Genomic DNA, 55760 nt, shown 5'->3' on the forward strand with positions numbered 1-55760 from the left:
GGGAGCGGGGGGTTGAGACTGGTCTTGCCAGCCGGGACGAACCCCCGCTCCCTGACGGTCGCGGCTCTGTTTATAGGAATAATTTAGGGTAGGGTTAGGCCGAGCGACTTCTCTACCTGATCGGTGGGCATCATGTCGATGGCGTCCCAGGGGCAGCCATCCAGGAACGTGCCGTCCGGGCCTTTAGAGGTGCACAGCTTGCAGCCGATGCACAGGAACGGGTCCACCACGATGCGGCCGAACGGACCATCGGTCTCCGGCACCCAATACATGCACTCGGCAACAGGACAGTAGGCAACGCAGACGGGAGAGCCTGCGCAGCCCGTGCAACTTTCGTTGATAATGGCCAGTATTTTTGGCTTCTTCTTGCGCGGCGCGGTAGTCCCCGAGGACATCGGGTACATCTTTTCAACTGATCGGTCGGCGGACTGTATCTCAGTGGTAGCCATAAGCAAATAATTATGCTATAGGTTCGTGGTGATTCTCAAGAGGTTGTGCGCAAAGAAATTTACCCGCCACGTTGTTATCAGGCGTATTGACAGGAAAGGTCCGATGTATCGATGCGAACGCGCAGGGCAGCTCTCCGTTTCCTGATGGATGGGAATGCCTCCACCACGCCCTTCTGCTCGTTATTCAACTCCGGGTCGAGCACGATGGTAATCATTCGGATCAGGCGATCACTTTGCTCGCCCACGGGATCGTCGCCATTCTCCCACTTGGAGAGAGTGGAGGGGTCCACATGGATGAGGCGGGAGAACTCCACGCCGGTCTTGCCCAGCCTCTTCCGCAGATAGCGGACCTCCGTGCCGTTCAGCCGCATCGGCTTCTTGACGACGCCGAGCGCCAGCGACCGCAGCAGCCCCTGCAAATTCGATAGGATGGGGGAGTCCCCGCAGCTCTTGCAGCGGATCACCTTTATACCCATGAGCATCACGTTCTTCATGCCGCACTCCGCGAATGGATAGTCGGCATGGACCACGGGCGCTTCTTTCCCGCAATCGGGACACATCTCCCGGTTTTTCTTAGTAACTTCCAACATTGTCTTCTCCCGGCTACCGTTCCGATCAAGGGGACGGTTCCGTAATTCACCGAGAACACGGTGATCAAGAAGCCACGCTCGGTGGTTCGGAAACAGAAAACTATAGCAACCCACGGGCCACTGGCAATCCTGCCTTCAATGCGATATTTCCAAGCGCCGGTTTTGATATCCGGCTCAGGCTGCGACAAAATCGAGCCAGACTTCCGTACCACATAAACATCATCGAGGATGATGTCATCATCCGCCATCGCTTTTCTGGCGTGCGGGCTGACGACGATCTCGCCGTCCACGACACAGTGGCGGATCAGGTCCGTATGCTTCCTGCTTACTGAGACATTGAATCATGCCAATATTGGCAATTTACCAATTTAACGGGTGGTTGTCAAGAGCACAGCGGAGAGAGGATGAAAAGTGAACCGGGGAGAGGAGCGCACTCTTCCAGCCACCTGTCGTCACTTACTGATTGTCCATCTCGCGCTCGATCTGGCTGCGATATTTTTCCATCAGTTCCGGTGGCAGTTCCGGTGGCAGTTCCGGCGTGGCTGCAATCTCGCCCATGCTTCCGGCCGCCATTTCATCCATGTTTCCGGCAACGGCGGGCTTGCGCTTGAGGCGCATCAAAGCAAAACCCACGGCCATTGCGCCCAGCCCCAGCACCAGAAACGGCATCAGCCAGGCCAGGAACGCAAAGCCCACGCGGGGGGGCTCGGGCAGCACCTTGGGGCCATATTGCTCGACAAAGCCGGCCAGGATCACTTCCTCGCTCTTGCCCTGCGCCATGCCTTCTTTGATGGTCCGGCGGATGTAGGTGGCCGAGGAGCAATCCAGGTGATTGCACGACAGGACAATGTAGCTGCAACTACCGCACTGGCACAGCAGCTTATTGGAGATGCGCCGGAACTCGGCGACATTCTCGACCGGCTCCACCGAACTCATGGAACTCTGCGGTGGACTCTGCGGAGAAGACTGCGCGTACAGGGCCTTCGGCCAGCCACACAGCGCTGAGGTCAGTATGGCCGCAGAGCCGATGCCCAGCACCGCCAGCCGCGCACTCTTGCCCGCCCGCGACGGCAAATTTTTATGCGGCGACGGCATCGTGCTCCTTGTTTTCACCGGCTTCGGGATCAGTTGGTTTACGTTGCACGGCCACCAGACCGGGCTTGGAGGGCACCAGACAAACGACTGTGCCGAAAATCAGGATGAGCCCGCCGAGCCAGATCCAGTTCACCAGCGGATTGCGATGCACAGCCACCACAGCCTTCTGATTGGTGTCATTCATGCCGGAGAAGATCACGTAGAGGTCCTCATTCATGCGCGGGCGGATAGCCGCCTCGGTAGTCGCCTGGCGGCTGGTCTTGTAGAAGCGTCTCTCCGGCCTCAGCGTGTCCACTACTACGCCGCCGCGCCACATGGCCAGCTCGACGTGCTGCGAGGCATAGTTGGCATTGTCGCTCTCCACCACCTGCTTCAGTTCGAACTCATAAGGCCCCAGCGCCAGACGTTCGCCGACGCCCAACTCCTGCTCCTTCTCCGTGTCAAACGCGGTGCCGGTGATGCCCAGGAAGATCAGCACCATGCCAAAGTGGACGATGTATCCGCCGTAGCGGCGGGTGTTGCGCATGGTGAGAATGTAGGCCGCTTGCATGGTGGAGACGCCGCTCTTCTCGCCAATCACCATTGAGCCGCGGGCGAACTCCATGATGATGGTTACCGTAACAAACGCGCAGAGTATAAACGACACCAGCGGATAAAATTCACGCACGCCCGCCACGAACAGGGCGGCGCCCACGGCGAGTCCGAGGATTGCAGGGACCAGAAAGTTCTTTTTCAGGCTGGATATTGAGGTCTTGCGCCAGGCAAACAGCGGGCCCAGTCCGGTCAGCGCCAGCAGCAACAGCCCGATGGGGACATTTACTTTATTGAAGAACGGCGCGCCCACGCTGATCTTGGTCCCCTGCACGGCTTCCGTAATCACCGGGAACAGCGTGCCCCACAGCACGGCGAAGCAGGAGGCCAGCAGCAGGAGATTATTGAACAGGAAACTCGATTCGCGCGAGACCAGCGAATCCAGCTGCTGCGCGCTGCGCAGATAATCGAGCCGGTCCATCAGGAGCCAGCCGGAGATGAGCATGCTCACGCCGAGGAAGCCGACGAAGTACGGGCCGATGGCTGATTGGGCGAAAGCGTGCACGGAGCTGACTACGCCGCTGCGCGTCAGAAATGTCCCGAAGATGCAGAGGTAAAAAGTTACGAAGATCAGGACCATGTTCCAGACCTTCATCATGCCGCGCTTCTCCTGCATCATGACAGAATGCAGAAACGCGGTGCCCGTCAGCCAGGGCATGAAGGACGCGTTCTCAACCGGGTCCCAACCCCAGTAGCCGCCCCAACCCAGCACGGCATAGGCCCAGCGACCGCCCAGAATAATGCCGACCGCGAGAAACAGCCATGCGGTCATGGTCCAGCGGCGCGTGGTCTCAATCCATTTTTCGCCAGCCTGCTGCGCGATCAGAGTGGCCATGGCGAAGGCGAAGGGAACGGAAAATCCGATGTAGCCGAGATAGATCATCGGCGGATGAATGGCCATCGCTGGATACTGCAACAGCGGATTCAGCCCCTGCCCGTCGAGAGGACCCTGGACCATCATCTGGCCATTATGATTCATCGCCATTTGTTGAAAGGGGTGCGCGATGAAGACGTTTAACACCAAAAAGAAAAGTTGCACGATGGACAGAATGGCGACTACGTAAGGCATCAACTGACGATGCTGCTTGCGATTGAGCCACACGGCAATGGCGACGTACCCGGAGAGAATCCAGCTCCAGAACAGGAGTGAGCCTTCCTGGCCCGACCACAGCGCGGTGAGTTTATAGAACCACGGTAACGTGCGGTTACTGTGCGCGGCGACACTCATCAGCGTGAAATCATCGGAGAACAGCTTGTACCAGAGAACGCCCACCGCCACGCTGACCAGCACGCAGGTGGAGAGCGTCGCGCGATACGCGCTGATCTGCAGCCGCTCACGGCCTTTCACGATGCCGATGACCGACGCCGCCAAGGTGTACAACACCAGCACAAAAGCCAGATAAAGAGCGAAGCTCCCGAGAGTAATCATGGGCCTGCCAATTTGGAAAAATTAGAGATTAGTTCCCGCGCTATTTCGAGTAACCGCCGGAGTAGCCAGCGGGATATCCGCCATTGTATTTAACGGCATCGCTCATGCTCGTTGGCGCGCCAGCGGGCGGCACGTATTCGCCGGGCGCGATGCCCGAAGCCTTGCGCTGTGCGGCGACAGCTTCATATTTTGAAGGACACTTGGCCTGCACGGCCTCGGCGTGAAAAGTCCCGTCGGGCTGATAGCGTCCGTCGGCGATGGCTTCCGCGCCATCGGCCAGCGTGTCGGGAAGAGGCTCGCTGCCGGTGTAGACAATCTTGAGCATCTTGCCGCCCTGCTCGATCTGGAAGTTCACGCGACCGTCGTCGCGCAGGATCGACCCAGCGGTTACATCGCCCGCGACGCGCAGGCGGCGCTCCTGCAACTGTTGACTATCCACCAACTCCGAGACGGTAACGTAATACGTCTTGCTTTCCTGAATGCCGCTGTAGGCCAGCCACGCCACCGTGGTCAGAATCACGGCGATGCCCGCCGCGAATCGCCAGTTTTTGCGACCAGAACGCACAGAACTCATATTTCCTCCTGCCGCCGCGGGATAGCCGACATCGAACGCTGGCCATCCCTCCGCACCGCTGCCACCTATACGGTCATTCTAGCACCGATTCTAGCGCATTGTTACTGATGCTAGAACCGAGACAGAGCCGCGACCGTAAGGGAGTGGTCACGTTCAACGGTCACTGATGATCGTCAAACTTGATCGCTCCCTGCCGGTCGCGGCTCTGTTACCCCATTGCGCAAAACGGTCCAATGCGAGGACTGAATTACTTGGGCTGATCGACCAGGCGCAGATACGGCCTGAGCGTCTTGAAGCCCTGTGGATACAGTTTCTTGGCCTCTTCGTCAGAGACCGCCATGGTGATGATGACTTCCCCGCCCGGCTTCCAGTTCACCGGCGTGGCCACTTTGTGCTTCATGGTGAGCTGGATGGAATCCAGCACGCGCAGAATCTCGTCGAAGTTGCGGCCCGTGGCCATCGGGTAGCTGATCATCAGCTTGATCTTCTTGTCCGGTCCGATAACAAAGACCGTGCGCACCGTGGCGTTGTCGGCGGGCGTGCGGCCCTCCGAGGTGTTGCCGGCCTCTTCAGGCAACATATTGTATAGCTTGGCCGCCTTCAGCTCCGGGTCGCCGATCATGGGATAGTTCACCTTGTGCCCCTGGGTCGCTTCGATGTCGGCGGACCACTTGCCGTGGCTGGCGACCGGGTCCACGCTCAACCCAATGATCTTGCAGTTACGCTTCTTGAACTCCGGCTCAAGGCCGGCCATGTAGCCCAGCTCCGTGGTGCAGACGGGCGTGAAATCCTTCGGGTGCGAAAACAGAATGGCCCAGCCATCTCCGATCCATTGATGGAAGTCGATGGTGCCTTGCGTGGTCTCCGCCGTAAAATTAGGCGCTTCCGAATTGATGCGTAATGACATTGCTCTCCTCCAAAAATAAGCGCTGCCCGGCAGTCTGCCGGATATTCCGCCAACTTTGAAAATATTTACTTGGCCAGCGCATTATACACCGAACTGCCTATACGGCAGATTGCAATCAAATTATTTCGCAACCTCATCCCGCAACCGCCGTTGCTCAATGGACCGCGCCAGATTGGCCTGAGCCTTCCGCAGCTCCGGGTTGAGTTGCAAGGCCCGCCGCGCGGCCAGAATGGCCTCGTCCCACATCTCCAAATCCACATGAGCAACGGCAAGCTGGTCGTAGGCTTCCGCGTAACCCGGGTTAAGTTGCAGCGCCCTCTGACAGGCTGCAATGGAATCCTGGTATCTCCAGTTCTGCTCATAGCGCCAGCACAGAGTCAGATAATTCTCCGCTGTCGGCGCACGCTTCACCGTCTTCTCGGCGGCGAACAAGTCGGCACGATCCAGTATCAGCTTGACCGAGAGGTCGCCCACCCCGTCCCACACAAAAATCCTGTTGAATCTCTTGGCATCGCTGGCTGCGGCAAGGCCCACGGCCACGATGAGAATGGCGGCGAGTATCTTGCGTGGCAGATCGTTGAGCCGGGCCCAGCCGAGCGAGGCGACATACCAGAACCCTACGCCGGCGATCAAATAAAACGGCCCGAATAGGACGCTCACATAACGCAGATTGAGCCAGTTGGGAAGGAGCATCGGCAGGGCCAGAAAGCCGAGGCTGAAAATTGCCATCCCGCGGATGACGGGCCAGTCGGCGGGATCGTCTGCACCTGCGGCGGGCATCCAGCCCGGCTTCCAGCGCGAGACAAGCAAAACCGCCAAACCAACTGCGCACAGCACGCCAGCCATCGGGCTAATCACATAAAATGCCCGCAGCAGGAATGTGCCGGGGCCGGATTGATACTCCAAAGCATAGGTGTTGGCGACGTGCGCGCCGCGCCAGTTGAGTACGGTCTCCACCAAAACAGAGAAGCCCCCAATCGCATATGCCAACCACGCCAGGATCGCCGCTGTTCCTACCAGACCACCCACCATCAGCGTGAGTCCGTTGCGGTATTCCTTGCGCTGGACCAGCATCACCCACAGCACCCAGATCGCGCACAGGGCGAAGATGACAGAGCCGAACTCCTTGACGACAATCCCCACGCATCCGAGCAACACGAAGACCCAGTGCCATACGCGTTGCTGCCAGATTCTTTGCTGCATGTCGCGTTGCTGCGTGCCGTGTGTGATTTCGCTAGCTACATAAACCAGCGAGAGGCCGAGGAAGCCCACCAGCGCGTCGGTCCAGGCGCGCCGCGCCAACTCCTGCTCGGCCGGCGAGACGATGAAAAATAGCAATGCGAAGAGAGTAGCCCAGGGCGGGAAGAAGCGAATGCCGATCAGCGTGAGCATCAGCAGCGAGCCGATGCTCGCCGCGCAGGAAAGAATCGCACCGGCGCTCGCGTCGGTCTTGCCGGTGATGCGCATGGTGGCGGCGAGCAGCCATAGATAGCCCGCGCGCGTCGGAGGCCCTGCCAGCCGCGCCGCCGGATCACTTTGATACTCCGCCGCGATGCTCCGCAATCCGGCGCTGCCCTCATTCACTAATCGGTTCGCCTGAAGAGTGTAGTTGGTCTCGTCCGGACTCCGCCCCGTGGGAATCTCCAGATTCCTCACGCGCATCCCCATGCCAAAGTACAGCAGGAATGCAACCGCAACGCATCCGAGCCGCGTCCGCAGCAATGAAGAATCAAATAGGGAAGAATCGAAAATCATCGTCGTAGCATATCAGGGTTTCCGCAGTACCACACCGCAGCATTTGGTGGGGATCGGGACAACGAGGCGATCACTCTTCCAGCAGGTGGTCGAAGAGCATCAGTGATAGCACCGTGAAGATGATGTTGAAGCCCAGGCAGATTTCGAGCCACGTGCCGGGAGTGACCAGCGGGTCATTGTTGAGCAGCACCGCCGTGGTGGCTTCCACCAGCGAGAGGATCAGCGGTATCTCGATGGGGAACAGCAGCACGGGCAGCATCATCTCGCGCAGTCGCACGCTGGTCGAGATGGCGGCAAAGGTGGTGCCCACCGCCGCGAGCCCCCAGCTTCCCAGCAGCACGATGCCCACCAGCGTGAACAGCTTGTCGTCGAGGCGCACGTTATAGAAGACCGCGAACAGTGGGAGCAGCAGCAGATTTAGCAGGCCGAGAAAAAGTAAGTTGCTGAAAAGTTTTCCCAGATAGACCGCCGCGGGCGGGATGGGTGCCATGCGCAGCGCCAGCAGGCAGTCGTTGGGCACTTCGCGGGAGAAGGTCCGGCTCAGCGCCAGCATGCCGGAGAACGTGTAGGCCAGCCACAGCAGGCCGCCGGACATCTCGCGCGCCATCGCCGAGGTAGGCTCAAAGGCCATGCTAAAAATGACGATCACCAGCAGCGAGAAGACCGCCGCCGCATTGAACACTTCCTTGGTGCGAAACTCCGAGCGCAGATCCTTCAGGAAAATGGTGGTGGCGGCGGCGAAGAATGAGACGCCGGGCCGCGCGTCTGCAACGAACGAGGCCGGTTCGGCCGAGGTGCCTGCGGATTTTGCGGAGGGTGCCATTAGCTTGATTCCACAGTCGCGATATCCTCAGTTTTTGCTCATCCAATCGTCGTCATTCCGAGCACAGCGAGGAACCTGCTTTACGTTGCGGTAAGAGCCAAAAAACAGGTTCCTCGCTGCGCTCGGAATGACCACGATTTTATTTTTCGGCAAACATAACTACACAGCTTCAGCGGCGCGCCGCCAGCGAACCCAGCGCGGCGCGCTTCTCGCCAATCAATTTCAACAAACCCTTGTGCGGGTCGGCGAACTTGGCGACGCCTTCGCGCATAAGAACTTCTTCCAACTTGGCCAGGTCCAACGCGCCGTCAATTTCGCGCAGCACCGCATCGGCGGGCATTTGATCGACCGCGCGGGTAATCGTCCGCCCGCTTGATTCCACGGCCTCGTTGGTCGCCGGGGGATTGGTCTCGATGTCCGAACCGGCCAGCGCCGCGACGTACTTCGCCGGATCGTCCTCCGGCTTCTTCGTGCCGGTGCTGGCGAAAATGATCTCCTGCTTTAGCGGCAGCTTCTCGGCGGCCCAGAAATCCTGATTCTCGCGCCACATGCGTTTAGCCAGCACGATACCCACCTGCCCCTGTGCAGCAGCGGAAAGTTGCGAGACATGTTTCTCGGTGTAGACATCCACGCGGCTGACGAAGACGCTGTAGACGGATTTGAACACGGAGAAGTTCGCACGTTTTTGCGCTCCGCGCCAGACCGCCTCGCGTGCCATTCGATATTGGCGCGGCGTGAAGATCAGCGTTACGTTCAGCGTGATCCCGTGCGCGGCAAGCGCCTCCAGCGAGTCGATGCCCGCCGGCGTTGCAGGGACTTTGATCATGCGATTGGCATGTCCCGCGCACCACTGCTTACCTAACTCCATATACCGGCGCACGCGCTCGGCGTGCGGCAGGTTCAGCGTGGTGTCTTCAATCAGCGGATCGAGTTCGAAGCTGACGTAGCCGTCATCACCGTGGGTGGACTGATGCACGGAAAGAAAAATCTCCTGCGCCTGGCGCACCAGCATATCGGTCAACTGCCAGGCGATGGCCTCGTCGTCGAACCCCTGCCCGGCGAGCCGTGCCAGATCCGCGTCGTAGCGGCCGGACTTCAAAATGTCGGAGACGATTATGGGGTTGGACGTGGCACCCGTCGCGCCGCGGTCGCGGTTGACGCGCAGGAAATCCGGGTCAATGCTATCCAGCCAAACCTTCGTTCCCGATTCCACCAGACTGCGCAAACCTTGGGCCATAAGCACTCCGCGTAGTGTCGATAATTACCGCTTCCCGGACATCAGTATATCAGTTAACTATACGTGCAAACCCAACACCGCATGAGCGTACCCAACACCACCCCGAGCGGTTACGGCAGGGAACAAATCCCACTAAGTGGGGACTAACTAATCAGAACAGCCAGCGCTGGTCAGAACAGGTCGAATCGGCTGACGGGATTTTCGACCGATCCCTCAGATGGCAACTTGAGATGTGCAGGACGGTGGACCACGGCTTCTATTGGCCGGTGGCGGTCCACTTAGCCGGACACGCTGAGATGCACTCAGGAGGGAACCCATGTTAGAACAGAGCCAATTGGAACTAAGTACCCGCAAGGGGAAGCAGAAATCGATCAGCTTGCTGGCCGGGTTTGCGATTCAAGGATTGGGACTGGCAGGGCTTTTATTGATGTCGCTTATGTTTACCGAGGTCGCACCGCGCCTGCGCTACGCCACGTTCCTGGTCGGCCCGCCCCCTGGCCCGCGCCGAACGCCGCAGACGGATACACGTCCACGGACGGAGAGGAAAATACCTGCTCGCTTTGTCCCTAAAACCGATGGGCTGCAAGCGCCGACGGTGATTCCAGACAGGATCGCAATGGTGAATGACCCTGCGCCTCCGCAATGGGATGAAATGACAGGCAGCGACAGGAATCTATTTGTTGATGGCAGCACAGGCACAGATAGCGATACTTTTCTCAATTTTCGCGTTGATCACACGCCCGCCCAACCACCACCTCCCCAGCCCATTCCTGTAGATGTGGCGCAGGAACCCATGAGGATTGGCGGCAGCGTCGCGGCGGCCAAACTCATCCATCAAGCCAAACCTATCTACCCGAGGCTCGCTATCCAGGTGCACATACAGGGTGTCGTCAAGTTGGAGGCCATCATCAACGAAGCTGGGACAATTGACGATCTGCGCGTGCTGAGCGGCCATCCGTTGCTCATTCAGGCCGCGCTGGACGCCGTCGCGCAATGGCGGTATCAGGCGACGCTGCTTAATGGACACCCCGTCCCGGTTATTACCACGGTGGAGGTGAACTTCCGGCTGGGCGGCTAACACAGAAGCTTGCCGCGCTCTGCAATGTACCGTCGGCTTCCAGCCAGCCCCAAGGGCCGCCAAGATGGTGGCGCTACGCCAAACTGTAGCTCTACCGGCTGCCGGCGCTGCTTGACGCCGCTCCCTTGCACCGCCTAAACTCATTGCTGACACGCGCCTGTAGCTCAGCTGGATAGAGCGCTAGCCTCCGAAGCTAGAGGTCGCAGGTTCGAACCCTGCCAGGCGCACCATCCATTTCTGAGGGGGTTAAGGATCGCATCCTTAGCCCTTTTTTCATTGTGGGAACAAGCGGCGAAGTTGAATCCCGGCGCGGATTGCGGGGCACGCTTCCTGCCATCTCACGAAATTCGAGAACCGAAAAGACAATCACGGACGCTTTCTTGGAATAGATTTCGGTCTACTCAGGTCCCGTCCAGTAGGACCAGCACGCCGCAGGCATTTGACCAGCACGCCGCAGGTATGATATTTTTTAGAGTTTGCCAACCCCTGTTTTTTCTCAACTGTCGGGGTAATTCTAATGATCGGGTGGAAGGGATCGCATGGATTTGGTAGGCGCGCTTAAAGACTTGTTCATCAGCGCGGTCCCCACCTTCATGCTGGTGTGGATTCTCTACGCCTATGTGTCCCAGGTTTTCTACCGTCCCATGCGCAAGGCACTGGATGACCGCCACTCCGCCACCACGGGGCTACGCAAGAAGGCTGACGAGCAGATCGCCTTGGTGGAGAAAAAGACATCTGATTACGAGGATGCTCTGCGCGCGAACCGCGGCGAGTTGGCTCGCCATCAGGAAGAGCAGCGCACCGCCGCAATGAAGCAGCGTGCCACCATCATTCAGTTGGCTCGCGACAGCGCTCAGCAAAAAATGACGCGTGCGCGCGCCGAAATCGTTCAGGAGACTGCGGAAGCCAAGAAGTCTCTGGAGCGCCAAAGCGAGGAGATGGCCCTCTGGATCACCAACGCGGTGCTAAATCCCCCGTCTTCCTTCTCCGGCAACCGCTTGACCGCGAAAGGCGGGACGTCATAATGCGGCTCCCAGTGATTCTCGTCTTCTGGATATTCTCTCTGGCTGCGTTCATCGGAACCGCCAGCGCGCATGAGTTGAGCGCCTCCCACACGCATGACGCGCCAGCGCAACCAGCCTTCTCCCTGTTCACCGCGCCGCTAATGGCTCAGGAGCATCCTCCTTCCGGGGAAGCAGCCACGGAGCACCCCGCCGCCGCGAGCGAACATGCCGCGGAAGGTGAACATGCGGGCGGCGAAGAGCATAGCCTGTTCGCGGAAGTTTCCCACTACCTCAATTTTGCGGTTCTCGCCGGCCTAATCATTTACGGCATCAAGAAGGGGCTGATCCCGTTCCTGAATGAACGCGCGCGGTTGATCCGCGAAGACATGCTGCGCTCCTCGGAGGCCATCGAACAATCCAACCTCCGTCTGAAGGCCATGGAAGAGCGCATGGGTAATCTCGACCGCGAACTGGCGAAAATGAAGCAGTCGGGTATGGAAGAAGCGCGCCTGGAACGAGCTCGCATCGAGAAGGAAGCCGAAACCGAAGCGACCAAGATCCTGGCCAACGCCAGCATGGAGATGGAATCCGCGGTGAAGGCCGCTCGCCAGGAATTACAGGGCTTCGCCTCAGAGCTTGCGCTCAATGTGGCTGAGAGGAAGATCAAGGAATCCCTCACTCCGCAATCCGAGAAGCTGATCCTAAATTCGTTCATCGACCGGCTGGCTGGTTCCTCGACTAGCACCAATGACGCCGGTGATGGCGGGAGGAAGAATTAGACAATGCCTTCCGCAGCAGCATTTCGCTACGCGCGCGCACTGGTGGATGTGGTAACCACTCCCGGAGCCGCCGATCCCAAGAAAATAACGGCCGAGCTGAAACAGTTTGAGACGCTGATGAGCGACAACGCCGAGCTGCGTATTTTGTGCGCCACGCCAGCCATCGCATCCTCCAGCAAGCACGCCGTGATTGATCAGATCGCCTCGGCGGCAGGTCTCTCTCAAACCACCCGGAACTTTATCAAAGTGGTTCTGGACCGCGACCGCATCAGCATCCTGCCCGAAGTGATCGAAGGCTTTGAGACGCTGCTCAACGAGCGGCTGGGCATCGCCGTCGCGGAGATCACTTCGGCCCGCGCTTTGGATGACACCGAGAAAACGAACTTACAAAGCGCCCTGAAAGCACGCACCGGCAGGCAAGTGCAGGTTACCTATTCGCAGGATTCGAGCCTGATTGCGGGTGTTGTTGCGCGCATCGGCAGCACGGTATATGACGGCTCAGTACGCGGCCAGCTTGACCGCCTTCGCGCGGAGTTGGCCGGGCGGGCCTAGTGCAGAGCCGCAACCGCCAGGGAGCGAACCGGCTTCAAGATCAGGAACTATAGTTAGGAGTATCTACGCATGGCACAGATTAAAGCGGACGAGATCAGCAAGATTATCCGCCAGCAGATTGAGAACTTCGACACCGCCATGAACGTCTCCGAGACCGGCTCGGTCATCTCGGTGGGCGACGGCATCGCGCGCATTTACGGCCTCGGCAAGGTGATGTCGGGCGAGTTGGTCTCGCTGCCGCACGGCGTGGCCGGCATCGCCATGAACCTGGAAGAAGATCAGGTCGGTGTGGTGCTGCTGGGCGACTACACGGAGATCAAGGAAGGTGACTCCGTCCAGCGCACCGGGAAAATCATGTCGGTGCCGGTCGGCGAGGCCATGCTAGGCCGCGTGGTCAACGCGCTGGGCGTTCCGATTGACGGCAAAGGCCCCATCATCACCGAAAAGTTCAATCCCATCGAGCGCATCGCGCCAGGTATCGTGGATCGCCAGCCGGTGAAGGAACCGATGCAGACCGGCCTGAAGGCCATCGACGCCATGATCCCCATTGGCCGCGGACAGCGCGAGCTGATCATCGGCGACCGCCAGACCGGCAAGACCGCCGTGGCGCTCGACGCCATCATCAACCAGAAGGGTGGCGACGTGATCGCCATCTACGTGGCCATCGGGCAAAAGCGCTCGACGGTGGCGCAGGTGGTCAAGACGCTGGAGCAATACGGCGCGATGGACTATACCATCATCGTCTCGGCCTCGGCCAGCGACCCGGCCCCTATGCAATATCTGGCGCCTTACGCAGGCGCAGCCATCGGTGAATATTTCCGCGACTCGGGCCGCCACGCGCTGAACATCTACGACGATCTCTCAAAGCACGCCGCAGCCTACCGCGAGATTTCGCTGCTGCTGCGCCGCCCGCCCGGTCGCGAGGCCTATCCCGGCGATGTGTTCTATCTCCACTCCCGACTGTTGGAGCGCGCCGCCAAGATGAGCGCGGAGCGCGGCGGCGGCTCGTTGACTTCCCTGCCCATCATCGAAACGCAGGCCGGCGACGTCTCGGCCTACATTCCCACCAACGTGATCTCCATCACCGATGGACAAATTTATCTGGAAGCCGACCTGTTCAACTCCGGCAACCGCCCGGCCATCAACGTGGGACTCTCCGTCTCGCGCGTCGGCGGCAACGCGCAGATTAAGGCCATGAAGCAGGTGGCTGGAACGTTGCGCCTCGATCTCGCTCAGTATCGCGAGCTGGCGGCGTTCGCGCAGTTCGGCTCCGACCTCGACAAGGCCACGCAGGGTCAGCTCAACCGTGGTCGTCGCCTCGTCGAATTACTCAAGCAGGATCAGTATGTCCCGCTGCCAGTGGCCAAGCAGGTACTCACCGTCTTCGCTGGCACCAACGGCTTCGTGGACGAAATTCCGGTGGAGGATGTCCGCCGTTTTGAAGCCGGCCTATTCCGCCACGTGGATAACACCGCTCCATCGCTGTGGCAGAAGGTCGCCACAAAGAAGACCATCGACGACGAGATCAAGGCCGAGTTCACGCGCCTGATAACCGAGTTTAAGCAGCGCTTCCTGGCCGAACAAGCCGCCCCGGCCGCGAAGTAACGATCCGCGCGAACAGTGCCGCGCGCGTCAGCAAGCGGGCCAATGGAACGACCAGGCAACTTTTGTAAACCGCTGGATTTTTGGAAACTGCTCGAAAGGTGATCGGAACAAAACGCGATGCCCAGTTTGATTGACATGCGTCGGCGCATCCGCTCGGTGCGCAACACGCAGCAGATCACCAAAGCCATGAAGATGATCTCGGCGGCGCGTCTGCGCAAGGCGCAAGAGCGCGCTTTCAACGCGCGTCCCTACGCCGGACTGCTGCGTGAAGTGCTGGCGAGCCTCGCCGGACGTTCCGAGAACATCCAGCATCCGCTGCTGACCGAACGCCCGCAGGAACGCATCACCGTCCTGGTGCTCACTGGGGACCGCGGGCTGTGCGGCGGATTCAACACCAATATCCTGCGCGCCACCGAGCGCTTTCTCGCCGAGCACTTCGATAAACAGATTGAAGTGATCCCCATTGGGCGCAAAGGCCGCGACTATCTGAAGCGGCGCGTGAACGTCGTGCAGGAATACACCGGCATCTACGCGAAGCTCGCTTACAGCGACGCCAAGACCATCGCCAGCCAGTTGATCTCCGCGTACTCGGAAGGCACGACCGACGGCGTATACATAATCTACAACGAGTTCAAGAGTGTCATCTCTCAAAAACTGACCGTGACGCAATTGCTGCCCCTAAAGACCCTCCAACCAGACGCCGGAGCAGTGTCCGAACAATCTGCGCAATCTGCGACCCAAGCCACAGATAGTTCTGGTACCACTGACTACCTCTACGAACAGCCGCCGCAGGAACTGCTCGCCACCCTGCTGCCACGCAATGTGGAAGTGCAAATTTTCGGTTCGCTGCTGGAGTCCAACGCCGCCGAGCACGCCGCGCGCATGACCGCCATGGACGCGGCCACCTCCGCCGCCGGCGACATGATCGAAAGCCTCACCCTGACCATGAACCGCATCCGCCAGGCCGCCATCACCAAGGAAATCATCGAGATCGTCAGCGGCGCCGCCGCGATCTAAAACACGGGCATTAGGGATTGGGTGTTGGGGATTAGGGGAAATGCGTTTCTAGTCGGGCCAAGGACTTTGCCAGGACCGTTATCAGGCGATTAAGCATCTTCCCGATCACTTCGATTTCTCCACCTATTAGATCGAATTGCTCTGCTCGTATGTCCCCAAGTTCTTTCGCCACGATTAAGTGCGTTTCCAATTCATAAAGTGATCCCCGCGCAATCCGGAGGAACTAGGTATATTCCTTTCGGCTGCCTCGCCCCCATCCCTCCGCAACATTTGCCGGAACTGAGGTGGCTGCCCGCTATGTTTGGCTAGTCAGTCCGTAACGCTTTTCTGGGTTGTAGCAGCGCGTGAGTTCATAAATTTCTTTCACCAGCACAATTGATCGCTTCCACACATCCAATTCCTTGTAACTGCTAATCGCCATTCGACCGTCTCCTTTCCGCCCCTAACCCCCAACCCCCCAAACCTAACCCCCAAGAAACTCTCGCAACTCCACCTCGCTCACCACGCCTTCGCGGATCAAACGCCAGGCAGGCGTGGTCAGGTCAATGGTGGTGGCGGTGGGGACGGCGGCATAGGGGTAGGGCGAGGCGGGAGCGGGGAGCGGGGACAGGGTGGGTGTGTCGATGATGAGGGAGTCGGAGAGTTGCACGCTCTCGACGCGCGGCGCCGATTCGGAGGTCTCGGCTTCAAAGATCAGCGAGACGGAGTCGCCGAGCGCGAGACTGGTTTCGGCAGCGGTCCCGCAGGTGGAGTGGCCGGAGATGTTGGCGCTGGTGGCGATCAGCGGCGTGCCCATCTCGGCGAGCAGCGCCGCGGCGATGGCGCTCTTCGGCTGGCGCAGGCTCAACCGGCGCGTGTTGCCCGTGGCCTTCAGCGGCACCGTGCCGCCCGCCTCGACAATCATGCTGAGCGGCCCCGGCCAATAGCGGTGCGCCAGCAGATAGAAGATGGACGGCAGATGCTGCGCCATCTCCGCCGCCTGATCGATGGAGGCGACAAACATGGGCAGTGAGCGGTCGTGCGGGCGGCTCTTGGCGCGATAGACGCGGCTGACGGCGGACAGGTTGAAGGGGTCAGCGATCAGGCAGTAAAGCGTGTCGGTGGGGATGGCGATGATCTCGCCGCGACGGATGCGTGCGGCGGCCATTGCAATTTTATCGGGCTCGGGCGCTTCGCCCGGGCGGGGCCACCGAATGGGAATGATCTCAGCCAAGCGCAGCACCTCGCATTTCAACAGCACGCGAGGTTATCACGCAGCACGAAGACGCGTCAACGGAAGGCGGATTCGGGTAGTAGGCTACTTTGAATCTCTGTTTTCAAAATGAAAGAGAGGGATTAGTCCGTGCCCTCTCTCCAGGCTTTGCAACTTTGCATCTCGGTGGTCACTGTCAATCTTGAACGTGCTGCTTTTGACAGCAGCTTTCTCCTTCTCCAAGTCCGAGATTTCCATGAAGTAAAGTATCGAGTTTCCGTCCTCGCTAAGAAAGCACGCTTCCGTTATGACACCTTCATTCTTGAGAGCTTGGATGACCTCTTCGGAGCGATTTTCTAGTTGCTCGCACCAGTCTAGCCAAATCTGCTTCTTGTCCGGCTGGAACTTCATTTGGACTAATCGCACGTTCGACATTAGTTCACTCCTTTACGCTGCTCTTTCTTCTCTCCGCTCTTCGTATTCTTCCCAAAGAGCAACGAGGTCTGATACTTCCCACAGCTTAGGTTTTCGACTCTACACTGACAGCCGCAAGAGTTTCGCAGCGGTTTCCCCCAGTATGGCGCGCTTGTCGGCGTCGCTTAAGGACGGCGTGCTCAGGATGTGGTCCACCGATTCGCTGGTCCAGCCGAACGGATGGTCGGTGCCCATCACGATCTGACTCGCGCCCGCTTCGGCGACAAGATGGCGCAGTTGCTCGGCGGTGAAGACGAGCGAGTCGTAGTAAATCTGCTTGAGGTAGGCGCTGGGCGGCTGCTTCACGGGCTTGCAGGCGTCGGGCGCTTGCGTGAAGCAGCGGTCGGCGCGCGCGGCAAATGACGGCAGATACCCGCCACCGTGCGCAGCGCAAATCTTCACGCCGGGATGGCGGTCGAGCACGCCATCGAAGATCAGATGCGCCAGCGCCGTGGTGGTATCCAGCGGATTCCCAATCACGTTGGGCAGATTGCCGTTGCCGCGGAAGCGCGCCGCGCCCTCGGCGAAATTCTGCGGATGAATAAAGACCAGCGCGCCGAGTTCATCGGCCTTGGCCCAGAACGGTCGCAGGCGCGCCGAGGAAAGCTCTTCGCCGTTCACGCTGGTTCCAATCAGACAGCCGCGCATCCCCTGCTGCCGCATGGCGCGCTCCAATTGCTCGGCGGCGAGATAGGGGAATTGCAATGCCACGGAGGCCAGCGCGACGAAGCGGTCCGGGTGGGCAGCGACCAGTTGGAAAAGTTTTTCGTTCTGGATGCGGATCAGCTCGGCCACGGCATCGCGCGGCGCGCCGTACCAAAACGCCGTGATGCTGACGGCCTCGACATCAATGCCCTGCACGTCCATCACGCGCAGCCGGTCATTCACGTTGTGAATATTCAGCGCCGCACCGCGCACACCGGAGAGCGTGGTGCGCAGCGTCTCGCCCACCTCGTAATCCTTCACCGGCTCCCAGGCCTCGGGAACATGCGCGTGGCAGTGCAGATCGATGGTGCGCACCCGGCGTCCGCCGACCATCACCTCGCGGCGGCGCACTGCCGGCGCGGACGAGTGGGCCGGCGCCTGCGCGAATGCGCAACCCGCGAAATAAAGTCCGGCCACGGACGTGGCTGAGTCGCGGAGGAATTTTCTGCGAGTGGACATGCTATCCGCCGAACTCGGCGATCTGGCCGCCGCGTGTGATCAACTCGCTGGCTTCCTGTTGCGAAGCCTTCTGCGTGGGCATGTGTTGCGCGGGCGGCGGGACGACGCGCCCGGGCAGCATCTTGCCGGATTCCAGTTGGGCCAGGAAACCCTTGGCCGTCCAGTAGATGAAGCTCTGGAAGAACTCCGCCGTGGCGCGCACCAGTTCGGCGTCGGCGGCGAACGCGGCGGTCGCCGGATATTTCCAGAGGTGCTTCTCCTCGAGCAGCACCGCCAGCACCACTTGGCCCAGCAGGATGCCCTCGGCGAAGCGCTTCTGGCCCAGATCGGTCCCAGCTTTCTGGATCGCCGCCGCATCACGCTCGATGAGCCAATCGAGCAGATTCATATAGACGGCCCCGCCGCGCCGAAACAGTTCTTCGTCGCTCAGGCGGTGATAGTGACTGGTGCCGGGATTAGCGCGTAACTCGCCGAAGATGCTCTCGATCAGCTGGCGCAGTTAGCTGTGAACAATCTGGGTAAAGGCGGCATTGCTCATAAGGTTCTCCTTGGTCCGGAACTGCCGAAGTCAGGAAGCCCACTATACTCGCCGGAGTTGGTTCTGACAATGCTTAAAGTGGGTTTAAAGTGGGCTTAAAGTAGGTAAGGTCCGAAAGTTTTTCCATCGATGCGGAGGAGTGAACAGAGTCGCGACCGGGAGGGAGTGGTCCGGCGAGCGCATCGAGTGAAGGAAGAACCGCTCCCTTCCGGTCGCGGCTCTGTCACGGCTCACGGCATGGGAAGAGCAGGCCTATCGGCTGGCGGCTTCGGTATGCTCGGTGCGGCCTTGCAACAAATCAACGGCGTGCGGCAGCAGAGCAATGATTGCGCGCAGCGACTCGGCGGCGCCCTTAGGGCTGCCCGGCAGATTGATGATCAACGCATTGCCGGCGACGCCCGCCACAGCACGCGAAAGTGCGGCGCGCGGCTCCGACTTCGCGCCTTCGCGGCGCATCTGCTCGGCCAGGCCAGGAATCTCACGGGTGATGACTTTCAAAGTAGCCTCCGGCGTAACATCGCGGGCGGAGATGCCGGTGCCGCCGGTGGTGAAGATCGCTTCAAAACCTTTATTGCTCAACTCGCGCAGCGTGGCGGCGATCACCGCCATGTCGTCGGCCACCACGCGCGTGTGGGCCACGCTCCAGCCATTCGCCTGGAGCAATTCGGCGACGGCGGCACCGGAACCGTCGCGCTTCTTTCCTTGAAACACGGAATCACTGACAGTGATGACGGCGGCGCGCAACTTTTTATCAACCACGGGTGTGGCGGATGGCGAACTAACAGGTAGCGATACGGCGGGCTGAGCCATGGGTTCCTCATGGTTTAAAAGGTCGTGGGCCATTGTCTTTCAGATGCCGAACGGATATCGATTTAACAATTTCTGGAGAAATGCACTTGCTTGCTTAACGGTTGGCTTCATCCACCAGCCGCAGCGCCTCCATCAGAAGGCCCTGTGTCGTTTTCGTGGTAGTTTTCATTTCGGACTTCGAATTAAAGTCGATTTCAAACGTCGCGTCCTGCCAGCCGGCCGCGGCATAGACCGCTTCATCGCCGGTGATGGCGCCCAACTCAGCATGATTGAGCTGGCCATCCTGAAAGTACATGCGGCAGCTTTCCTGACGGCTCTCGTTGTCGCGAGCCAGGGTAAGAGAGCAATTCTTCTGACCTTGCTCAAGCGACTGAAACAGGTCAATGAGGTTCATCTCTGAGAGTCGCCCGCCTATGACTCCTTCCTTGGACGCTTGCCTCTGCATCTTGTCAAGCGCGGCGCGGTCGAGAATCTTCTTGGCGCGCTGCGCCAGCTCCTTCACATAAAACGGCTTGGAAACAAACTCCTCCACCATCTCGGCATAGGGCTTCAGATGCTCTTCAATATCCGGTTTGCTAGCCAGCAGGATAAATGGCACTGAACTGGTATCCACCGTGGACTTCAGAGCCTGGACCAATTGCGCTCCATCCATCTCCGGCATGCGGTAATCGCAGATGATCAGGTCGGGCGGCGACTTCAGGCAGTGAGCCAGCGCGGTGGTCGAGTCCGTGAAGGAGGCTATTTCCGCGTAGATATCCACGCCACGGCGCAAAACATCCAGAATGACGGGATTGTCATCAATGAGCACCACGGATACCTTCGCTTTGGACATGTTATCTGGTGGCCTTCTTCAGCTTGCCTGCCCCGGACGACGGAGGTCTACGGAAGACTCCACTCTTGCCTCCGGATTTTTCCAACAAGCAAATATCGGTAATTGTGATGGACTTGTCAACGGCCTTGCACATGTCGTACAACGTCAGCGCCGCCACGCTCACTGCCGTGAGTGCTTCCATCTCCACGCCCGTGGGCGCTTCAGTGGCCGCAGTCGCCTCGATGCGCACCCCGGTTGGCTTGCCCTTTCGCACGACGCGCACTTGCACGTCCACATGCGTCAGCGGCAGCGGATGGCAGAGCGGGATCAGTGCGGAAGTCTGCTTGGCCGCGGCAATACCGGCGATGCGCGCGATCTCCAGGGGATTGCCCTTGGGGTTGCGCGGCAATTGCCGAAGCACCACCGCCGACATCTGCACAAACCCTTGCGCGCGTGCACGGCGCGCCGTGGACTGCTTGCCGGAGACGTCCACCATACGCACGGATCCCTCGGCATCAAAGTGAGAGAGTACTGGAGATTTATCTATCTTTCGCAACGCTATCCTCTGCCCCACGTATTTTAATGCACTCATCACTCGTCAATGCCTCATCATCACCGAAACCCACTCGCCGGCCTTCAGTTCGCCCACTTCCTCCGGGATGGCCAGGAAACAGTTAGCGCGGGTTAGGCTGACCACATCACCGGAACCTTTCCATTCTACCGGACTCACCTCCGGTTCGTAGTAGTTCCCTTCAAGTATTGCAGGGAGAAATCCCGCGAGCCCAGCTTTGCGTCGCAGGTCGCGGGTCATCCGCGCGCGCGTAAAGATGAGCGGAGCGGTCATTTCGCCAGCCAGCAGCGCCAGCGCGGGGCGGACGAAAAGCTCAAACGTCACCATCGTGGAAAGCGGATTGCCCGGCAAGCCGAAGATGAATGTCCTGCCCACTCTGCCGAAAACCAGCGGGCGACCGGGCTGGATATACACACCGTCAAAATAGAATTCCGCGCCGAGCTGCGCGAGTACCGGCTCGACCAGATCAAACTTGCCTGCCGAGACGCCGCCGCTCAACAAAAGCACGTCGTGCTCACAACCCCGCTCAATCATTTCGCGCAGGCGATCTTCGCGATCTTCCGCAATGCCCAGCGGCACAGGGATGCCGCCCGCCGCCTGGGTCTGCGCTTGCAACGAATAGCTGTTGCTGTTGCGAATCTCAAAGGGGCCGGGCGCGACATCCAGTTCGACGATCTCATCACCGGTGGGAAGAATCGCCACCGTCGGAGGTTTATATACGCTGATCTCCCGCAATCCCACAGCCGCGATCATGGCGATCTCGGCGTAACCGAGGCGGCGACCGGGAGTGAGGAGCGCCTCGCCGCGACGCGCTTCACTGCCCTGCGCAACGATATTTTCTCCAACGACCACCGCCATGTTGATCAACACATGATCTCCAGCGGCACTGGTCTTCTCGACCATCACCACTGCGTTCGCTCCAGCAGGCAAGGGAGCGCCGGTCATGATCTCGACGCAATCGCCTGCGCCAACCGCACCATCAAATGAAACGCCCGCGCGAGCCTGCCCCATCAGGCGCAGTCGAGCCTGGATCGCCGATACATCGGCGGCGCGGACAGCGTAGCCATCGCGAGTGGATCGCGGAAATGGAGGAAGGTCGCGGTCAGCGGAAACTGCCTGGGCCAGCACGCGAGTGCGAGCATCCTGCAAGGGAATCAATTCAGTCTGGAGGGAGAGCTTGGAGCTGCGGACGCGCTCCATGACGAGTTCGCGCGCGGCTTGAAATTTCATGACAGCCATGTGGGGCTTCAGTCCAACAGAGCCGCGCCTCAGCGGGGCAGTATCTGCTCCAGCCGCGTGCCGGAGCGCACGATGCTCTGGTCGCGCTCCGGGCCGGTGGAGATGATCGAGGCCTCGATACCCAGTTCACACTCCAGGTAGTCCATGTAGGAGCGCGCCTGCGCGGGCAAGTCTTCGAAGCGAGTAACGCCGAATGTCGGGCTCTTCCATCCGGGCAGCGTTTTGTAGATGGGCTTCAAACGCTCCCAGGCCTGAATGGACGCGGGCAATTCATGAACCGTCGCGCCATCGAGCTCGTATGCAGTGCAGACGCGAATTTCGTCAAAGGCATCAAGTACGTCGAGCTTGGTGATAATCAGGCTGCTGAGTCCGTTGATGGCCGCGCTGTAGCGCAGCACCGGCAGATCGATCCAGCCGCAGCGCCGTGCGCGTCCCGTTACAGAACCGAATTCATTGCCGCCCTTGCGCAGCGCCTCGCCGATTGGGCCGGTATCTTCGCTGGGGAATGGCCCCGCGCCGACGCGCGTAGCGTAAGCCTTAGACACACCCACGGCAGCCGTGATGCTGGTCGGCGGGATGCCTGTGCCGGTGCAAGCACCGCCGGCAGTGGCGTTGGAGGAAGTAACAAACGGATAAGTGCCGTGGTCCACATCCAGCAGCGTGCCCTGCGCACCTTCCATCAGCACTGATTTGCCCGCCTTGATCTCACGATTCAGCAGTCCGGCAGTGTCGGTGATGAGCGGGCGCAGGCGCTCGCACATGGCCAGATAATCGCTCACGATGGCCTCGCCGTCGATGGTGGCCGCACTGCCCATGCCGCGCAGTAGGTTGCGGCGGTCCTCCACCACACGACCCACCAGCGAACGGAAGATGGCCGCGTTGAGGCTGTCGCCCACACGAACGCCGAGCCGCGCCATCTTGTCCTGATAGGCCGGGCCGATGCCCTTCATCGTGGTGCCGATATGCGTTCGACCGGGCGCGTTCTCAAGTTCTTGCTCAATCAGGCGGTGATACGGAAATATCAGATGCGCGCGATCACTGACAAACAGACGGTCGCGAACGGTGACGCCGCGAGCCTCCAACCCGTCAATTTCCTTCAGCAGCGCGGCGGGATCAACGACAACTCCGTTGCCGATCACGGCTCTTTTGCCGGGGCGCAGAATGCCGGACGGGACTAGTTGCAGGACGAACTTCTCCGCGCCGATGGTCATGGTATGACCGGCGTTATGTCCGCCGGAGTAGCGCGCGACAATGTCGAAGCGGTTGGCCAGATAGTCGACGATCTTGCCCTTGCCTTCATCGCCCCACTGCGCGCCGATAATAATGACTGTGCTCATATATTCCTGTTCACAAAAATGAAGGCTGCCGCGGCAGCCCTCCACGCCAATCCTAAACTGATTTCACGCCCGTTACAACATATAAAAGCCACAACACAAAACGCCACACGAATGCACTTTATTGGCACATCCGCGTGGTCTATTTCGGTATGGTCGTGCGAATGCGCGGAAGAAATTCATCCGCGATTCATGGAAACTTTACAGGTTCTGCTTGATCAGACTCTCGATCGCTTCGCGGCCCTGCGCGCCGACGATCTGTCCGCGCACCTGGCCGTCCTTGAATAGCAGCAGCGTCGGAATGCTACGGATGCCATATTGGCCCGGCACCGCCTGATTCTCATCCACGTTCATCTTGGCTACCACGGCTTTGCCGATGTAGTCTCCCGCGATCGCCTCCACGGTGGGCGCGATCATGCGGCAGGGGCCGCACCAGGCCGCCCAGAAATCCACCAGAACAGGCTGGGAAGATTTCAGCACATCCGCGTCAAAACTTTGATCCGTTACGTTCAGAATATTGCCAGCCATGGCCAAATGCCTCCTCGGAATTACCTTACGGGTCCTCACTGGAGCTTCCGTACTCCGGCAGGTCCACGCACTAAACCGATTGGATGCCCAGAGTAAAACGTTTGATGCAAATAACTATTGTACCGCAGAATTAGCTTGATGAATTAGCTCGATGATACGGGCCTTCCCCGTTGTCATCCCCGTTGTCATCCCGCTCGTCGCTCGGGATGACGACAGCGAGTCGTGCTCACATCTCGCGGTAAAGCGTTTCATAGGCCTCCGCTGAGCGTGCCCAGGAGAAGTCTTTTTTCATGCCGTTCAACATGATCTGCTTCCACCCTTCGGGATTTCGAAACAGAGACAGGGCGCGCCGCACCGCCTCCAGCATGGCTGTGCCGGTGTATTTGGTAAAGCGGAACCCGGTGCCCTCGCCAGTCGCAGGGTCATAGTCCTCCACCGTGTCCGAGAGGCCGCCAATGTCCCGTACCACAGGCACTGTGCCGTAGCGCAGGCTGTAAATCTGATTCAGTCCGCACGGCTCGTAGTGCGACGGCATGAGGAACATGTCCGCACCGGCCTCCACCTTATGCGCCAGCGCGTCGTCATAGCGAATGCGAACTCCGACGCGGTCAGGATAGTCGCGCGCCAGAGTGCGGAACAACTCTTCGTACTCTGGCTCGCCCGTGCCGAGTACGGCCAGCCGCAGATTTTCCTTCATCAACAACGGAGCCACTTCCGCGATCAGGTCCGCGCCTTTTTGCCGCGTCAGCCTGGAAACGATGCCAATCAGCGGAGCATGGACATCGGTCTCCGGAAATTCGAACTCGCGCAACAAATCACGTTTGCACTCGGCCTTGCCCGAAAGATTCTTCGCTCCATATTTAGCGGCGATGAGCCGGTCGCGGGCCGGGTCCCACTCCTTGTAATCCGCACCGTTCAGGATTCCATGCAACTGGCCCGCGCGCGCGGCAAGTACGCCGTCGAGGCCACAGCCGAACTCCGGCGTCTGAATCTCGCTGGCGTATGTCGGGCTGACCGTGCTGATGGAGTCAGCATAGATCAGCGCGCCCTTCAGAAAACTCACGCCCCCAAAGAACTCCAACCCATCGATGCGGAACAAGTCCAGGCTCAGTCCGGCGCGCAGCAACGCATCGGGCGGAAACAATCCCTGATAGGCGAGATTGTGAATGGTCAGCAGAGTCCGCGTATGGGACAACTCGGGGTCGTCCACGTAGTCCGTGCGCAACAGCACGGGGACGAGTCCCGCCTGCCAGTCGTGGCAATGAATCACATCGGCGGGAAAGATCGACTTGGCCACCTCCAGCACCGCGCGCGAAAACAGGCTGAAGCGCTCTGGATTGTCGGGGTAATCCTTGCCGCCTGCTCCCACATAGAGTGATTCGCGGTCAAAATATGGCGGATAATCGACGAATATCCAGCGCACCGAGCCGCTCTTCAGTGCGCGTCGCGGAGCCTCCAGTATACGGAGAGAATGCTGATGCGAACCCAGCGTGACGGTTACGCCCGAAGCCAGCTCCCTGAATTTTTCGCTTGGCGTTGACCGGTGTCGCGGCAGCACCACGGCAACTTCCACGCCGCGCGCAGCCAGCGCTTGAGGCAGCGCGCCGATCACGTCGGCCAGCCCGCCCGTCTTCGAAAACGGCACGCCCTCGGAGGCGGCGAAGAGCACGCGTAGCGGCGCGCCGGAATTGGGTCTGACCATCGTACCCTCTCGCATCAACCTGGGCCTGCGACTTAATGCCTGCCTAAATGGCCACAGTACTGAACGCTCTTGCGCACTGTCAAGCATTGGGCGCGGCGGGAATTACCGAGGACAACAGATTTCGCCCATGCTGTGCCTCGTGCTATTATTTTCTTCCGCACGAAACTATTGGCAGCCCTCATAGCGCGCCCCGATCTTACGCAATATAGCCCAGGGTGCTACAGCAACCTTCGTGTGGTTGGTTCATCCGGCGTTGATTCACCATGCAGTGCAATCCTAACTGAGAGGTAATACCGTGTCAGAAAAGGTAGCAATGGCCGCAGCCCTCAGCACTGAGCAAGACCGGCTCGACGAGCTTTCCATCAACACCATCCGCATGCTCGCCGTGGATGCCGTCGAGAAGGCCAAGTCCGGCCACCCCGGCATGCCCATGGGTGCGGCGGCGATGGCCTACGTGCTGTGGACCCGCTTCCTGCGCCACAATCCCGCGAACCCCAAATGGGCCGACCGCGACCGCTTCGTGCTCTCCGCCGGACACGGCTCGATGCTGCTCTACGCGCTGCTGCATCTCACCGGCTACGATCTGCCGCTCGAGGAAATCAAGAATTTCCGACAATGGGGCAGTCGCACTCCGGGGCATCCTGAGCACGGCGTAGTGCCCGGGGTGGAGGCCACCACCGGCCCACTGGGACAGGGTTTCGCCAACGGTGTGGGCATGGCCATGACGGAGCGATTCCTCGCCAGTCACTTCAACCGGCCCGGCCACGTCATCGTGGATCACTTCACCTACGCTATCGTCAGCGACGGCGACATCATGGAGGGTGTCGCGTCGGAGGCCGCATCACTGGCCGGACATCTCGGCCTCGGAAAATTGATTTATTTATACGATGACAACCACATCACCATTGACGGCGAGACCTCGCTGTCGTTTTCCGAAGACGTCGGCATGCGCTTTCAAGCTTACGGCTGGCATGTACAAAAAGTGGATGGCAATGACTTACAGGCGGTCAATCAAGCAATCTCGCAGGCGCGCGCGGAGACCCGCAAGCCCTCACTGATTCAGGCGCGCACACACATTGGTTTTGGTAGTCCGAACAAGCAGGACAAGTCAGCGGCACACGGCAGTGCGCTCGGCGCGGATGAAATCAAGTTGACCAAAGCCGCGCTGGGCTGGCCTGTCGAGCCGACCTTCCACATTCCATCTGACGCGTTGCAAAACTTCCGTCAGGCCGGCGGGCGTGCTGCTGCGCAGGAGCAAGGTTGGAACGAGCGATTTGCGGCATATGCATCCGCACATCCGGAGTTGGCGCGCGAGTGGGCGCAGTGGCAGACGGGTGAGTTGCCTGAGGGTTGGAAAACTTCCCTGCCTCAGTTCAAGGCAGCTGACGGCGCTATGGCCACTCGAGTGGCCTCCGGCAAAGTCATCAACGCGCTCTCCGCGGCGATCCCGAATCTGATGGGCGGCTCGGCGGATCTGGCTGGGTCGAATGAAACCAACATCAAAGGCGCGGCGGATTTTAACGCCAATGCGCCGGGGCGCGTATTGCGCTTCGGCATCCGCGAGCATGGCATGGGCGGCGTTTTGAATGGCATGGCGCTGCATGGCGGCGTTCACTGTTTTGGCGCAACCTTCCTGGTCTTCTCCGATTACATGCGCGCGTCCATGCGCGTCGCCGCGCTGACGGAGCTACCGGTGATTTACGTCTTCACGCATGACAGCATCGCGGTGGGCGAAGACGGCCCCACGCATCAGCCCATCGAGCATTTAGCCGCGCTGCGCGCCATACCCAACCTGCTGGTGATCCGCCCCGCCGATGCCACCGAGACGTCCGCCGCGTGGCGCATCGCGCTCGAACACAAACATGGCCCAGTGGCGCTTGCCTTGACGCGGCAGAATCTACCGACCATCGACCGCGAGAAATCTCCCTCCGCCGACATGTTGGAAAAGGGCGCGTATACGCTGCTGGACGCCGAGACGGGACCGCTGCGGCTGATCCTGCTGGCGACCGGCTCGGAAGTCAGTCTAGCTGTGGATGCCCGGAAGAAACTGGAAGCGCAGGGCATCGGTACTCGCGTGGTGAGTATGCCCTGTTGGGAACTGTTCCTCGAACAACCGTTATCGTATCGCGAAGAAGTGCTGCCGCAGGCGGTGCGTGCGCGGCTGGCGATTGAAACTGGCTCTTCGTTTGGCTGGCGCGAGTTTGTGGGCGATGCCGGCGACACGCTTTGCATCAATCACTATGGAGCGTCCGCCCCCGCGGCTGTGGTACTGGAAAAGTTCGGCTTCACCGTGGACAACGTGGTGGCCCGCGCGACCGCGTTGCTGAAGTAAACAGAGCCGCGACCGTTAGGGAGCGGTGGTTGGCGTTCACTGCGGAAACCAACCACCGCTCCCTAACGGACGCGGCTCTGTGACCTCATTCCTGGCCTGCCAATTCTTGATAAGATGGACTCTTGCAGTCGTCTGTACATTTTTCTCAATGGGAGCGAGTCATGCGTGTTGTCGTCGGATCGGATCATGCCGGCTTTGAATTGAAAGCGCCGGTGGTGGATTACTTGAAGAGTCTGGGGCACACGCCGATTGATGTGGGCACGCACTCGACCGACGCGGTGGACTATCCCGATAGCGCGCGCGGGGTGGCCGAAAAGCTACGGGCCAAGGAAGCGGACCTGGGCATCATGATCTGCGGCAGCGGCGTGGGCGGGTCGATTGCGGCCAACAAGTTTCCCGGCGTGCGCGCGGCCGTCTGCCACGACATGTTCTCCGCGCATCAGGGCGTGGAAGATGATGACATGAACGTGCTGTGCCTCGGCTCGCGCGTCATCGGTCGCAACCTGGCGATGGACATCGTGAAAACCTTCCTGGGCGCAAAGTATTCCGGCCTGGATCGGCACCAGCGGCGGCTCGACAAAGTTAACGCGATTGAAAAGGAATTCGGCAAACCTTAGTCCTCATGCAATTCATCCCCTACGAGCAACTCAACGACACTCCGAATATCATCGTGGACGGCGCGGCCTACGAGGGTACGCTGCTCACGCTATCGCATTGGCCGCATTCGGGAACTCCGCGCGAGTTGCTGCGAGACACCTCCGCGGAAACGGCTTTCGCCTACCTGGATGCGCCTCAGTTTCACGTCGCAGCCGAAGCGGTCTCGAACAATCATTTTGACGAAGATGGGCTGATCGGCATTTTTGCGCTGGTCCATCCGTCCGTAGCCCAGAAGTATCGCGAGTTGCTGATTGACGCGGCTTCGGCGGGCGACTTCGGCGTTTACAGACATCGCGACGCCGCGCGCATCGCCTTCACCATCGCCACCTATGGCGACTCGATGGCGTCGCCCTTGGCGCTCGATCTGTTCGAGCTGCCCTATCCGCAGATGGCCGCCAATCTCTACCGCCGTCTGCTCGATCTGTTGCCGCGTCTGCTGACAAACATTGCGGATTTCGAGAGCCTGTGGCGGGATGAAGACAACCGTCTGACGGGGAGCGAAGAGCTGCTCGACCAAGGCGAGATTCGCATTGAGGAGAACCCCGCGCTCGACCTTGCCGTGGTGCATATTCCGGAGGGACTGCCGGAGACTACCGTGCATCGATTCGCACAAAGGACGCTGGCCGACTGCCACCCCTACGCGCTGAACAGCCGCACCGGGTGTTCGCGCATGTTGCTGGTGCGGGGACGACACGTGGAGTTTCATTATCGCTATGAGTCCTGGGTGCAGTTGGCATCACGGCGCCCGCCAGCGCGCGTTGATCTGTCGCCGCTGACCGCGGAACTGAATCAGATGGAAACATCCGGCGGGCAGTGGACATTCGAAGGCGTGGAAGCAATCACGCCGAAGCTGCGGCTCGAAGGCAGCCCCGCGACTTCGCTGGCGCCCGACGCGATTCGAGCCGCGTTGGAAAGTCATCTTGCCACTGGGGCCGCTGCGTGGAATCCATACGATTGATTCAGCCTTCTGATGGAACGCATATTTCCGTGGCCATTCTTCGGCCAATTCCGTCATAATCCTTCCTGGCGTTAGCACCTTTTTAATCCGTGAGCTTGCGATGAAAACAAGACCATCCCGCACATCGAGTATCGCCCGAAAGGACAGTTTTCCCGGAATGCACTGGGCGGCGCTCGGACCGTACGCATCCGCCGTGGCAGCCCGTCTGAAGGAGATGAGAGCGACAAGGTTCGCGCAGCGGTTTTGGGCGAAAGACTGCGGCTTGTGGAGTACAGACGCGAAGGCCGCGGGCGTGGTCGCCAATCGACTAGGCTGGCTGAGCGTGCTGGAGTCGATGCGCGACGATGCGGGCCTGATCCGCGCCATCAGCACCGAGTCCCGTACGGTGGGCTTCACCCACGCGCTGCTGTTGGGCATGGGCGGCAGCTCGCTCTGCCCCGAGGTGTTGCGACAGACGTTTGGACCTCAGCCGGGATATCCTGACATGGCCGTGCTGGACAGCACCGATCCGCAGGCCGTGCTGAACGCGGCGGCACGCGCGCCCATCGAGAAGACCCTCTTCCTGGTCTCCACCAAATCCGGATCAACCATTGAGACCTCCAGCTTCTTTGCATATTTCTACGGGCAGTTGGAGAAGAAAGTAGGAGCGTCCGCGGGCAGAAATTTTGTGGCAATCACCGACCCCGGCTCGCCGTTAATCGCCCTGGCAGCGGAGAAGGGTTTCCGGCGCGTGTATCAGAATCCTGCGGACATCGGCGGTCGCTACTCGGCCCTCTCCTATTTTGGATTGGTCCCCGCCGCATTGATGGGCATCGACATCAACCGGCTTTTGGCCCGCGCCATGTCGCTGTTGCCCTACGGACCGGGTGCGATTAGCGAAGACAACCCGGCGATTCAACTGGGCGCAATCCTCGGCGAACTGGGACTGCAGGGCCGAAATAAAGTCACGCTGGCACTCTCCCCCGAGATCGCTTCGTTTGGCTGCTGGGCGGAGCAACTGGTCGCCGAGAGTACCGGCAAGCAGAGCCGCGGACTATTCCCGGTGGATGGAGAGCCGCTGCCTGCGCCGAAGGACTGCGAAGACGACCGCGTGTTCGTCCAGATGAGTTTGGCGGGCGTCGAACGCAGCGATGCGGATCGCCAATTACGCGCGCTCGAAAAAGCCGGGCATCCCGTCGTTCGCATCATGCTGAGGAATAAGCTGGACATCGGTCGCGAGTTCTTGCGCTGGGAAATTGCCACGGCGGTGGCGTCGTCCATCTTGGGCGTGAATGCGTTCGACGAACCGAACGTCAGTGAAAGCAAGGCCAACACCGGACGACTGCTCAAGGCACTGGCAAGCAAGCGTCTCCCGCCCCGCAAAGCGGTTCTGCGCGCATCCGGCGTGAGCGTCTACGGGAATATGCCAACCACTGTTGCCAAGAGCCGGGAGCCAAAAATAACAATGCGGGATGTGATCGCCAGTCAACTGAGGCGCGGGCAAGCCGGAGGGTACTTGGCGATATTGGCATATCTGACGCCATCACCTGCAACCGACCATCTGCTGCAACGGCTACGCATCACGCTGCGTGGCGCGCTGGGCGTGGCCAGCTCCGTCGGTTACGGCCCGCGCTATCTACACTCCACCGGGCAGTATCACAAGGGAGGCCCGGCGAGCGGATGCTTCTTGCTGATAACGGTTAAGAGCAAGAAGAAAGTGGCCATTCCTGGCCAGCCCTATGGGTTTGAAACGTTGATCGAGGCGCAGGCACTTGGCGATCTGGAGGCCATCGAGAGCCGCGGTCTACCCGCCTTGCACTTTGAGCTTTCCGCCGGGGATACCTCCCATGGACTGCGCGCGTTGTGCCAGTGGGCCACTCGGGCATTCTCGAGAAAGTCCCGCGTATAATCCAACACAAAATAGTTGACCGCAGTCGCCACTCACTACATTTTTGTCGCCAACTCCCCCAGTTCACCTATTTTTTGTCCGTTGCTAGATAGGGCAAACTTTACAACCTCCCGGCGTGGAGTTAGGATAATTGTGAGCAGCCAAAAAACAGATGGAGAGAAATCGAGTCCGAGCAGCCGTTCCAAGACCTTGAAGGCCTGACTGGAATTGGTGATGGCGTGCTTGAGGTGCGCCTGTCGGATAATCGGCGAGGACGACGCAGAGATGATGGAGACCGCGATGACTAATACCAAGACCGCAACGCTCAGCGTTGGCGGCAAGACACTGGAGATGCCGCTGATCACCGGCACCGAGCAGGAGACTGCGATCGACATCGCGGCGCTGCGCAAGGAAACCGGATGCATTACCATGGACCACGGATTCATGAACACCGGGTCCTGCACCAGCGCCATCACTTTCCTCGACGGCGAACAGGGCGTACTGCGCTATCGTGGAATACCCATTGAGCAGCTCGCCGAAAAGTCCAACTTCATCGAAGTGTCGTACCTGCTCATCTACGGCAAGCTGCCCTCGCGGACCGAGCTGGATGCCTTCAGCCACGCGGTTACTCATCACTCGATGATCCACGAGGACATGAAGCGTTTCTTCGACGGCTACCCCTCGACCGCGCATCCCATGGCGATTCTGTCTGCGATGGTCTGCTCGCTTTCCAGCTATTATCCGGAGGCGCTCGAAAAACTCTCCGAAGATCAGTTGCGCATGACCTTCATCCGCTTGCTCGGCAAGATGCCCACGATTGCCGCGTTTTCTTACAAGAAGTCCATGGGGCAGCCGTTCATGCATCCACAGAACACGCTGAGTTATTGCGAAAACTTCATGCACATGCTGTTCGCCGTGCCGGCGGAAAAACATGACGTCGACCCAGATGTGGCCCGGGCGCTGGATCTGCTGCTGATCCTGCACGCCGACCATGAACAGAACTGCTCCACCTCCACCGTGCGTCTGGTGGGCAGCAGCCAGGCGAATGTTTTCGCGTCCATCTCGGCGGGCATCTGCGCGCTGTGGGGAAGGCTGCACGGCGGGGCCAATCAGGAAGTGATGGAGATGCTGGAGCTGATCCGTGACGATGGCGGCAACGTCGACAAGTACGTCGCCATGGCCAAGGACAAGAAGTCCGACTTCAGGCTGATGGGCTTCGGTCATCGCGTCTACAAAAACTTTGACCCGCGCGCAAAGATCATCAAGGTCGCCTGCGACAAGGTGCTCGATAAGATGGGTGTGCACGATCCACTGCTGGACATCGCCAAAAAACTGGAAGAGCATGCGCTGAAGGATGACTACTTCAAGAGCCACAACCTCTATCCCAACGTGGATTTCTACAGTGGCATCATCTACAAGGCCCTGCGCATTCCGACCAATATGTTTACAGTGATGTTCGCGCTGGGGCGGCTCCCTGGCTGGATCGCCAACTGGAAGGAAATGATGGAAGCGACACAGACCAAGATTGGACGCCCGCGTCAGATATACACTGGGCCAACCACTCGCGATTACGTGCCGATGGAGAAAAGGGGATAGGCGGCGAAAACTCTAAAAGCAAAAACAAAGAATCCCAGACGGGTCTGCTCCGTTTGGGATTTTGTATTTTGGGTGGATTTGATCAGAGCCCCGACCGCCAGGGAGGGGGCACGGCTGCCGATTATCGCTGACCGACGAACGTACCCCCTCCCTGGCGGTCGGGGCTCTGATCCGGAAAGCTAGTCGCCATGAGCGGGTGAAACCGATTCGCTGCCGGGACGCATGGCCAAGCCAGAGCGGGCGTGGCGGCGCTCCAGGCGCTCTTCGGCGATGGCGTAGAGAGTAGGAACAAAGAGCAGCGTAATGGCAGTGGATGTTAGCAGGCCGCCGATCACCACGCGAGCCATGGGCGCCTGCACTTCGCCTCCTTCGCCAATCCCGAAGGCCATGGGCAATAGGCCTAATATCGTGGCGGAAGTGGTCATCAAAATGGGGCGCAGGCGCGTGCGGCCGGCCTTGGTTACCGCGTCGAAGACGGAGAGCCCGTCACGACGGCGCAGAACGTTCGAGTAATCCACCAGCAGGATGGCGTTGCTCACGGCGATGCCCGCCAGCATAATCACACCCAAGAAGGCTTGAATCGAGAACGTGGTCCCGGTGATGAGCAATGTAACGGCCACGCCCACCGCTGCCAGCGGAATGGAAAACAGTATGATCAGCGGGTCGCGCCAGGACTCATACTGCGCAGCCATCACCATGTAAACCAGAATGATCGCCAACAGCAGTGCAAACACCAGTTGGCGGAATGACTTCTGCTGCTCCTCATACTCGCCGCCATAGAGGATGGCGTAACCGGAAGGCAATTGTGCCTTCAACGGATCGACGCGCGCCTGAATGTCGCGCATCACCGAGCCGAGGTCGCGGCCGATGAAGGCGGCCTGAACGGAGATCACGCGCTCGCGGTCATCGCGCTCAATGGAGACCGGGCCTTCCGTCCGCCGCTTGGTAATCAAGCTGCCGATGGGCACGGTGCCGCCGAGCGGCGTGCTCATGGGGATCAGGTCCACGCTTTCGAGCGCGGTGCGATCGCCTTCCTGCAGGCGCACCACGATGTTGTACTCATGCCCTCCCTCGCGATAGAGGCCCGCCTGGCGACCCGCCACGGCCGTCTCCAGCACTTCGCCGAGGGCGCTGACGTTCAATCCGAACAGCGCAGCCTTCACGCGGTCGGGACGGATCAGCATCTCCGGCATTCCCTCTGACCTGCTCACGCGAACCGTGGTGATGCCCTGCACTTTTTGGACTTCCTCTTGCACCCGGCGCGCCAAGTCATTGGAACTGTCGATGTCAAAACCGCGAATCGAGACCGAGGCGCGTTCACCACCCTGCCCGCCGCCGCCCATGCCCGGCATCATCATGCCGCCCGACGAGTTGGAGCGGACCCGCACGCCCGGCTCCACGTTCAGAGCATCGTTCAGAACTGCGGCGATCTCCTGCGAAGAGCGCTGGCGCAGTTCGCGATCGACAAGGCGGACTTGAATCTGGGCTCCGTGCGCGCCGCCACCGCCACCGGGGCCGAATCCTCCACCACCCCCGCCGATCTGGACCACCAGGTTCTGCAACTCAGGCACTTCGCGGCGCACAATCGCTTCCATGCGCTGGACAACCTCGTCGGTAGAGGCGAGGTTGGTGCCCGTGGCCAATTCCAAATTGACGTTCACCTGTCCCTCGTCGGTCTGCGGCGAAAGCTCCACGCCGATATAAGGGACGAAAAAGACAGTGACCACGATGCTGGCCAGCGCGCCAAAGATCACCGTCTTGCGGTGCCTCAAGGCCCAGCCCAGTACACTCTGGTAGCGCGCATCCAGCGCTTCCAGCGCGCCGCCGACGGTCTCCGCCAGCCGGTGCAATACGGGATGCGTCTCCGCCGAGGGCGTTTCGGTGCGCAGATACTTTGAGCACAGCACGGGGATCAGCGTCAGCGCAACGATCAGCGAGCAGAACAGCGCGAAGGCTACGGTGTAGGCGAGCTGCGAGAAGATCACGCTGGTGATGCCGCTCATAAAGGCGATGGGCACGAAGACAATGATGGTGGTCAGCGTCGCGGCGATGATGGCGGTGGAGACCTCTTCCGTCCCGGAGATGGCGGCTTCGACGCGCGACTTGCCCGCCTCGCGATGCCTGAAGACGTTTTCCAGCACCACGATGGCGTCATCCACCAGGCGGCCTACCCCCAGCGCGAGACCGCCCAGCGTCACCGTGTTCAGCGTGAAGCCGGAGAAATAGAGCAGCGCGAAGGTGGCAATCAGCGAAATGGGAATCGACAGCGAGACGATCAGCGTGCTGCGAATATTGTGCAGGAACAACAGCAATATCAAAATTGCCAGCGATCCGCCGATGAGCGCATGTTCTTTTACCGTGGAGATGGAACGTTCGATGAAACGCGACGAATCATTCAACGTCTCCACGCGAATCTGCGGGAAGTCCCGATTGATGCGCTCGGCTTCGGCGCGAATTCCGCGAGCCACCTCCACGGTGTTGGCGCCGGACTGCTTCTGGACGTTGACGCGCACTCCGGGTTTGCCGTTAACGCGCACCAGTTGCTGCAAATCCTCGGTGCCATCGTCCACGACGGCCACGTCGCGCAGATAGACGGGCACCCCGCCGCGGATGGTCAGAACCGAATTACGGATCTGGCCGAGGTCCTGGAACTGGCCCTGCGTGCGCAGCGTCAGATCAAAGCGGCCTTCCTCGACATTGCCCGCCGGTCGATTGGAATTTTCCGCGCGAATCAGGTTGACCACTTGATTAACAGAAATGTTCAGCGCGCGCAGCTTTTCGAGCGCGAGATTCACGTGAATCTCGCGGCGTAAACCGCCCTGCACCTGTATCTGCCCAACGCCCGGAACGCGCTCCAGCCGGTATTGAATCTGGTCCTCGGTGAACTGGCGTAGTTCCCGCGGGTCCATGTCGCCGGAGACGGCGAGGAAGATAATCGGGAACTGATTGCTGTCGAACTTCAGTACCTGCGGCGCATCCACACCGTCGGGAAGCTGGTTGCGGACACGATCAAGGCGGGTGCGAATCTCGTTGGCGGCCTCGTCGAGATTGGTTCCCCAGGCAAAGCCCACGTTGACGCGACTATTGCTGTCGTTGGAATTGGAGGTTACTTCCTCGACGCCGGGCGCCGAGCCCACGGCGTTCTCAATGCGCCGCGTGATCAGTTGCTCGACCTCTTCCGGCGCCGCGCCTTCGTAGCGGGTGTTGACCGAGATGCGCGGCATCTCGATATCGGGCATCAAATCAATGGGCAGGTTGACGAAGGAGATTCCGCCGAGCAGGATGGCCACGGCGCAGGCGATATACACCGAGACGGAACGTCGGATGGCTAGCTCGGGAAGACTCATGATCGCGCTCCCGGACGAGTGCTGCGTGCTGGGTTGCCTTCGCGAACGCCCGCTCCTGGCCGGGCGGTGGTCTCATCATTTACCACTGGTTCGTCCGCCCCGGACTGCACTTCCACGGGTGCCCCGTCCTGTAAACCTTGCGTGCCCCGGGTAATAATCTTCAACCCCAAGGTCAATCCGGAAATGACCTCCACACCGTTGTCCGTGGTGATGCCCGTTTCAATGGGCCGGAAACGCGCACGGCCATCTTCCAGTACATTCACTCCGGGCTGGTCCCCGCGCATGACGATCGCCTCGCGCGGAATCAGCAGCGCGGTACGATTCCCGCCCATCTCCATCTGGATGCGCGCGGACATCTCGGCCTTCAATTGGCCATCTGGATTGGGAATCTCCACCTGCACGGAGCCGCTGCGCGTGGCCGGATCGAGGATGGGCGAGATGCGCGCCACGCGGCCCTCGATGGTGCGGCCCTGCAAGGCGTCCATGGATACCAACGCGCGGTTGCCCACGCGCAGCCCGGTGAGATGTTCCTCGGGAACACGCACTTCAGTAACCATTGACGAAAGCCGTAAGACGCCGACGATGGGATTATTGGGATTGACCAGCGCACCGGGAGAAACGTGCCGAGTGGCGACCCAGCCCGTTAGCGGAGAGAGCACCTGAGTCTGCTGACGACGAATGCGCAGCTCGTTGAGGTCGGCCTGCGCCTGGCGAATCTGCGCATCGGCCAGCGTTACCTGAGTTTGCACCACGCGCGCGCGCGTCTGAGTGGTCTCCATCGACTGGCGCGAGAGCAGTCCTTCGGTTTGCAACTGCTGCGCGCGCCGATCATCAGCCTGCGCGTTCTCCAACTCGGCCAGGCGCTGCGCCCTGGTGGCCTCTGCTACAGCAAGCGTCGCTTCGGCCCGCAGCACCTGTTGGGCCAACTCGTCTCCTTCCAGTTCCGCGATCAACTGACCCTCGCGCACCGGGTCGCCCACATCGACAAGGACACGTTGCACCTTGCCGGTAATCTTGGGAACCACCTCCACCGACTCCTTGGCTTTCAGCGAACCAGTGAGGGATATTTGCTCACGAATGGAACCCTCAGTGACTACCGCAGTGTCGACCAGCGTGGGCCGGCTCATGAATCCACGGTTGCCACCCTGGCCGCCTTGGCCCATTCCCTGTCCGCCTCCACCATTTCCGTCGCGTCCTGAAGATCCAGCATCGCTTGGCGGACTGCCGTTAGGCGGATGCGCCTGCACAGCGGTCAGATCGCGCTTAATGAAATAGCGCACGGAAAATACGCTGACCACCGGCACCACCACCAGCGCGAATATCAACAATAACTTTGCTCGTTTACTCATTTCCTGCAATTCCGCCTTCGCGTTTTTCACGCCGATACGAATGGCTATACGTTGTAATGAATTAAGGGATTTCCCCGAACTTTCAGAATACCAGACTCTTGCATTCATTAGACGGGCTTCCCCCCTGATAAGGTTGCCGCAAAAACCTGCTTGAATCGGGCACAGAGACTGTGCGATTGTATTTGTCCGGCCCTGCGCACCCGTGTTCGTGTAGGATTGCCAGTCCGCAGGCTTAGTGAACCCGGAAATTAAGTGATGGGACCTCCAAGTTCATATCTATGAGAGATGCCGTGTTGCTGTTTCCCGAGCTCGAGCGCAAGACGCCTGAACCACGTTCCACCGGCGTATGCCCGTCGCAGAAAATCGAGGAGTTCATCGCTTCGGAGATGATCCGGTCTGCGCAGCCCATCGTCCCCAAGCAGATTCAGCCGGCCAGTTTAGACCTGCGTCTGGGCCCAGTCGCTTACCGCGTGCAGGCCAGCTTCCTGCCTGGAAAGAATTCCACGGTCGCGGAAAAGATCCGCACGTTGGGCATGGGCGAGATTGACCTGACTCGCGGCGCGGTCTTCGAGAAGCGCTGCGTCTATATCGTCACGCTCATGGAGGAATGGTTTCTGCCGGAGGATTGTGCAGGCAAGACCAATCCCAAAAGCACTACCGGGCGGCTCGATATCTTTACACGATTAATAACGGATTATGGAACAGAGTTCGAGCGCGTGCCTCCCGGCTATCGCGGCAAGCTCTACGCGGAGGTGGTTCCGCGCACCTTCAGCGTGCGCTTGCAGGCTGGCATGAGTTTGAACCAGGTGAGATTTATTCGCGGCAATCCGGCGCCTCTCACAAAGGACTTCGAGTTGGGTAAGCTGCATGAGGAAGACCCGCTGGCCTTCACGCCAGATAATCTTCCCGCGGACTCGCCGCGGCTGATTTCCATTGACCTTGCCGGGTTTGGGCCGGAACCGCAGGGCAAGGACGCTATCGTCGGATACAAAGCCAAGGACCACGCGCCGCTGGTGGATCTTTCACTCGTCGATCACTACAATCCGTCCGAGTTTTGGGAGCCCATCCACGCAACGCCGCGAATCATCCTGAACCCGGATGACTTCTACATTCTGGTGTCCAAGGAAAAAGTGCGGGTGCCGCCGGAGCTGGCGGCGGAGATGGTGGCGTTCGATCCGTCGATGGGCGAGTTCCGCATCCATTACGCGGGATTCTTCGATCCCGGATTCGGACACGACCTCCACGAAGGCCGCGGCACACGAGCGGTATTAGAAGTTCGCTCACACGAAGTTCCCTTCGTGCTGGATGACGGGCAGGTCGTCGCGCGACTCGAATACGAACGCCTCACCGAGACTCCGTACAAAATCTACGGGCCCAAGATCGGCTCGTCCTACCAGTCCCAGGGCCTCTCTCTCAGCAAACAATTCAAGCGCTGGTAAGCCCACGCGATTCTCTGAAACCCTATTTTTTCTTGTCGGAGTTCAGCACGCCGGCTTTGGCGAAGTCGGTGGTGGCAACTTCAACGAAAGCAATCGTCACGTTGTCCGGTTGCGTGCCCATCTCCTGAACGATGGTTTCCGTGATGCGCTCAGCGACCTTGCGCTTCTGGTCCGTCGTGCGACCCGTGAGCATAGTGATCTGAATGTGTGGCATTAACTTCCTCCAAGAAGTTATGAAAGCGTCCAAGCGGCGCGAGTTGCCAAATATCTGACCATCGTCTTGGCAATCTCGCAAATAGCCCATCAATTTAGCATAGTCCTGTCCAAAAAGTTGATTTAATCAACAAACTTTATTTTGTATTTAGGGCTTTACTATTTTCAATGGGTATGCAAGAGTGTATTCAACGGAGGATGTACTTCTTCTCCAAAGACGGTTTCAGAGGAGACTTTGGACAACTCGGAGGGGTTGAAGGACATCCAACAAATAACCACACATACTGACTAGACTTGACCAAAAGCCATCCGCCCCGGATGGCGCGTCCATAGGGCCGAGAAAGCTAATCCAACCCACCCAAAGGGTTAGCGGACTCGGCCCGTTTTTTTGATACGGGCAGTTCTCCACGGAATCGGCTGAACGGCTATACTCAAAGCATATGGACTGCATCGACACCAATATCGCCATGAAGTCTCCGGATGCCGCCAGCCAGCCGTGGCGTGTGATCGCGGCGGTAGCCGACTTGATGTTTACGGCCAAGATATTAGCGGCGGCGAAGCAGGCTGGTTGCCCTGTGCAGTTCATCCAGCACGAAGAAAAACTGATCAGCGCGGTGCCCGGCAGTTCGTGTCTGGTGATCGTCGATCTGAATCATCTGACGCTCGATGGTGTCCGCCTCATCTCACGCTTGAAGGCGGAGCCAGCCACGGCGAGCATTCCGGTGCTGGGCTATCTCTCCCACACGCAGATTGACCTCAAACGCGCCGCCGAGCAGGCCGGCTGCGATCTGGTGCTGCCGCGCTCCGTGTTTTCGCAAAACATCCACGAAATTCTCCGCCGCCAATCCTGCCACCTGTAAATGCATTGGTAATCGACGCCGTGGTAGCCACGGCACGATTTTTGTGCCGTGGGCTTTTCGTCCCGGCGTACACCCTCGCCAAATCCCACGGCACCAACTGCGTGCCGTGGCTACGCAGACACCGCACTTTGGAAGTGATCGAGGATGGCGCGCACCAGCGCGGGCACGGTGTGCTCGGCGGGCTCCATGGAGACGGCAAGGCCATGGTCGCGCAACGTCTGGCTGGTGATGGGGCCGATGGAGGCGATCTTCACACTGTCGAGATGCCGCCGCAGTTCGGCCTCGGGCAGCAGCTTGAAGAGATTATTCACGGCGGAGGAACTCGTGAACACCGCCAGCGTGGGCGCGTGCCGCTCGAAGATCACTTGAGCGCGCTGCGCCGAATCTTGCGGCAGCACTGAGCGATAGGCCTCCACCACATCCACACGTGCGCCGCGTGCGCGCAGTGCATCGGGCAGGACATCTCGCGCCACTCGCGCTCGGGGCATCAAAATGCGCTTGCCCTTCAATGGAACTCGTGCGAAGGACTTCACCACGCCCTCTGCGACATACTCGTTCGGCACCTTGTCCACCTGCAGATGAAGCGTGCGCAACTCGTCCGCCGTGGCCGGGCCGATGGCGCACAGCTTCGCTCCAGTCAGCGCGCGGATATCCTGCCCTGCCTGCGCCAGTCGCTTCATGAACTGGCGCACGCCATTGGCGCTGGTGAAGACGAGCCAATCGTACTGCTTGATTTTCTTGAGCGCGCCATCCAGCCCCGACCAATCTTCAGGGTCTTCTATGGCGATGGTGGGCAGTTCCAGAGTTTCGGCACCCAGGGCGCGCAGCGGTTGCACCAGCTCGGCTGCCTGATTTCGCGGCCGTGTAATCAGAATCCGCTGGCCGAACAGCGGCTGCTTCTCGAACCACTGCAGCGTCTCCCTCATGCGCACCACATCGCCGACAACGGTCAGCGCGGGAGGCTTCAATCCCGCCGCGTGAACTAGCTCGACGATGGTGGCCAGCGTGCCGGTGACTACCTGCTGCTCACCGCGCGTGCCCCAGCGAATCACGGCAACCGGTGTCGAAAACGAGCGGCCCGCGCGGATCAGATTTTCAGCGATCTGAGGAAGCGTCTTGACGCCCATGAAGAACACCAGCGTCGATGCCCCGTGCGCAATCTTCTCCCAATCAAGATGCGAGGCTTCTTCCTTCTCCGGGTCTTCGTGCCCGGTGAGGAAAAGTACGCTGGAGGCCAGTTGGCGATGCGTGAGCGGTATACCCGCATAGGCCGGCACGGCGTAGCCCGCGCTCACGCCGGGAACAATCTCGAAGGGGATGCCCGCGCGAGCCACGAACTCAGCCTCTTCCCCGCCGCGACCAAAGATAAACGGGTCGCCCCCTTTCATCCGGCACACGACTTTGCCTTCGCGAGCCTTGGTCACCAGAAGCGAGTTGATCTCCGCCTGCTTCATGCGGTCATCGGCGTGCATGCCGACGTAGATGACCTCGGCATCGGGACGCGCCCACAGCAGCAGCTCTGGATTAGCCAGATAATCGTGGATGATGACGTCGGCGCGGCACAAGATTTCGTGACCCTTGAGCGTCAGCAGACCGGGATCTCCCGGCCCCGCTCCAACCAGATACACCTTTGCCGCCAGAGACACCTTCGCCGCCAGGTGCACCTTCGCCGGTGGATACATCTTCGCCGGTAGTCTCGCTGCATCACGCTTCATAGTGCGATCTTACAACGAAGGTTTACTGAATTGTAATTGGGGTTAGAGCTTTGCCGCGTCTGATCCAGCGACTTCAATCCGACCTGGCAGAACTGTGAGGCTGTCAATGGAGTATGGCAGGGAAAACGGCTCATCCAGTTTAACGCTGGGAAAGCGCGGCGTCATGAAAATGCTCATCAATGCATCGATCAAAATCTGTGGCACGGGATAGCCATTCAAGGTAACCGCTTCGAGCTTGAACTCACCCTGCCCATTGGTGCCGGAGAGCTGGCCTTCCACCCGGAGAGCGTGCTGCCCGAACAGCAGGTATTGCCATACCAGCGGGACGGGCGTCGGCGCAGACTGTTTCAGCAAATCAAAGTCCAGTTGCGCGGTCCCTAAGACACGGCCGCTCTGAAACTCCACTTCGACGGCGGAGACCCCATTCGGGTATGCACCGGCCAGGTCCAGCGCGAGTAAAGAGTTTGATTCCTGTTGAGACACATGGATGCGATCAGGAGAGACCGTCATCGATTCTATATTTCCCGGAATCCCCGGCTTTTGAAACGCTCCGCCCTGAATGCTCTTCAGCTTAGCGCGAGCAGAGTTGGCAGCCTCACGCGTTACACCATCGGCCGCCATCAGCGCCGGAACATACAGGGCCAGCAGCATCGCAGCTTGCAGAATCCGGAGCAGCCGCAGGAGGGGAGCCGGCCTTGCGGGCGGTGTGCCCTGACCATCATAAGCAAGCCGGCGGTTCATATCGTGAGTCATCATGTCATTCACCTCAGTGGTTCAGCAGGCTAGGGCGAATTACCTAACGGGTTTGTAGCGATGCATTGCGATTCACTGGAATGGCCTCGACCAGCCGGAGATCGGAGAGTGCCCCGACCCACTGCTGCGCCAGCCCCTCTTTCCGGCCCTCGCTCAAACTCTCGACCGTAAGATTGACGGCATGGTCAAAACCGATCGTGCCCGTGGCTCGGTACACATCGGCGACGCGCCGAACAGCGTCTCGGGACGCCGCTGTGGCCGCAAATTCATTGATCTGAACTGACTGTTTGGCAATCTGGAAACTCGCTTTGAACTCCGCGAATTCAGCGGCCGCAGGCAATGCTTTGGCATCGGGAACAGGAGCGGGAGCAGTGGCGACAACGGAAACCGCGGATGGGGAAACCGCGGATGGGCCGCGTTGCAACGGCCAACGGCGCACCGTGATTTCCTTTCCACTCAACTCACCGGCCCCCTGCAACTCCCGCTGTACCTGCTCCCAGTTGTCACCTGAACCCTTCAACAACAGCTCTCCATTGAGATGACCGGCGAACTGTCCGCGCCATTCCGGAAAACGATCCGCTAACGCCTCGGCATTCACTCGCTGAAACTTCGTCGACAAATCAATTGCGAAGGGCGCATCGGACAGGCGAAACACCCCTTCGCCCTGCACTTCGCCGTCGGCAAGGCCTGCGCGAACCTGGCTCAGCGTTAGCGCGCCACCATCCCACTTCGCGCTTCCCGTTGCGTTCGTGAATTCCAGGCCGGCATAGAGTATCCGTGCCGCTTTGAGTTTTCCTACGGCCGCCAGCGGCGGGAATGCGCGATGACTCACCGGTTTATTCCTGTTGAATAATGCGGAGAGCCATGAACGCTCACTGGCTGGCAACGGCTTCGCGGCTGAATCAAGATGCAACTCATCCGTCTCCAGATTGAAGGTGATCGCAATGGGCGGAAGTGGGACGGGTTCGGAGAGCGAGACTGGAGCGGGCAATGAAAGGGTTGCGACGCCGCGTAAAGCAGTATCCCCGATTTTTCCAGCAAGTGAACGCATCTGCATGGTCCGGTTACGGAACTGCACTCGCGCCGAGGTCAACTCCAGCGGAACTTCCAGCCGGGATACGCGCATCTGCGCGCCGTCTATATCAGCGCGTCCAGTTAACTTCACGGATGAATCGGCGGCATAGTTGATCTCCAGATTCAGCGCGGCGGAACCAGCCGTCATCGACAACCATGCGGCGCTCGGCTCGCCACGCAACTCACTTCTAAACAGGGGAGCCCAGTGCAGCAGTTCGGTTAGGGCAATCTGATTGCCTCGCAGCGCAATGCTGCGAACCGGATCGAACAGGTTGCCGCGCGCGACGATCCGCAGCGGCCCTCCGGCGCCGAAATCCGCCGTCGCGGGGCCAGCCTCGAACTTTCCCTTCCCAAATCGTATAGGCACGGATCCCATGCGCACACGGGCGACGGGAGAAGCAGCGTCTTTCTCCGTTCCTGGCGCAGACGGCATCGCCACACTATCGGCGATGAGCCGCTGAAATTCCGCGTGCTCGATCAGCAGTTCCCCGCTCCACGTTTCGGGCAGCCCATGCATCTCGATACTGCCGCCAAGCATTCCCTTGATCTGTAAACTCGGGTCCAGCCCCAGGGAGAACTGTTCGGCGAGGGCGCTCAGCGCGGTCAGGGAGAGGTCGTTGAGCTGGGCGTCCAGCCGCAACAGTGGAATGGTGGAAAGCTGCTCGATCCGTCCTTCCACGCGAATCCGTCCCGCCTTCCGCGCACCGCCCTTTAGCGGCCCGCCGGAAATGGGGCCGGAAATGGGGAACGAAAGGTTCACAACCTGGAATGCGTCCTGCTGGAGATCGAGGATGCCGGAAAATTCAGCGGGAATCTCTGTGGGCGTATGACGAGGTATCTTGTCCCAGCTATGCAGATCACTCATAACGGCACGGCCCATCACGCGCAGCAGCGAAGTAGTTCCTGCGACTTCGCCGGATACGTTGAGCGATCCGTGTACGCCCTGCTCCGATCCCGCCAGGACGCCGGCGACTTCGCCGAGCAACGCATCTTCGACGCGCCAACTCAGCTTCATGGGCACGCCCGCAGCCGTCAATCCAGCGCCCGCGAATGGACCAATTTGCCCTTCACCGCGAACAAGAAACGCGGGCATTTGAGCGAAGGTGGAGCGGCTGGGAGTTGCCGAGAATTCAACCACCCAAGGCTCATTCGGTTTACGCGGGGCTCGCAAATCAAGATCCAGAGCGCCCAGGTACAGCGTCTTCTTGCGATTGTCCAACTTGATGTTCCAGCGGCCATCTACAATTCGGATATCAGGATAATTGGAGGAGTAATCAGGAATGCCGGGATCCGCGGCGTTCCCTTCGCCAACACCGGAGGCCGTCGCGTGCGCACCCGCCAGTGTGGAGAAATTCCATATCCCTCCATTCTCTGTGGCGGCACGAACCAGATTGATGCTGGGCCGGACCAGCGTGATGCGGGAAAACTCGAAGCGACGACGCCAGATGGAGCGAACGGCCAGCCGCGCCTCCACCACTTCGATGCGGGCCACCGGCTCGATCCCGAAGCGCGGATCGTCTGCAATCTCCACATTCTCGACTTCAAAGCCCAGTCCCAGGCTCACACCGGAATCCAATCCACCAACCAAATGCGGATGCACGTCGCCGACGCGCACCGGGCGACCCAGACTGATTGAGAGCGCGGCGGCAATTTCGTCCTGCAAATAATTCAGGCGCACCAGAATGGGAAGCAGCCATCCGGCCAGCAATAGCCCCACCACAAGGCCCACGACGCGACGCTTGAAGAAACGCCGATGCGGCCCCGGAGTAGCTAACTCCGGGGAGCCCGACCGCTCGATTTGTTCCTGATTTGTCACAAGAATCTCGTTTTCAAATCCGCGCCGCGACCGAAAGAGAGCGGTCACTTTGAATGGTCACAGAGAGTCGGCGAAGGTTACCGCGCCCTTCGGTCACGGCTCTATCAGATCAACTAACGAATGATATGGAACATGCGGGCCCAGCGCGTCTTTTGCGGGAAGTTCAATAGCACATGGACCACGCGCGTCAGATAATTCCCCGCTCCCGACTCGCGATACTCCTCGCTGGTGGACTCAAACGACCAATAAAGGATCAGTGGTTTGCCAACTATATTCTCGCGCGGCACAAACCCCCAGTAGCGGCTATCCGAACTCATGTCGCGATTGTCGCCCATGGCGAAGTACTTGCCTTCGGGCACCACGATCTCTCTGTCCTTAACGTAGTTGCGATACTCGTTCATCCAATCGGGAAATCCGGCGCCGGAGATGAAGTCGGGGAAGCTGTCGCGGAAATTGTTGTAGTCGTCGCTCTTGTGCACAGCGAAATCCTGCATCAACCTCTCGCCATTGCGGTAGACCTCTTTGTTCTCCAGCCGAATGCGGTCGCCCGGAATACCAATGACTCGCTTGACGAAATAGGTAGTGGGGTCCAGCGGATAGCGGAACACGATGATCTGATCGCGCTCCACGTCCACGTAGGGCAGCAGCCAACTCCACATCCCGCCGGGACCGTAGCCTACCTTGTCCACCATCAGGTGGTCGCCGATTAAGAGCGAATTCTCCATCGAGGACGATGGAATCTTGAACGCTTGAATCAGAAACGTCGTCCCGAACAGCGCCAGGATCACCGTTACCACCAGCGATTCCAGGTACTCGCGCGCCGTGGACTTTCCTTCGCCATCGGGACCATGGGATGAAGCTGGTTCCGCCTGAACAGCATCCTGCTGCGGCTCCGTGTTCGCTATTTCGTTCTCATGTTCCTGATCGTTCGCCACTTGGTTACTCCGCCTCAGCGCAACTTTTTTCACTCTGCCGCACTTTGCCGAGCGCGATGCGCGCGGCAGCCTGTTGCGCAGCCTTCTTTGTTTCGCCCTCGGCCACAGCCGCGGCCTCGCCCTGAATCAACACCTGCACCGTGAAGATTTTGCGATGCTCGGGACCACTCTCTTTCACCACCACATAACGAGGTGCGGTGAGTTTGCGTTCCTGCAGCGCCTCCTGCAACTCTGTTTTATAGTCTGTGGCTGGCAGGGCTTCGCCGTCAACCGGTTCCAGCACCAACCGCTTCACAAACTCACGCGCCGGCTCCAACCCGCCATCCAGATAGACCGCCGCCAGCAGCGCCTCCATGGCATCGGCGAGCAAAGCTTTTTTGCCCCGCCCCCCGGCGCGCTCCTCGCCTCGACCGAGCCGCAGATACGCACCCAAGCCCAATCGCTCGGCCGCCTGATACAGATGCGCCTCGCTCACCAGCCGCGAGCGGCGCTTCGAAAGATCGCCCTCGCCTTCCAGCGGATGCCTCTGGATCAGGGTCTCGCTGACCAGTAACGCCAGCACCGAGTCGCCCAAATACTCCAACAACTCATTGGATGCGTGGCGCGGCCCTCCAGTTTGCCCCGTAAGATGGGAGCGATGCGTGAGCGCCTTCTCGATCAACCCGCGCTGCGCAAAACAGTAGCCGAGTCTCGCTTCCAACTCCGAGATGTCGCCCGGAGCGGACTGATGATGATGTCCCATGCTCACTGATCTGTTGTCGTCCACTCTGAAGTTAATGGCACTACGGCAACGGTATCGTTGCCGCTGGCGGCACTGGTTCGACGTTCTGCCCGCCCTCACTTATATTATCGCCGCCCGCTGCGCCGGAAGAGGTATCGGAAACCGGCCCGCGTGACTTTTCCACCATCGCCACCGCCTCGGCCACCAGATCGCGCGGCGCGCCGCCGGCCGTGCGCGACTTCACGCCGCCCGCCACAGCAGCCTTCTGCAATGCGTCAATCGACTCGCCGTACTTCTTCAAGAATGAATAGGTCAGCCCCAACCGATAGAGCGTCAGCGCATCGGGCTTCTCGATCAACTGCAACGCCGCGGCATACTCCGTCTCGGCGGCGGCGTAGTCCTCGCGCATCATGGCCGTCAATCCCAGCGCCAGCCGCGCCGAGGACTCCGCATCATTGCGCGTCTGCTGCCACTGCGGCGGCGTTACGCGCGCCGGACGCACCGCCTTCGCCACCACCTCAATAATCTTGCGCGCGTGCTGCTCGGCCTCTTCCAGCCTGTCGTGGAAATCCGGGTCGTCGCGGCCCACGCTATCCGGCAACGATTGCGCCAGCGTCAGTAGCGCCTGCATATTTTCGGGATTCTCCGCCAGCGTCAGCTCGGCGTAAGTCAGCATGCGCCCCAGATCGTTCTTGCGCCGGTAGGCCTCCGTGGCGGCCTGATAGGCAAACTGCTTCATCTCGGATTGGGGATACTGAAGCAGAAAATCCTCCACCAGCCGGATGCGCTCGTCGGCGCGTTGCTCCTTGACGAACTTCTCGTATGCGGCAGTTTCCTCCGGCGACTTGGCTTGCGGCGAGGGCGCAGGCGGCGCGCGGCGCACCGGCGCGGGCGCGGGCGGTATGGCCTCGGCGGGAATCTCGTCCATCGAAGGAATGCCCAGCGAGTAGCGCGGCGCCTGCTGCGCGATAAGCAGTGGGGTTTGCAGCAACGCCATGCAGGCCGCCGCGATCATGCAAACGAAATACACGATGTGGAAAATGTTCATGACTTCCAGGGCTTTGATGACCGCTCTCATTGCGCAGGGACCGGCACGTTGGCCCCATCGCCGCCTAATGGTGTGCGGACGCGCGCGGGCGCTTCCTCCGCGTCGTTAGGAGCAGACGCCGGCTTGGGATTCGTGAACGGCGTCTTCAATCCCTTTTCCGCGGCCTCGCGCGTGTCGGGCGAAACGTCGCCGGAGCCGAGCGCGGCTTCGTACTCGGCCTCGGCCTGCTTGCGCTGGCCGTCGGCGTCGTAGAGACGCCCGAGATAGATGTGCGCCCAAGCCCTCATGCGCGGGTCCGAGGCCCGCCGCGCCGTCTCCGCGAAGTATCCCGCGGCCTGCTCGGGCTGCTTCTGTTGACTGGCCACCAGCGCCAGCCCATAAAGGAATCGCGGCTGCGCGCCGTACAACTCCATCAGCGAATTGAAGCCCGCGCGCGCCGCGTCATACTCGCCGCGCGCCATCGCCAACTCGGCTTCACGCGCCATCTGCTCAAGCGGCGACCAACGCGCCTCGGCCCGCCCGCGCGTCGCCGCCGGACGGAAGCGCACCTCGGCCAGCCGCTTCTGTTCCTTATCGAGCTGCATCCCGTCCACAAATTCCGGGAAGTAGAGATTGAAGGCCACCTGCTGATGCTCAAAGACCTGCAACGCTTCGTAGAAATACGCCGTGAGCACGAAGCCTTCTTCAACGGCATCCTGCGCCAGCGCCAGCCGCTCGCGGTCCGTGAGCTTCGCGCGACGGGCCTGAATGGCGCGGATCAGCGACTCGGTCAGCAGCAGATCGAAGCTGCTCTTGAACATCGGGTCCAGCGCGGGCGCGCGCGCCGCGATGCGTCCCAGCGGAGCCTTCGACTGCACGATGTTGGGGAACTTGCCGACGTAGGGGTCGAGAATGTAGTGCAGCCAAGCGTGCTCGATGTCGTCCTGCGGCAGACTCACCGACGGCCCGGCGATGAGGTAGTAGCCGTCGCCATAATTGCGCGACTCGGTCTGCCCGGGCGCGGCCAGCGGGTTCAGCATCAGCGAAAACTTGCGCCCCAGGAACGTCCCGCTCTCGACGCCCAAGTACCCGTTGGTCTCCTGAATCACCTTCGCGAGCAGCACCTGATAGCGCTCCGAATCCTGCTGCATCGCCGGCAGATACTTCACCCACAGCGACGACACATCGGCCTGCTCGTAGAACGCCGAGATCAGGTGCGGCAACTCCTGAAGATCGACCACGTCGGCCGGCAGATTGGCGGGACTGTAAAGAATCTCAAACTTCGGCGGAGGCCCGATCAGCAGCGCGAAGGAAACATAGCGGCTCAGGTCGCGCGCCGGATCAGCCAGCCGGTGCGCCTTGTAAAACTCGCGCAGCGCAGGCAGGCTCGGATACTGCTTGCCCTTCAACTCCTCGCGCACCGCCGCCCGCACGGGCGACAACTCCGGCCGCTCCATCCCCGAGTCATACCCCGCCGCGTTCAGTGCCGCCATCACCGCAAACAAAGTAAGGTCCGGCTCCGCCACAATCTCCTGCCGCGACGTCATCGGCGCAGACCCCTGCGCCCGCGCGGACGGCACGATGCCCGCCAGTGTCGTCACTATCAATAGTGCCAGCGCCACCATCAGAGCCACTTTAGGTGTCATTCCGAGCGCAGCGAGGAACCTGCTTTTCCGATCGCAATGACGACCAAGCAGATTCCTCAGTCCGGCAAAAAACACCGGACTTCGGAATGACAACTCCATGGGTTTTTTCAACAAGCCGCTAGCCATCCCCATCGCCCACATTTCCAAGGAATTCGCCGTTCCGCCGACCGCACTGCAACCTAGCTCAAGTCTAGGGGAATCACCCCGCCCCGTCAACGCCACTATGGGATAGGAGATAGGGGCTTCCAAAAGTGCACCCCCCTAGCCTTGGACACTGGTGGGATCTTCTATTCCCAGCTCCTGATTTCCTCGCGGGGAGAGAAAGAAAAAAAGGAATATCTGAAGGGAGGCTAGGGGGGGAGTATAATTCAGGCAACAAAGTGAAACTCGGAGGTCTACATGCGAAAATCCATTTTCGTGTTTTTGTTGGCGCTGATAACCATTCTTTTTGTCCCGGCTGGGAACGCGGCTGGCGGATGTGCTGAAGTGCAACTGAAAGTAGACTCGATTCGGACCACCGCGAATTATTCGGGCCCGAATGCAAGCTCATGGGCGGATGTTCAGGAGCGTTTAGGCGAGCCGAGTCAAATTGAAACTGTTCAGACAGTTACGATTCTTCAATATGCGTTCTCCGGCTGCTCAGTCCGATTCACGGTTAATTCCGAAGGCAAGATATCGTCAAAGGGCGTTAAGATTGGTGCTGCGGCAGTCTCCTCCAATCCTACTGTTACGCAAAAGACTACGCCAGAAGCGAATTCACAGAACTCCAATGATCTTGCAAATGCGATTCGATCCCTGCAATCCATGTTAAAGGATTTGCAGGCGCAGATAAGCACACTGGAGAAACTAACTAATAATTTGGTAGCCGCGAATCCTCCACCAAACCAAGTTGAGGACCCTGGTGCCCTCCAATTCCTGCAGATGCTGCGATCTGGCGTAACGAGTGATACAGTAGCCACAACGCCTAGTCCCGCTGTTCATCTCACACCGGCAACAATAGCACCCCCCGCAACCTCTCAAGCATCAACTGCTCCGAAACCTTCAACGACTTCCACTCAAGCGTCCCCGGCAATTCCTGCGACTGGTTGTGCGGAAAACGGCAGTTGCTATGGTGATATCAGCCCAGCTACAGGTAGACCGAAAACTGTTTTTGTTGACGGCTATACCCGAAAAGATGGCACATACTTCCGGGGCCATGTTCGCAGCGCTCAGGCGGAAATGAAAGCACTGTTCGCCGCAAATCCGAATCTGGATTTCACGCGGATGCGCGTCATCCATCCTCTTATGGGCGACAACAACATACCGGAGCTGCTGAAATTCATCGCCTCACACGAGCAGCGCCATCAGAATCAGCTTCGCGACATCCTGAAGCTCGCCACATTTCCCACGACGATGGCGGCCGACATGCCTGCCGCAACCTAAAACGGAATTCCCGCTCACACTATGGACTCCTCTGCTTCAATCGTGTGGTTTCGTCAGGATCTGCGCCTGGATGACAATCCCGCACTGACCGCCGCAGCCAGGCAAGGCCCGGTGATACCGGTGTTCCTTTACCCAGGGGAAGAAGAAAACAGCTGGGCGCCGGGTCCGACAAGCCAATGGTGGCTGAACAAGTCTCTGCATTGCCTCGACGATGAGTTGCGGCGGCTGGGCTCACGTCTCGTGATCTGCCGTGGTCCTGCCCTGTCAGCACTAATGGAGATATGTTCTTCTCTGGGCGTCCGGCGGATTTTCTGTAACCGCCGCTATGAGCCCTTGGCCGCCGATCAAGATCAGCAGACAAAACGGTCGCTTGCTGATGCGGGCATTGGCCTCGAGTTTTTCAACTCCACACTCTTGTTTGACCCCGATGCGGTGCTCAATCAAGCAGGTGAGCCGTACAAAGTTTTCACATCCTACTGGAACCGCTGCCTCCAGCTTCCGCAATCCGCCGAAACAAGCGCCGAACCGGCAGTTCTTCAGTCGCCTCGCCGCTGGCCGGAATCAATTGCTCTAACGGATTTTACTCCGCAGCTGGAACAGGCGTGGGCAGACGGTCTGGACCACTGCTGGCAGCCAGGCGAGGCAAATACACACAAGATGCTTGAGCAATTTCTTCATCGGTCCATCGAAAGCTACATCACCAACCGGGATCTGCCAGGCCTAGCTGGCACGTCGCGCCTCTCGCCCCACTTGCACTTTGGTGAGATTAGCCCGCGGCGCATCTGGAACGCTGTGCGGCAGGTTACGCAGAGTCCCGCGCAACGGGATACAGGCTTACTGCAATCCGCGGAAGCACTTCTGCGCCAGCTCATCTGGCGTGAATTCGCTTACTACATTCTTCATCACTTTCCTCTGTCTGCCGAGCAACCCTCGCACCATGAGTTCAGGAAATTTCCCTGGCGCAAGGACGAACGTTCGCTACGAGCTTGGCAGAATGGTCTGACTGGCTATCCCATGGTTGATGCCGGCATGCGGGAACTGCTGTACACCGGATGGATGCACAACCGCGTGCGCATGATTGTGGCCAGTTTTCTCACCAAGCATCTGCTGATTTCCTGGCAGACTGGCGCGCGGTGGTTCTGGGAGCGGCTGGTGGATGCAGACTTGGCGAACAATACTTTTGGCTGGCAATGGGCCGCAGGCTGCGGGCATGATGCCGCGCCCTATTTCCGCATTTTCAATCCCGTCATTCAGGGCCAGAAGTTCGACCCGCAGGGGACCTATGTCCGGCGGTGGATTCCCGAACTCGCCGGAGTGCCCGACAAGTGGATCCATCAGCCATGGGTAGTTCCGGGCACAGTGCTGGAGTCAGCCGGTGTAAAGCTGGGCAGAGATTACCCGCGACCGATCGTGGACCACACAGAGGCCCGTGCGCGCGCGCTCAGCGCACTTGCGTTTGTTCAAGAGATGAGGGCATCCCGGCAGGTGAAAAAAAAGAATGCATAAACCGGAACAGCGGATCCTGCTAACGGGAGCTACGGGGTATGTCGGAGGCCGACTGCTGGCGCAACTGGAGCGGAGCGGCCAGCCAGTGCGGTGCCTGGCACGGCAGCCGGAATTTCTGCGCCCGCGCGTGGCCAGCACGACACAGGTTGTGAGAGGCGATGTTACCGATCGGCAATCGCTGCTGGCAGCCATGCAGGGCGTGGATACGGCTTACTATCTGATCCACTCCATGGCGGCCAATGGGGATTTTGAAGAGCGCGACCGCGAGGCCGCACGCAACTTTGGTTCGGCTGCCCGGGCCGCCGGCGTGCGGAGAATTGTGTACCTCGGCGGATTGGGCAGCGGCAGCAATCTCTCGCCACACCTGGCCAGCCGCCAGGAGGTCGGCAGGATTCTTCGCGAATCGAGCGTGGCAACCATCGAGTTCCGCGCCTCGATCGTCATCGGCTCCGGGAGCCTGTCGTTTGAGATGATTCGCGCACTGGTGGACCGGCTGCCCTTCATGATCATTCCCAAATGGGTGCGCGTACAGGCGCAGCCCATTGCGATTGAAGACGTCATTGCCTACCTGATTGCCGCCCTCGATTACCCGGCCGGGGAAAGCAGGATTTTCGAGATCGGCGGGGCGGATGTGGCCTCCTATCAGGACATCATGAAGGAGTACGCACGTCAGCGTGGACTGCGCCGCTTTTTCGTTCCCGTCCCGGTGCTAACACCGAGGCTTTCCAGCTTATGGCTGGGACTGGTAACGCCCCTTTATGCCCGCGTGGGGCGCAAGCTGGTGGATAGCTTGCGCAATGAAACCGTGGTACGCGACCAAACGGCATCCGCCGTTTTGGGCATTGCTCCGCGTGGCTTGCGGGAAGCCATTGAGCGGGCGCTGACCAATGAAGATAAGGAGTTCGCCGCAACGCGCTGGTCAGACGCGCGGAGTTCGCAAGGCAAAGTGAAACACTGGGGCGGCACTCGGTTTGGCTCGCGGCTGGTGGACACCCGCACGGCTTATGTGGAGCGGACTCCTGCCCAGGCATTCCAGCCAATCCGGCGGATCGGCGGCAAGACGGGATGGTACTACGGCAACTGGATGTGGAGGGTACGCGGCTGGCTGGACCTACTTTTCGGCGGGGCTGGCATGCGGCGCGGCCGGCGCGATACGGAAACGATGCGGCCCGGCGACACGGTGGACTTTTGGCGCGTGGAAGCATTCGAGCCGGATCACTTCTTGCGGCTGTCCGCTGAGATGAAAATACCGGGTCGCGCTTGGTTGCAGTTCGAAGTCGATGCGGCAGATGAAGGCTCCACCATCTGTCAGACCGCAATCTTCGACCCGGCTGGCGTGCTAGGCCTGCTCTACTGGTACTCGCTGTACCCAATTCACGAAATTCTGTTTGCCGGTATGTTGCGCAGAATCGCCCGCGAGGCATGCAATGCCAGAGAAGTCTGAACAAGACTGTGTTCCCATGCTGCGCAGCATCAGAGGTGGAGTTCCAAGTATGAATCCAATTGATCCTGTGTTTCGCGCATTTCAGCACGCTCTGCTCGCGGCGTTTGCACTGGCTTGGGCACCGGCTTTGCTGGAGGCGCATCAGCCGCGCATCGTAAGCGAATCACGGACCATGGTGAGCGATCCTGAGATTTCCAAAGCCTTCTATGCCAAGCTATCCGGCAGCCCGCATGTGTACCAAATCAGCTCAGAGAAGCCATTTGAGCTTTACGTCAACGTGCTGGTTCCGGACATCCACGGACAGCAAAAAGATGTATCGGCGGCAGTTTTCCGGCTGGGCAAAACCGCGGAATCTATAGCCGAGCTGGATGGGAAGACCTTCGCGTGGAAGCGGTATTGGGAGGAATTTGGCCGAGACTGGTACTGGATGGGGCCGGAATTCAAGCGGCGCATTGCTGCCGGAACGTACGAAATTCGCGTGGAGAGCGTGACCAACGACAGCAAATATGCGCTGGCCATCGGGGAGATTGAAGCATTTAACGGCAAGGAGGGCATGAATGCACTCAGACTGATACCCCGGCTGAAGCGTGATTTCTTCGCAACCTCTCCGGTTGGATTTCTGCTTTCTCCGTTTGGTTACGGCTATGTCCTGGTCATGTATGCAATGGCCTTTGCAGCGGGATTCCTGCTTCGCATGGTGTACCGCAAGTTGGCGGGAGCAGAAACTCGCGCGAAAGTCCGAAACATTGCCGGCCGCGACCGGGCGGTGCGGCTGGCCGTCGCGGCAGCACTGCTGGCTTGGGCAATCACAACCACGTGGAGTCCCATCCTGCTCTTCCTTTCCGGTTGGGCGCTGTTTTCAGCAGCCTTCGGCTGGTGCGGCATCTTTGCCGCTCTCGGTAAGACGGCGTGCAGACCGCATGACTCGACCCCTCCGCTGTAGGCGCTACAAGTCCGTGACCGGTTTGTCGTAGCCGGTCATTTCCAGGTAGCCCACGCCCGATATAGGCTGGCTCGCAATGGTTCCCTGGTAATCCACTGCGCCTTCCCAGTAGTTCGGCGAGAATTCGAAACGGCTGACGATTTCCTGGGCCGGCAGCAGCGAAGAAGCATTCAAGGAGAGATTCAATGCAGGAACCAGAATCTGCCAGCGCAAGGGATAACGTGCCCCGGTTGCCGGACTCGTCCAGACTCCGGATGGAACCAGCTCGAACTCCCCGGCGGTGAAGTGGCGT

Annotated in this window: 48 protein-coding genes, 1 tRNA gene and 1 pseudogene; 18 read left to right on the forward strand and 32 right to left on the reverse strand. The window is 59.8% G+C overall.

The genetic code is table 11. The features are described 5' to 3' along the window. Positions 1-83: 83 nt before the first annotated feature. The 9 genes from EXQ56_06360 to EXQ56_06400 form a co-directional block, all read right to left on the reverse strand. Positions 84-404 carry a 4Fe-4S ferredoxin gene (locus EXQ56_06360; GenBank protein MSO20077.1) on the reverse strand — a complete coding sequence of 107 codons (321 nt, stop codon included), beginning with the start codon at positions 402-404 and terminating at the stop codon, positions 84-86. Positions 405-526: 122 nt separating this feature from the next. Beyond that, complete coding sequence (locus tag EXQ56_06365) at positions 527-1039, reverse strand: helix-turn-helix domain-containing protein (protein MSO20078.1); 513 nt, start codon at positions 1037-1039, stop codon at positions 527-529. A gap of 456 nt (positions 1040-1495) precedes the next feature. Next, positions 1496-1975: a hypothetical protein gene (locus EXQ56_06370; protein MSO20079.1), complete on the reverse strand. Its 480-nt coding sequence runs from the start codon at positions 1973-1975 to the stop codon at positions 1496-1498. A gap of 142 nt (positions 1976-2117) precedes the next feature. Continuing rightward, positions 2118-4154, reverse strand: a complete 2037-nt coding sequence (locus tag EXQ56_06375) for a heme lyase CcmF/NrfE family subunit (GenBank protein MSO20080.1) — start codon at positions 4152-4154, stop codon at positions 2118-2120. A 40-nt stretch (positions 4155-4194) separates the two neighbouring features. Continuing rightward, the gene (locus EXQ56_06380; protein ID MSO20081.1) at positions 4195-4728 is read right to left on the reverse strand and encodes a cytochrome c maturation protein CcmE; all 534 of its coding nucleotides are present in this window, start codon (positions 4726-4728) and stop codon (positions 4195-4197) included. A 247-nt stretch (positions 4729-4975) separates the two neighbouring features. Beyond that, positions 4976-5635, reverse strand: coding sequence for a peroxiredoxin (locus tag EXQ56_06385; GenBank protein MSO20082.1), 660 nt, complete (start codon positions 5633-5635; stop codon positions 4976-4978). A 120-nt stretch (positions 5636-5755) separates the two neighbouring features. Further along, the gene (locus tag EXQ56_06390; GenBank protein ID MSO20083.1) at positions 5756-7390 is read right to left on the reverse strand and encodes a hypothetical protein; all 1635 of its coding nucleotides are present in this window, start codon (positions 7388-7390) and stop codon (positions 5756-5758) included. A gap of 70 nt (positions 7391-7460) precedes the next feature. Beyond that, positions 7461-8213, reverse strand: a complete 753-nt coding sequence (locus tag EXQ56_06395; protein MSO20084.1) for a heme ABC transporter permease CcmB — start codon at positions 8211-8213, stop codon at positions 7461-7463. 169 nt (positions 8214-8382) lie between these two features. Continuing rightward, positions 8383-9450, reverse strand: a complete 1068-nt coding sequence (locus EXQ56_06400) for a transaldolase (GenBank protein MSO20085.1) — start codon at positions 9448-9450, stop codon at positions 8383-8385. Between the two features lie 316 nt (positions 9451-9766). On the opposite strand from EXQ56_06400, the gene EXQ56_06405 reads away from it, so the two are divergent. The 7 genes from EXQ56_06405 to atpG all read left to right on the forward strand — a co-directional run bounded on the left by EXQ56_06405 (position 9767) and on the right by atpG (position 15485). Beyond that, the gene (locus EXQ56_06405; protein ID MSO20086.1) at positions 9767-10528 is read left to right on the forward strand and encodes an energy transducer TonB; all 762 of its coding nucleotides are present in this window, start codon (positions 9767-9769) and stop codon (positions 10526-10528) included. A 153-nt stretch (positions 10529-10681) separates the two neighbouring features. Then, positions 10682-10758, forward strand: a tRNA-Arg gene (locus EXQ56_06410). A gap of 309 nt (positions 10759-11067) precedes the next feature. Then, positions 11068-11553: a hypothetical protein gene (locus tag EXQ56_06415; GenBank protein MSO20087.1), complete on the forward strand. Its 486-nt coding sequence runs from the start codon at positions 11068-11070 to the stop codon at positions 11551-11553. After that, positions 11553-12311, forward strand: coding sequence for a hypothetical protein (locus EXQ56_06420; GenBank protein ID MSO20088.1), 759 nt, complete (start codon positions 11553-11555; stop codon positions 12309-12311). Before EXQ56_06415 ends, EXQ56_06420 begins: the two co-directional genes overlap by 1 nt. A gap of 3 nt (positions 12312-12314) precedes the next feature. Continuing rightward, the gene (gene atpH / locus EXQ56_06425) at positions 12315-12863 is read left to right on the forward strand and encodes an ATP synthase F1 subunit delta (protein MSO20089.1); all 549 of its coding nucleotides are present in this window, start codon (positions 12315-12317) and stop codon (positions 12861-12863) included. Between the two features lie 69 nt (positions 12864-12932). Further along, positions 12933-14468 (forward strand): F0F1 ATP synthase subunit alpha, encoded by a 1536-nt coding sequence (locus EXQ56_06430; protein ID MSO20090.1) that lies wholly within the window; start codon positions 12933-12935, stop codon positions 14466-14468. A 117-nt stretch (positions 14469-14585) separates the two neighbouring features. Then, positions 14586-15485, forward strand: a complete 900-nt coding sequence (atpG, locus tag EXQ56_06435) for an ATP synthase F1 subunit gamma (GenBank protein MSO20091.1) — start codon at positions 14586-14588, stop codon at positions 15483-15485. 31 nt (positions 15486-15516) lie between these two features. On the opposite strand, the pseudogene EXQ56_06440 reads toward atpG, so the two are convergent. The 12 genes and pseudogenes from EXQ56_06440 to glgA form a co-directional block, all read right to left on the reverse strand. Then, positions 15517-15906 (reverse strand): annotated as a pseudogene (locus EXQ56_06440) (four helix bundle protein). Between the two features lie 42 nt (positions 15907-15948). Next, complete coding sequence (locus tag EXQ56_06445; GenBank protein MSO20092.1) at positions 15949-16698, reverse strand: Sua5/YciO/YrdC/YwlC family protein; 750 nt, start codon at positions 16696-16698, stop codon at positions 15949-15951. Between the two features lie 84 nt (positions 16699-16782). Then, a complete protein-coding gene (locus EXQ56_06450; GenBank protein MSO20093.1) occupies positions 16783-17112 on the reverse strand; it encodes a hypothetical protein in 330 nt (109 codons plus the stop codon). 99 nt (positions 17113-17211) lie between these two features. Then, positions 17212-18315 (reverse strand): hypothetical protein, encoded by a 1104-nt coding sequence (locus EXQ56_06455; protein ID MSO20094.1) that lies wholly within the window; start codon positions 18313-18315, stop codon positions 17212-17214. A 1-nt stretch (position 18316) separates the two neighbouring features. Continuing rightward, positions 18317-18703, reverse strand: a complete 387-nt coding sequence (locus tag EXQ56_06460) for a hypothetical protein (GenBank protein MSO20095.1) — start codon at positions 18701-18703, stop codon at positions 18317-18319. Positions 18704-19105: 402 nt separating this feature from the next. Further along, the gene (locus EXQ56_06465; protein ID MSO20096.1) at positions 19106-19663 is read right to left on the reverse strand and encodes a MogA/MoaB family molybdenum cofactor biosynthesis protein; all 558 of its coding nucleotides are present in this window, start codon (positions 19661-19663) and stop codon (positions 19106-19108) included. Positions 19664-19757: 94 nt separating this feature from the next. Continuing rightward, positions 19758-20495 (reverse strand): response regulator, encoded by a 738-nt coding sequence (locus EXQ56_06470; protein MSO20097.1) that lies wholly within the window; start codon positions 20493-20495, stop codon positions 19758-19760. Between the two features lies 1 nt (position 20496). Next, the gene (gene moaC / locus EXQ56_06475) at positions 20497-21066 is read right to left on the reverse strand and encodes a cyclic pyranopterin monophosphate synthase MoaC (GenBank protein MSO20098.1); all 570 of its coding nucleotides are present in this window, start codon (positions 21064-21066) and stop codon (positions 20497-20499) included. 6 nt (positions 21067-21072) lie between these two features. After that, the gene (locus EXQ56_06480; protein ID MSO20099.1) at positions 21073-22284 is read right to left on the reverse strand and encodes a molybdopterin molybdenumtransferase MoeA; all 1212 of its coding nucleotides are present in this window, start codon (positions 22282-22284) and stop codon (positions 21073-21075) included. Positions 22285-22313: 29 nt separating this feature from the next. Continuing rightward, a complete protein-coding gene (locus EXQ56_06485) occupies positions 22314-23621 on the reverse strand; it encodes an adenylosuccinate synthase (protein ID MSO20100.1) in 1308 nt (435 codons plus the stop codon). 198 nt (positions 23622-23819) lie between these two features. Continuing rightward, entirely contained in the window at positions 23820-24146 is a 327-nt protein-coding gene (trxA, locus tag EXQ56_06490) for a thioredoxin (GenBank protein MSO20101.1), read from the reverse strand. 226 nt (positions 24147-24372) lie between these two features. After that, positions 24373-25848: a glycogen synthase GlgA gene (glgA, locus tag EXQ56_06495; protein ID MSO20102.1), complete on the reverse strand. Its 1476-nt coding sequence runs from the start codon at positions 25846-25848 to the stop codon at positions 24373-24375. Positions 25849-26161: 313 nt separating this feature from the next. Between glgA and tkt the strand changes: the two genes are divergently transcribed. The 5 genes from tkt to EXQ56_06520 all read left to right on the forward strand — a co-directional run bounded on the left by tkt (position 26162) and on the right by EXQ56_06520 (position 33258). Further along, positions 26162-28180 (forward strand): transketolase, encoded by a 2019-nt coding sequence (gene tkt / locus EXQ56_06500; GenBank protein MSO20103.1) that lies wholly within the window; start codon positions 26162-26164, stop codon positions 28178-28180. 161 nt (positions 28181-28341) lie between these two features. Then, positions 28342-28797 carry a ribose 5-phosphate isomerase B gene (gene rpiB / locus EXQ56_06505; GenBank protein MSO20104.1) on the forward strand — a complete coding sequence of 152 codons (456 nt, stop codon included), beginning with the start codon at positions 28342-28344 and terminating at the stop codon, positions 28795-28797. A 5-nt stretch (positions 28798-28802) separates the two neighbouring features. After that, positions 28803-29795: a hypothetical protein gene (locus EXQ56_06510; GenBank protein MSO20105.1), complete on the forward strand. Its 993-nt coding sequence runs from the start codon at positions 28803-28805 to the stop codon at positions 29793-29795. A gap of 100 nt (positions 29796-29895) precedes the next feature. Beyond that, on the forward strand, positions 29896-31683 hold the full coding sequence (locus EXQ56_06515) for a glucose-6-phosphate isomerase (GenBank protein ID MSO20106.1): 1788 nt from the start codon (positions 29896-29898) through the stop codon (positions 31681-31683). Positions 31684-31962: 279 nt separating this feature from the next. Continuing rightward, the gene (locus tag EXQ56_06520; protein MSO20107.1) at positions 31963-33258 is read left to right on the forward strand and encodes a citrate synthase; all 1296 of its coding nucleotides are present in this window, start codon (positions 31963-31965) and stop codon (positions 33256-33258) included. A gap of 179 nt (positions 33259-33437) precedes the next feature. Here EXQ56_06520 and EXQ56_06525 read toward each other — a convergent pair whose 3' ends face one another. Both EXQ56_06525 and EXQ56_06530 read right to left on the reverse strand, forming a co-directional pair. Continuing rightward, a complete protein-coding gene (locus EXQ56_06525; GenBank protein MSO20108.1) occupies positions 33438-36605 on the reverse strand; it encodes an efflux RND transporter permease subunit in 3168 nt (1055 codons plus the stop codon). Continuing rightward, positions 36602-38062 carry an efflux RND transporter periplasmic adaptor subunit gene (locus EXQ56_06530; protein ID MSO20109.1) on the reverse strand — a complete coding sequence of 487 codons (1461 nt, stop codon included), beginning with the start codon at positions 38060-38062 and terminating at the stop codon, positions 36602-36604. The genes EXQ56_06525 and EXQ56_06530 overlap by 4 nt, the downstream gene beginning before the upstream one ends. 170 nt (positions 38063-38232) lie before the next feature. Between EXQ56_06530 and EXQ56_06535 the strand changes: the two genes are divergently transcribed. Continuing rightward, a complete protein-coding gene (locus EXQ56_06535) occupies positions 38233-39393 on the forward strand; it encodes a 2'-deoxycytidine 5'-triphosphate deaminase (GenBank protein ID MSO20110.1) in 1161 nt (386 codons plus the stop codon). A 22-nt stretch (positions 39394-39415) separates the two neighbouring features. Here the strand turns inward: EXQ56_06535 and EXQ56_06540 are convergent, their stop codons facing one another. After that, positions 39416-39607 (reverse strand): 4-oxalocrotonate tautomerase, encoded by a 192-nt coding sequence (locus EXQ56_06540; protein ID MSO20111.1) that lies wholly within the window; start codon positions 39605-39607, stop codon positions 39416-39418. Positions 39608-40046: 439 nt separating this feature from the next. On the opposite strand from EXQ56_06540, the gene EXQ56_06545 reads away from it, so the two are divergent. Then, complete coding sequence (locus EXQ56_06545; GenBank protein ID MSO20112.1) at positions 40047-40466, forward strand: response regulator; 420 nt, start codon at positions 40047-40049, stop codon at positions 40464-40466. A gap of 110 nt (positions 40467-40576) precedes the next feature. On the opposite strand, the gene cobA is transcribed toward EXQ56_06545, so the two are convergent. The 7 genes from cobA to EXQ56_06580 form a co-directional block, all read right to left on the reverse strand. Then, entirely contained in the window at positions 40577-42148 is a 1572-nt protein-coding gene (gene cobA, locus EXQ56_06550) for a uroporphyrinogen-III C-methyltransferase (protein ID MSO20113.1), read from the reverse strand. A 75-nt stretch (positions 42149-42223) separates the two neighbouring features. Next, positions 42224-42937 carry a hypothetical protein gene (locus tag EXQ56_06555; protein ID MSO20114.1) on the reverse strand — a complete coding sequence of 238 codons (714 nt, stop codon included), beginning with the start codon at positions 42935-42937 and terminating at the stop codon, positions 42224-42226. Positions 42938-42977: 40 nt separating this feature from the next. Continuing rightward, positions 42978-45824 carry an AsmA family protein gene (locus EXQ56_06560; GenBank protein ID MSO20115.1) on the reverse strand — a complete coding sequence of 949 codons (2847 nt, stop codon included), beginning with the start codon at positions 45822-45824 and terminating at the stop codon, positions 42978-42980. Between the two features lie 113 nt (positions 45825-45937). After that, positions 45938-46759 carry a signal peptidase I gene (lepB, locus tag EXQ56_06565; protein ID MSO20116.1) on the reverse strand — a complete coding sequence of 274 codons (822 nt, stop codon included), beginning with the start codon at positions 46757-46759 and terminating at the stop codon, positions 45938-45940. Positions 46760-46763: 4 nt separating this feature from the next. Beyond that, positions 46764-47501 (reverse strand): ribonuclease III, encoded by a 738-nt coding sequence (gene rnc, locus EXQ56_06570; protein ID MSO20117.1) that lies wholly within the window; start codon positions 47499-47501, stop codon positions 46764-46766. Positions 47502-47541: 40 nt separating this feature from the next. Next, positions 47542-48528, reverse strand: coding sequence for a hypothetical protein (locus EXQ56_06575; protein MSO20118.1), 987 nt, complete (start codon positions 48526-48528; stop codon positions 47542-47544). 26 nt (positions 48529-48554) lie between these two features. Beyond that, positions 48555-50153: a hypothetical protein gene (locus EXQ56_06580; GenBank protein ID MSO20119.1), complete on the reverse strand. Its 1599-nt coding sequence runs from the start codon at positions 50151-50153 to the stop codon at positions 48555-48557. 399 nt (positions 50154-50552) lie between these two features. On the opposite strand from EXQ56_06580, the gene EXQ56_06585 reads away from it, so the two are divergent. Genes EXQ56_06585 through EXQ56_06600 form a run of 4 tightly spaced genes read left to right on the forward strand, consistent with a single transcriptional unit; the run spans position 50553 to position 55468 of the window. Continuing rightward, entirely contained in the window at positions 50553-51575 is a 1023-nt protein-coding gene (locus tag EXQ56_06585; protein ID MSO20120.1) for a hypothetical protein, read from the forward strand. 21 nt (positions 51576-51596) lie between these two features. Beyond that, positions 51597-53081 carry a deoxyribodipyrimidine photo-lyase gene (locus tag EXQ56_06590; GenBank protein MSO20121.1) on the forward strand — a complete coding sequence of 495 codons (1485 nt, stop codon included), beginning with the start codon at positions 51597-51599 and terminating at the stop codon, positions 53079-53081. Continuing rightward, positions 53074-54525 carry an SDR family oxidoreductase gene (locus tag EXQ56_06595; protein MSO20122.1) on the forward strand — a complete coding sequence of 484 codons (1452 nt, stop codon included), beginning with the start codon at positions 53074-53076 and terminating at the stop codon, positions 54523-54525. The genes EXQ56_06590 and EXQ56_06595 overlap by 8 nt, the downstream gene beginning before the upstream one ends. Continuing rightward, positions 54509-55468, forward strand: a complete 960-nt coding sequence (locus tag EXQ56_06600) for a DUF2892 domain-containing protein (protein ID MSO20123.1) — start codon at positions 54509-54511, stop codon at positions 55466-55468. Before EXQ56_06595 ends, EXQ56_06600 begins: the two co-directional genes overlap by 17 nt. 3 nt (positions 55469-55471) lie before the next feature. Here the strand turns inward: EXQ56_06600 and EXQ56_06605 are convergent. After that, a partial coding sequence (locus tag EXQ56_06605) for a carotenoid 1,2-hydratase (protein MSO20124.1) occupies positions 55472-55760 on the reverse strand: 289 nt, incomplete at its 5' end.

The sequence above is a fragment of the Acidobacteriota bacterium genome, assembly GCA_009691245.1.
GTDB lineage: Bacteria > Acidobacteriota > Terriglobia > 2-12-FULL-54-10 > 2-12-FULL-54-10 > SHUM01.

Bases quoted from the DNA above. Each gene is read 5' to 3' on its own strand.
- EXQ56_06555 (MSO20114.1), bottom strand. From the start codon at position 42,937: ATGATGACTCACGATATGAACCGCCGGCTTGCTTATGATGGTCAGGGC.
- EXQ56_06455 (MSO20094.1), bottom strand. From the start codon at position 18,315: ATGTCCACTCGCAGAAAATTCCTCCGCGACTCAGCCACGTCCGTGGCC.
- EXQ56_06365 (MSO20078.1), bottom strand. From the start codon at position 1,039: ATGTTGGAAGTTACTAAGAAAAACCGGGAGATGTGTCCCGATTGCGGG.
- EXQ56_06395 (MSO20084.1), bottom strand. From the start codon at position 8,213: ATGGCACCCTCCGCAAAATCCGCAGGCACCTCGGCCGAACCGGCCTCG.
- EXQ56_06375 (MSO20080.1), bottom strand. From the start codon at position 4,154: ATGATTACTCTCGGGAGCTTCGCTCTTTATCTGGCTTTTGTGCTGGTG.
- atpG (MSO20091.1), top strand. From the start codon at position 14,586: ATGCCCAGTTTGATTGACATGCGTCGGCGCATCCGCTCGGTGCGCAAC.
- EXQ56_06460 (MSO20095.1), bottom strand. From the start codon at position 18,703: ATGAATCTGCTCGATTGGCTCATCGAGCGTGATGCGGCGGCGATCCAG.
- rpiB (MSO20104.1), top strand. From the start codon at position 28,342: ATGCGTGTTGTCGTCGGATCGGATCATGCCGGCTTTGAATTGAAAGCG.
- rnc (MSO20117.1), bottom strand. From the start codon at position 47,501: ATGGGACATCATCATCAGTCCGCTCCGGGCGACATCTCGGAGTTGGAA.
- EXQ56_06600 (MSO20123.1), top strand. From the start codon at position 54,509: ATGCCAGAGAAGTCTGAACAAGACTGTGTTCCCATGCTGCGCAGCATC.
- EXQ56_06525 (MSO20108.1), bottom strand. From the start codon at position 36,605: ATGAGTCTTCCCGAGCTAGCCATCCGACGTTCCGTCTCGGTGTATATC.
- cobA (MSO20113.1), bottom strand. From the start codon at position 42,148: ATGTATCCACCGGCGAAGGTGCACCTGGCGGCGAAGGTGTCTCTGGCG.
- EXQ56_06480 (MSO20099.1), bottom strand. From the start codon at position 22,284: ATGGCTGTCATGAAATTTCAAGCCGCGCGCGAACTCGTCATGGAGCGC.
- EXQ56_06400 (MSO20085.1), bottom strand. From the start codon at position 9,450: ATGGCCCAAGGTTTGCGCAGTCTGGTGGAATCGGGAACGAAGGTTTGG.
- EXQ56_06520 (MSO20107.1), top strand. From the start codon at position 31,963: ATGACTAATACCAAGACCGCAACGCTCAGCGTTGGCGGCAAGACACTG.
- EXQ56_06485 (MSO20100.1), bottom strand. From the start codon at position 23,621: ATGAGCACAGTCATTATTATCGGCGCGCAGTGGGGCGATGAAGGCAAG.
- EXQ56_06510 (MSO20105.1), top strand. From the start codon at position 28,803: ATGCAATTCATCCCCTACGAGCAACTCAACGACACTCCGAATATCATC.
- moaC (MSO20098.1), bottom strand. From the start codon at position 21,066: ATGAGTGCATTAAAATACGTGGGGCAGAGGATAGCGTTGCGAAAGATA.
- EXQ56_06545 (MSO20112.1), top strand. From the start codon at position 40,047: ATGGACTGCATCGACACCAATATCGCCATGAAGTCTCCGGATGCCGCC.
- EXQ56_06450 (MSO20093.1), bottom strand. From the start codon at position 17,112: ATGTCGAACGTGCGATTAGTCCAAATGAAGTTCCAGCCGGACAAGAAG.
- EXQ56_06385 (MSO20082.1), bottom strand. From the start codon at position 5,635: ATGTCATTACGCATCAATTCGGAAGCGCCTAATTTTACGGCGGAGACC.
- EXQ56_06540 (MSO20111.1), bottom strand. From the start codon at position 39,607: ATGCCACACATTCAGATCACTATGCTCACGGGTCGCACGACGGACCAG.
- EXQ56_06595 (MSO20122.1), top strand. From the start codon at position 53,074: ATGCATAAACCGGAACAGCGGATCCTGCTAACGGGAGCTACGGGGTAT.
- atpH (MSO20089.1), top strand. From the start codon at position 12,315: ATGCCTTCCGCAGCAGCATTTCGCTACGCGCGCGCACTGGTGGATGTG.
- EXQ56_06430 (MSO20090.1), top strand. From the start codon at position 12,933: ATGGCACAGATTAAAGCGGACGAGATCAGCAAGATTATCCGCCAGCAG.
- tkt (MSO20103.1), top strand. From the start codon at position 26,162: ATGGCCGCAGCCCTCAGCACTGAGCAAGACCGGCTCGACGAGCTTTCC.
- EXQ56_06390 (MSO20083.1), bottom strand. From the start codon at position 7,390: ATGATTTTCGATTCTTCCCTATTTGATTCTTCATTGCTGCGGACGCGG.
- EXQ56_06465 (MSO20096.1), bottom strand. From the start codon at position 19,663: ATGGCTCAGCCCGCCGTATCGCTACCTGTTAGTTCGCCATCCGCCACA.
- EXQ56_06415 (MSO20087.1), top strand. From the start codon at position 11,068: ATGGATTTGGTAGGCGCGCTTAAAGACTTGTTCATCAGCGCGGTCCCC.
- EXQ56_06535 (MSO20110.1), top strand. From the start codon at position 38,233: ATGAGAGATGCCGTGTTGCTGTTTCCCGAGCTCGAGCGCAAGACGCCT.
- EXQ56_06370 (MSO20079.1), bottom strand. From the start codon at position 1,975: ATGAGTTCGGTGGAGCCGGTCGAGAATGTCGCCGAGTTCCGGCGCATC.
- glgA (MSO20102.1), bottom strand. From the start codon at position 25,848: ATGGTCAGACCCAATTCCGGCGCGCCGCTACGCGTGCTCTTCGCCGCC.
- EXQ56_06590 (MSO20121.1), top strand. From the start codon at position 51,597: ATGGACTCCTCTGCTTCAATCGTGTGGTTTCGTCAGGATCTGCGCCTG.
- EXQ56_06420 (MSO20088.1), top strand. From the start codon at position 11,553: ATGCGGCTCCCAGTGATTCTCGTCTTCTGGATATTCTCTCTGGCTGCG.
- EXQ56_06405 (MSO20086.1), top strand. From the start codon at position 9,767: ATGTTAGAACAGAGCCAATTGGAACTAAGTACCCGCAAGGGGAAGCAG.
- EXQ56_06470 (MSO20097.1), bottom strand. From the start codon at position 20,495: ATGTCCAAAGCGAAGGTATCCGTGGTGCTCATTGATGACAATCCCGTC.
- EXQ56_06530 (MSO20109.1), bottom strand. From the start codon at position 38,062: ATGAATGCAAGAGTCTGGTATTCTGAAAGTTCGGGGAAATCCCTTAAT.
- EXQ56_06585 (MSO20120.1), top strand. From the start codon at position 50,553: ATGCGAAAATCCATTTTCGTGTTTTTGTTGGCGCTGATAACCATTCTT.
- trxA (MSO20101.1), bottom strand. From the start codon at position 24,146: ATGGCTGGCAATATTCTGAACGTAACGGATCAAAGTTTTGACGCGGAT.
- EXQ56_06515 (MSO20106.1), top strand. From the start codon at position 29,896: ATGAAAACAAGACCATCCCGCACATCGAGTATCGCCCGAAAGGACAGT.
- EXQ56_06575 (MSO20118.1), bottom strand. From the start codon at position 48,528: ATGAACATTTTCCACATCGTGTATTTCGTTTGCATGATCGCGGCGGCC.
- EXQ56_06360 (MSO20077.1), bottom strand. From the start codon at position 404: ATGTACCCGATGTCCTCGGGGACTACCGCGCCGCGCAAGAAGAAGCCA.
- EXQ56_06580 (MSO20119.1), bottom strand. From the start codon at position 50,153: ATGACACCTAAAGTGGCTCTGATGGTGGCGCTGGCACTATTGATAGTG.
- EXQ56_06380 (MSO20081.1), bottom strand. From the start codon at position 4,728: ATGAGTTCTGTGCGTTCTGGTCGCAAAAACTGGCGATTCGCGGCGGGC.